The sequence below is a fragment of the Pseudoprevotella muciniphila genome (assembly GCF_003265305.2).
Classification (GTDB): Bacteria; Bacteroidota; Bacteroidia; order Bacteroidales; family Bacteroidaceae; genus Alloprevotella; species Alloprevotella muciniphila.
Genome location: NZ_CP033459.1, coordinates 2,767,373 through 2,825,043 on the forward strand (window position 1 = coordinate 2,767,373; position 57,671 = coordinate 2,825,043).

Sequence of the window (57,671 nt, forward strand, 5' to 3'; positions counted from 1 at the left end):
TATGACACTTTCTAAGTAAAGACCGGAGCCCCCGCAAAGTAGCACAGGTTTGTTGCGCGACTTAATGTCATTGTATGCAGAGAGGAAATCGCGTTGATATTCATACACGCTGTACTTGTAGCCGGGATTGACAATGTCGATGAGGTGATAAGGAATGGCTTTGCCATCTACCACATAGTCTGACAAATCCTTTCCAGTGCCTATGTCCATGCCGCGATAAACCTGTCTGCTGTCGCCGCTGATAATTTCTGCACCCGTCTTATGTGCAAGACGACAAGCAAGTGTTGTCTTGCCTGAAGCCGTAGGACCGAGTATGGTTGTAAAATCGTATTGACTTGCCATGAGAAACACATTGACAACGCAAATTTACTTCACAAAGACGTTTTACACATCGTTTATACAAAAAAAATGTGAAAATCCGCCCTATTTGTCTTCTATCCGTTAATTTTGCGCGAAATATAAGTGGTATAGAAATGAAAAAGTTTTTTCTGTTTTTTCTGCTCGCATTGTTAACGGTGTCCATGGGGGCGCAACGTGCCAAAGTGGCGCTTGTCCTTGGAGGAGGTGGTGCAAAAGGGGCTGCAGAAGTTGGAGTGATAAAAGTTCTTGAAAAAGAGGGAATACCTGTAGATATGGTCGTAGGCACCAGCATAGGCTCTATCTGTGGCGCATTGTATGCAGTTGGATATACAGGTGAACAGATGGACTCGCTTTTCAGGTGTCAGGATTGGGGCTACCTTTTTAGCGATCGTGAAGATAAAGACGACCATTCCATCATTTCCTTTAAGAACAATGTGCCTCATGTCTTTGGGCGTCCGCTATGGAAAAACAAGAATACCAACAAAGACAAGTCGAAGGCACTTGACGATATGTCCGGTTTCGGATTTGTAAAAGGAAGGAATATTATGACGTTCTTCGAACAGGTCATACCGAATCCGGATAGTGTGGCTTCATTCGACAGCTTGCAACGCCCATTCCGAGCCGTGGCATACGATGTCCGGAGCAAGCAGGAAGTCCACATCGACCATGGATCTATACCGCTTGCCATGCGTGCCAGTATGAGCATACCGTTGTTCTTTACCCCAGTGGAAATAGACGGAATGAAACTCATTGATGGTGGTATAGTAAACAATTTGCCCGTGGATGTGGCACGAGATATGGGGGCGGACTTCGTTATTGCCATAGACTTAAGTGTGAAAGGTGCAGACCTCAAGCGCGAAGAATCTTTTTGGGACAAGGTGCGTCTGAAGTTTGATATTTCCGACCGACCGAAGTACGAACAAAATCGCCCCAATGCAGACTTATATCTCAATCCGCCGTTAGAAGGTTATAGTGTGGAGAGTTTTTCAAAAAAACAAATAGCGGAAATGATAGAGATAGGGGAACAATATGCAAGAAAAAATCTCAAGCAAATCAAGAAATTTGCAAAACAAGTGCGCAAGGCCAAAAAATAGAGCAGTTGACAGTTGACAAAAAGGTAACCACGAATTCGTGGTTTCTTCACAAAATGTCAAAAAAAATTGTTTGTTTTGAAAAGTAACTGTAACTTTGCAAGTCAAATAACTAAAAACAGATAATAAGTAAAAAAACAAACTAAACATAACTTATAGACGGAAGAGATGAGCCACAGGACTTTCTACGCAGCCACTCAGACCGCGCCCAAAGCCATGCGACCCCAAAAGATATCAGCGCAGACGCCTCCGCAAATCATGCGGAGAGATGACTTCTTTGTCGTGTCTCCAGGCATTAAGCCAGAGCCTGCAATGAATTTCTCTTTCTCTCTCTCTCTCTCTCTCTCTCTCTCTCTCTACGAAATGTGAATATAAAGGCTATTTCGGCTCGACAAATTATAAATTAAATACAAGCGATAACTCGCCGGTTTTCGTGTGTATCAGCACGAGGGAACTTGGTAATTTTTTGTGCCGTATAGCATCCGATCACTCATAGCAATCCGAATAATCAAAAAATATAAAAACAAAATAAATAAAAACATTATGAAAAAAATCCTTACTCTTTTATTGCTTTCGGCATTGTTCGTTGTGCCGAAGAGTATGCAGGCTGTAAAATGGGAAGTGTCCGACGGCACTATACAACGCATTAACCCAGTTACTAAAAATCCCAATGACCTTGTAGTTGTCCCACAAGGAACAAAATTTTTCTATGTTTATGGGTATTATCTCTCTAATAGTTCAACTGCTTTTTTTACCATAACTTGGAGAGGATCTTCTTACTGTAATTTCCCCTGCAATACACTTCGAGGCAGAATTATAAGGGCACTCGGATATCCTTCTATTGAAACGATGGGAATTCCTAAAATGCAATATTTAATAATAACTGAAGAAGAGGCATTGGCTGTCAAAAGTTTAGACTTGAGGGGTTCTACTTATGGAATGTCCCCCTGGAATGTACCTAATATTTCTTCTTTAGAAGGTCTTCATGTTTTTAAGAACTTAGAAGAGTTGTATCTGGATAATAATACCCTTCTTGAACGTTATGATGAAGTCGGTAGTGCTGGAAGATTTACTGATGCTTTCCGTACATGGCTAAACGAAGAAAAGGCAAAGAAGGCTACTGATCCTACATACTATGTGCCAGATATTCCTGAAAGTCAGATGGACGTACCTGCCTACCACTATACCTTAATTATGAGGTGTTTCCCAAAACTTAAGAAGTTATACTTAAGAGGGTGCAATACGACAGACTCTAATTGTGGTATTTTAGATTTCAGCAATAACACAACATTAAAAGAATTAGATATTACTTATTCTTTGTTTAGGCATGTGATATTAAATGGCACAAACCTTACAAAGTTGGATATGACAGATTGTCAAACGTTAGTATATTTAGATTGCAAGGATGCTAATCTCGATAATTTAGATTTAACAGGGTGTGCCAGATTGCTTTATCTGAATTGTAAGGAAAATAATTTAACAACACTTGACTTAAGCACATGTCGACATCTAAAACAACTTTATTGTAGCGACAATATGTTGGAGTCAATCACATTTAATGCGAATGCCGTTTTGAATGTGGTTGAGTGTCAACGCAACAATCTTTCATCGCTGACGATTCCTGGAACATTCTTTAATCGTAGAAACCCTGGAAATTTGGGTTGGCTCAATTACGATTATCCTGGAACCGTTTATTATGAATTTGATGGTGACGAAGGTGTAAGTTCACGTGCAAATTTATATTGCGGAGAAAACTATATTGATTGTTCTCAAAATGGTACGTTAGAAAGCCTTACTTTCGGTGCGCGGTACCTTGAGAAACTTTCTTGTTGGAACTGCAAACTTACCGAACTTGATGTCACAACCTGTGTAGATCTCAAGGAATTGCGTATGTCAAACAATAAAGTGAGTTCGCTTGACTTGTCAAACAACGTAAATCTTAAGTTAATTACAGCCAACAACAACCGTTTGTCCACGCTTGATTGCTCTGACCTGACCTATTTGCAAGAAGCCCAACTCTCGCGCAACAAGATGACATCACTTAATATGTCTGGATGCTCTCGTCTTAAAAAACTTCTTTGCAACGGACAGGGTGGCGATAATGTACGTCTGCTCGACACGCTCAATCTCACAGGCTGTACCGCTCTTACAACCCTCGAATGTGAGAACAATGCCTTGACATCCTTGGATCTGAGCACTTGCACAAGCCTTACGTCCAGTGGCGTGAAAGCCTATATACAGCGTGCCGTAAAGGACGTAAAAGTGTTCGACCGCAACAAAGTCTGCATCGAACTGCCCAACGGTGTAACACCCACCATTGCCAACAACAGCACGATTACCGACACTCACATGGACCAATATTTCGGCACATGGACCGGCAGCGGTTTTGACAAGACACGCAACAAAGTCATAAAGCGCGACGGCAAGACCTATCTGGTTCTCCACGACATAAGCGACGATGCCCGCGGCGGCGCACAGACCAAGGCGGATGTGGATTTCTACGGCAAACAAATGAAATACCAATACGCGCTCTTCGGCGATAACTGGGACGAAACACTCGGCGGTAGCCTTGCCAAAGGCAAGAAAGCGGACAACGTAACGGTAACGACTTACCCCTACGTGATGTACGTAAACCCGACAAGTGCCGACAATCATTCTGTTGGAGAAGGTAATGCACCTTTCTACTCCGGTACGATCTATCTGGACTACGATGCCATTGTTCCTGCCGGAACCACAGCCTACATCGCCAAGAGCATCCAGATACAGAAAGATAAAATCTACAGCACAGCAGAAGGTGGACAAACAAAAGTAACTGCAGACCAGTTGGAATTGATTCCACTTGTAGCAGGCGAGGGAGCAAGCGAGGTGGTCATTCCTGCCTTAACACCGGTATATATAAAGAGCAATACTGAAACAGGTCTCTTCTCGTTCGACCGTAACAACCACGGCGGCATAGCACAGCCACTCGGTAGAGCATCTGACGGCAGCCACCTCATTGACGACAACATCCTCAGAGGTACGCTTAAGGACTCTGTGCTTAGGGACTCTGCAGGCAATCCGGAAAAATACAGAGTGCTCGCTCTCGGTCGCGGACGTTTCATCGGCACAGGCGATGAAGGCTATACCTCAGAGTCTCGCATCGGCTTCTGGCCATCCAGCCGCACGTCAATCCCCGCACACCGTGTATTCATTCCAATGGAAACACTTCAAAACGCAGGTGTAAAACCCAACAACAGTTCAGGACTTCTCTTCTCGTTCGACGATGAACTGATTGAGACACTTTCTGAAAATAACAGTTTCGACTTCAACAAAGACGGAAATGTTGACGTAACGGATATCACTGCTATGATCAACAGCATCATCAACGGCAACACAACAGCCGCAAGAAGCAATAAACTCAACAACTCAGAAGACAACACAAACGAAGGCGTCTCCAACGAAATTAGCGTTACAGATGTTACTTCGCTGATAAACTATATAATAAACATGAACAAGGAGGTTAAATAATGAAAAAGAAAACTTATCAACGTCCGTCAATGCGTATCATTCCTATACTTCCGGGCGAACCATTGATGAATTTCAGTGTTGACACAGGCGACTTCTTCAGTCGTAAGAAAGAACTCGACACAGCAGATTGGCAAGAGGAAGATGAAACACCCAATCGCTTCGGCTATTGGGACTGACAACAGGAAAGTCCTTTCACAGGAAACGAGTATTTCTCATAAATGACAATTACTATATAAATATTTTTTAGAGTTATGTTTTTTTCCGGGAATTATTCAGAGGATTCCCGTCAGGAAGAACGGCGCTGTGAAGCGCTGTTCTTTTTTACTTGGTGTCCGGTAAAAGTTTTATGGACATAGTCATAAGCCATTCTGTTTGGGTGTTTTATGGGTGGTGTAATCTATGTGGGCTTACTCTTTGACTTTGTTGCGTCCGTTTTAGTGCTCTGAATTAGGCTGAAAGCCTTACTGCTCATAGCCCAAGGCAACGCCTTGGGTATATGGACGTATGAGTATTTGCGTCCTGAAAGGACAAAAGCCATATTATTAAATAAATGCTAATCTCGTTTCTGCTTTTGCACTTACAGTGCGCCATTGCCATTGACCTTATCCCCCAGGGCGTTGCCCTGGGCTATGGGCTTTACGGACTTTCAGCCCGTTTTAGCTTCCTAAGATATTGTGCAAGTATTTTGATGAAATTTTTCGTCAGAAAGTGCAACATTATTGAATTTGGCACATAAATTATCTTATCTGCCGTGTAGATGCCTGTCTGTGAACTTCCCATTTGGCTTGGGCACCCTATTGTATTTTTTCATAGTTGATGATTAAACGTCTTCAAACGGCATCTTCATTGAACATGTATTCTGTTTGATAATCCTGATTGCTTTTTACCAACGCATAAGCGATGTGGATTAGTTTGTTTTTGACATTGTTAATGGCTACACCGTACAGTTTTCCTTGATCTATCTTCCTTTGATAGTATCGTTGTATGGCATCATTGTGCTGGATGGCACTTCTGGCAGCCATAGAGAGCAGGCCTTTGAGTCTGCGATTGCTTAGGTGTCTCACATCCTGTCTTGAGTTGATAGTTGTGCCAGAGGTGTTGCGGAAAGAGGCGACCCCACAGTATGTGGCCATCTTGTTGGCTGTCGGGATGTTTTGAAAATTTCCTGAGAAAACCATCAGGGCGACAGTGACCACCAGTCCGAAGCCTTTGATGGATTTCACATGTTCATAATTTCTTTCTAGTTGTTCGTCTGAACGAATTACCTCCATCATGGCGTTTTCGCACTCAGCAATGCTGCGTTCTAGCCGCTTTATTTCGTTATTGGTGTCGCGGCAGATGAACTTGGCTGCTTTGCTGACGGCATCGCCTTGGCTTTTCATGGCTTTTTGGCGGTTCTTGACACCTTTTAGCTTATCCACAAGGTTCTGGCGATACATGAACAGGTCTTTCAGCGCGGCCAGTTCCTTGTTTGGTATTTTGAAAAAGTTGATTTTATCGGGATGTCTGCGAGCATAGTCGGCTATGGCCATAGAGTCCGCCTTGTCATTCTTGCCTCGACGAATGCCCAAACTCTGTTTGATTTGGAGTGCGCTCTCTCGCCAAACGTGCATCTCATTCTCAACCAACCAGTGGCACATCTGCTTGTCATATGCGCCCGTGGTCTCGCAGCAGAACAGCCATTGCCCAGTATTGGTGTCACGAAGAGCATGTTTCAGGTCGCGGACCATTGAGCGGTAGCCTTTCTTGCTGTTCGGGTACTGTGCCAGATACTTCGGTTGCTGCTGGAAATCCGACTCTACAAAACTCACGTCAATAGTTTCTTTAGAAACATCAATGCCGATAAAAATCTTTTTCATACCTTTGTCGTACTTGAATTTTACATTTGATTGACCGTAATTAGTTGGGAATTACCACCCTAAATAGGTTTCAAACCTAACTTCCTAATTGACTTTCAACTAATAAAATCCAGGGAGGCCAACAACTAAGAATAGGCTCAAAACCTAGCGGACACCATTGACTATCTCCCTGGCGGTCAATCGTTACCTTACTACGACAAAGGTAATGAAAGCCGTGCAGCGATGAATAGTTTGATTAAAAACTTTCATCGCTGCAAAGTTAGGGCGGACAACAATAATATTAAAGAAATCGCCTAAAGGCGAGAAATCCTGCAAATCTTTTCAAATCATACAAATATAATCGTATGAAAATCTTTGTTGTCCGGTAAAAAAACTGGAACAGAGAAAGAACGCCCCTAAAAAACAGGTGCGTCAAGAACTATAGGAAAATCCTATTCTGACGCACCTTAATGGTTATGATAATGTTGTTTCTTTATGAGTAAGACAAAGGTCTTTTGCTGCCCATTCGGGCTTCAACAACGTTGATGACGTAGTCGCCAAGTTTCTCGCATTCACTAATCACGTCCATGTACATCGTTCCAATGGCATAGTCGTACTCGTGGTTGTTGATGTCACTGATGTTCTGACTCTTCAGTTGGTTGCGGTAGTTGTTGATTTCATGCTCAATGTTGAAACTGCGGTTAACATCGAATTCACTCTTGCGACCCGAAAGCAATTCGTTCATCTGTTCAAGACTGGTCCGAACCAACAGGAACATTTGATGCATGCGCTGTTTCTGTTCGATGGTGAAGTGTTCGTTGCCGGCGAGTTTGCGGTTGATGGTGCGCGCAATGTTGAAGCAAGAGTCGCCAATACTTTCCAACTCGGAGATCTCGCGAAGCATGGCGCGAACCTTACCCTTCGTTTCTGGCGACAGGTGAGCCTCGCTGACTTGGTCGAGGTAGTGTGCAATCTCAATTTCCATGCGGTCGCTGATGTCTTCGTACTTTTGTATGCGAGTAAACATCTTCACAAAGTCTTCATTCTTCAGTGCCAACAAACTTTGGCAAAGACCAAACATCTTCTGCATGCGCTCACCGAAGTAGGTAATCTCTTTTTGGGCCTCAAGTAGCGAAAGTTCGGGCGTTTCCAAAATACCAGTACTGATGAACTGCAATTTGAAGTCGTCCTCGTCTTCTTTCTTTTTCTTCGGCTTGATAACGCGGCAAACAAACTTTTCTATCTGTGGAATGAACCAGATAAGAATGAATGTGTTTACCACGTTGAAAGTGGTGTGGAATGCCGCTAAGACTACGGTAAGCATCTCCTTGTTCGCCACGTTGTTCGGGTCGCATCCGACCATGCCGCATACCATGTTTACAAACGGGCGGAAAAGTATCAACACCCAGATGACACCGAATACGTTGAAGAACATGTGGGCCAATGCAGCACGACGCGCCTGTGTGTTGGCGGAGAGAGCAATGATGTTCGATGTGACAGTTGTTCCGATATTCTCACCCAAAACGAGAGCAATACCCTGATAGATGGGCAAGACACCACTCGAACAGAGTATCATCGTAATTGCCATCACTGCGGCAGACGACTGTACGCACATCGTCAGAACACTACCGATAAGAAGGAATATCAGTGTGGTCCAGAAACTTTGTGGATCAAACGTCTGGAAAAATGCAATCACACTCGGATTTTGCTCAAGGTGCATGTCGGCACCTGTGGCTTTAAGAGTGCCTAATCCCAAAAGCATAAATCCTAAACCAAAAATAAAGTCGCCCAAGACTCCCCGTTTCTTTGAGTAGATGAGAATGATGGCAAGGAAGAATCCGATGTATGCAAGCGTCTTGATGTCGAACAGCAAGCCGGCACTCATGATCCACGCTGTCAGTGTGGTGCCGATATTGGCGCCCATGATGACGCTGATGGCTTGTGCCAATGAGAGCAGACCTGCATTCACGAATGATACAGTCATTACCGTTGTAGCCGTTGAGGACTGAACGCTCGCTGTAACGAAAATACCTGTCAGCATGCCGGTAAAACGGTTTTTAGTCATTGTGCCGAGCACATGACGCAACTGGCTACCGGCCATCTTCTGAAGACTCTCGCTCATTTGCTTCATGCCGAACATGAGTAGTGCCAACGAACCGAGAAGCGTAAGAATGTTAATCCACATAAGTTGAAATTATTGTTTTATGCCCTGAATTATTTCAAAGAGACTTTTTGGCAAAATTAAATACACTATTTTGCCACTTTAAAAGTCGCTTCATTATTCAGTTGCAAATTTAATCCTAAAAAGAAGAATATTATATTTTCTTAACAATAATGTTAACAAATATTTTTAAATAAGTAAGTATCAACAGAATTATATGTCACGTTTGAAAAAAAACAACTATCTTTGCATTTCGATAAAATTTGAAACAAAAAAAGTAAAATAAAACAGACAACATGAACGTTTCGTTTGAAAAACCTACAAATGCGAGCGGTTTGCTCACAATAAGTTTAGAAAAGGCTGATTATCAGCCGGCAGTAGAAAAAGAACTTAAAAATTATAGAAAGAATGCTCAGGTGCCAGGTTTTCGCCCTGGAAATGCACCGATGTCAATCATACAAAAGAGGGTAGGACCCGCTATCAAGGCAGAACAGGTGCAACGTTTGGTTAACGATGAACTCTATAAGTATCTTAACGAGAATAAAGTGCCTATGCTCGGTCATCCGCTTTCAAGCGACAAACAGACACCGCAGGATATAGATGCACAGGACGATTTCGAATTTGTTTTCGACATTGCTTTGGCACCCGAATTTGAACTCAAACTCTCTGCTGACGACAAAATACCTTACTATGACATCAAAATAGGCGATGAAAAAGTGGAGGAGCAGGTACAGGCATTTGCACGTCGCGCTTCACGCCCGGAGAAGGCTGAAACCTACACCGATGGTGATATTCTGAGAGGCGCACTTGTGGAAATGGAAGGCGATAAACCAAAAGAAGGTGGAATAGACATTGAGTCGGCATCATTGATGCCTAAGTATATGAGCAACGAAGAGCAGAAAAAACTTTTCGATGGCGCAAAAGTAGGAGACGTCATAGTCATCAACCCCTCCGTGGCTTACGACAATAACAGTGCAGAACTCTCGTCGCTCCTCAAAATTGAAAAAGAAGATGTGGACAATCATAAGGGTGATTTTTCTTATCAAATCAGTGAAATCTCTCACATGGTCCCCGCTGAAATAAATCAGGAACTCTTTGACAGTATATATGGAGAAGGTGCCGTAAAGGATGAGAAAGAGTTCCGCGAACGTATAAAGAAAGAAATGGGAGAACAGATGGCTGCCGACTGCGACTATCGCTTCCTGCTCGACGTACGTAAGTATGCTTCTGACAAAGTAGGACAACTTGAGTTTGACAACGACTTGCTCCGCCGCATCATAAAGGATTCATCTAAAGAAGAAAAGGAAATAACAGACGAAGAACTGGCAAAGAGTGTAGATGCCTTGAAATGGCAACTCATGCGCGATCGCCTGCTCGTGGACTGTGGAGTAAAACTCGAAAACGAAGAACTGAAACAAACGGCAATGCAGGCTGCACGTTTCCAGTTTGCACAGTATGGCATGTCAGGAATACCTGATGAATACATCGAAAACTATGCAGAAACAATGCTAAAGGATGATAATCAAAGAACTGCATTGATTGATCGTGCCCTCGAAACTAAACTTTCAACTGCGTTGAAGAACGTTGTTACACTCAAGCGTAAGAAGGTTACTATAGAAGAATTTAACGACCTCTTCAAAAACGACTGACAATAAGTAAGATTTAGAGTTTGGCACTGAAAGGCATTTCTTGCTACTCGTTTTGGCACGAGAATTGTAAGAAGTATAAAATGTAGCCTTTCAATGCTAAACTCTTATTTTTGCAAAAACATAAATCTTTATAAACATGAATGAATTCAAAAAATTTGCAACACAACATCTCGGCATGAATTCCATGGTGCTCGATGATGTCATCAGCATGCAAAATCAGTATCTTAATCCATACATCTTGGAGGAGCGGCAACTCAATGTTACACAGATGGACGTGTTCTCGCGTCTGATGATGGACAGAATCATATTTCTGGGTACGCCAATCGATGATTATACAGCAAACACACTGCAGGCGCAGTTGCTGTTTCTTGACTCTTCAGAGCCGGGAAAGGATATAAGCATCTACATCAATAGCCCTGGAGGATCTGTCTATGCAGGTCTGGGTATTTACGATACCATGCAGTTCATTGGCAGCGAGGTGTCAACCATCTGCACAGGCATGGCGGCATCAATGGCGGCAGTGCTCCTCGTATCAGGAGCAGAGGGCAAACGTTCAGCATTGCCACACAGCAGGGTGATGATCCACCAACCCATGGGTGGTGCACAGGGACAGGCAAGCGACATAGAAATCACCGCTCGGGAAATACAGAAGTTGAAGAAGGAACTCTATACCATAATCGCAGATCATTCGCACACCGACTTCGACAAGGTCTGGGCAGATAGCGACCGCGACTACTGGATGACAGCACAGGAGGCAAAGGAATATGGTATGATTGACAGAGTGCTCGTCAAGAATGAGTAACACGACTCTATTATAGTAAGCAAAATGCCTAAACAAAAAAAACGTTGTTCTTTTTGCGGAAGAAGCGAAGGTGAAGTAGCGCTACTGCTGACAGGACTCGATGGATTTATTTGTAGTGATTGTGTGGACAATGCTCACTCAATCATCAACCAATATCTCTCCGAGAATAAATTGCAGTATTCCAATAAAATAGACAGGAAAGAACTACCTAAGCCAAAAGAAATAAAGGAATTCCTCGACCAATATGTAATAGGACAGGACGATGCAAAGATCACACTTTCTGTAGCAGTCTACAATCACTACAAAAGGCTCGCTCAGAGAGATGAAGGCATCATCTCAGACGACGACGTAGAAATAGAGAAATCGAACATCATTATGGTGGGATCTACGGGTACGGGAAAAACACTGCTCGCACGAACCATAGCAAAACTCATCGATGTGCCTTTTACTATTGTTGATGCTACCGTCTTTACCGAGGCAGGATATGTGGGAGAGGATGTCGAAAGCATACTCTCAAGACTCTTGCAGGTATGTGATTACGATGTGGCGCGTGCTGAGCGAGGCATTGTGTTCATTGATGAGATAGACAAACTCGCGCGCAAGCAGGATAACCCTTCTATCACACGCGATGTGGGTGGAGAAGGTGTTCAGCAGGGATTGCTCAAATTGCTTGAAGGAAGTGTGGTCAACGTGCCGCCAAAGGGAGGACGTAAGCACCCAGATCAGGATTATGCACACGTTGATACGCACAACATACTTTTCATCTGCGGTGGAGCATTCGACGGAATAGAGAAGAAAATAGCGCAGCGACTGAATACTCATGTGGTAGGCTACAATTCTGTTAGAAACACGATGAAGATAGACCCAAACAACCTCATGAAATATGTACAGCCGCAAGACCTGAAGCATTTCGGGCTAATTCCTGAAATCATCGGACGTCTGCCGGTGCTGACGTACCTCAAACCGCTCGATCGTGATGCATTGAAAAGCATACTTATTGAACCTAAAAATTCAATTATCAAGCAGTATGTCAGTCTGTTCAAAATGGACAACATCGACCTCACTTTCGATGATGATGCACTCGAATACATCGTGGATAAGGCTGTGGAATTCAAACTTGGAGCAAGAGGACTGCGTGGCATAGTCGAAAGAATTATGACGGATGCCATGTTCGAATTGCCATCCAAAAAGACGAAGAAATTCAAACTGACGAGAGAATATGCAGTAGAGCAGTTCGAAAAAAATATGGAATCTTTCCAGCCAGCGTAACAATAGAAAAGAATTATTATAAAAAATGTGGGAGAAAGCCGTAACAGGCCTTCTCCCACATTTTTGATGTCTGAACGGTGGATTTATAAAGCCACCTTGCGTGTTAAAGTGTTGCCTCCTCTTGTGGTAACTTTTGCTATAACGATGTTGCCGGCTGATTCGGGAACTTTCACGTAGTTTTTGCTTGACTTTTTTACACTGCGGCCCTGAAGGTCGATGACTTCAATGCTGACAACGTTGTCAGTTGTGCTGATAGTGCGTCCCTTAACCATTATTGAAGTACCCTCCGAGGCATTAGCGGTTGTAATACTTGTGGGAACTTCACCAAAGTAAACCTTTGCAGTCTGACCGGCAGATGTAGGTATGCTGATAACGTTATCACTCAATATGGTGGGCTCTGTTTTCTCGCCATCAATGAGGATGGTCATGTCAGTAGCCTTACCGATACCGGTGTAGCGTACATAAAGCGGTGTGCCCTGATTTGAGGTAATATCGAAATTTGTGGCTTTGCCTTTTTCCCAATCTATGCTGACAGTGAAGTCGCCAATAGCCTTCATACCCTTGATGCTACCTTTCTTCTTCCAAACCGCAGGCAGAGCGGGAAGGATGTGGATGGTGTCGGTGTGGCTCTGCATGAGGAGTTCAGCCATACCAGCCGTTGCACCGAAGTTGCCGTCAATCTGGAAAGGCGCATGTGAGTCGAACAGGTTGTAGTAGATGCCGCCGCGCGACTGGTCTGTGCCGTAGGACGTAGAGTGCTTCATGGCGTTCTTGATGATGGTGTGGGCATGGTCGCCATCGAGGGCGCGTGCCCAGAGGTTCATCTTCCAACCCATCGACCAGCCTGTTGAAGCATCACCGCGCAGTTTGAGAGAGTTGACTGCCGCTGTGAAGAGTGGCGTGCCTTGTTTCACCTGGCTGTACGGGTAGAGGCACATCAGGTGGGAGTGGTGGCGATGGTTTCTTTCACCAGAAGTGAATGTGGAGTATTTCCATTCTCTCAGAATTGGAGTGTTCGTGCTGATGCGGTCAGTGCCCCATGCGCCTGTATATGTTTCCGTAGCAAGACCCAAATCAAGTTTGTTGCGTTTTGCAATGAGGTCGTTCCAGTCTGTTTGAGTCATGAGCCTTTCACTGACGGCATTGAGAATTTCGGCAGCCTCTTTTGTGTTGTCAAAAAGTTCGCGCACGAGTTGCTGTGCGTGAGCCACACCATTCTGACTGCCTGGTCCATGCTCTGGCGACCATTCGTTAGGACATTCGTATGTGCCGTCGCTTGCCAAAACGAGGCGGTCAAGCCAGTATTGAGTGCATGACAGCATGGCTGGGAAAGCGCGTTTAAGGAAATCTTTGTCAAGTGTGTAGCGATAATGTTGCCATAGGTGTGTAACATACCATGCGTTGGCTATAACGTAGTTGGTCATGAATGTAGAACCACGTCCAAAGATGTTCTGCTCTGTGAATACTGTCCAACCTCGCGACTGGCCGCTTTGCTGTGCCTGACTCTTCCATACGGTATGGATAGAAGTGTCTGTCTCCTTTATGATTTCGTTGAGGAAAGGCAAGTGCATGTCGCTCATGTTGGTGGGCTCGCAGGGCCAGTAGTTCATTTCCACGTTGATGTTGGTATGGATATCGCTGTTCCAGGGCAGAGAGTTCTTGTTTGCCCAGATGCCCTGTAAGTTGTTAGGCAGGTCAACACCGCGGCTGGATGATATAGATAGGTAACGGCCGTATGCAAAGTAGAGTTGTTCGAGCATCAGGTCGGTGGCACTTGAAGAGCCGCCATATTTGTCAACAAGCGACTTCGTGTCCATTGTATTCTCACCGCCGATGTCCATTGTGCAGGCATTGAAATAATTCTGGAAGTCTGCCACGTGTTCGCTGCGTAGTTCGTCCCAGGATTTGGTAACTGCCGCATCAATCCTTCCCTTTACAGTGCTCCATAGTTTGCTGGTGTTGCTGACGTAGGTCGATGAGTTGATGTCGAAGTCAGTGCCACCGGCTATGAATACGAGTACTTCTGTTGCATCGCGCACTTCAATACCATCGGATGTCGTAGTTAAAGTGCCATCGGTAGGTACTACGCGGAAACGTCCGTTGAAACTTACAACAGCCATCTTGCCACCGAAGTAGCCTTCACCATTTCTATATGTGGTATTTGAAGTAACACCACCTGGTTTAGAACTTACAAATGTGAATTTCCTGTTTATCTTACCACCATTTTCGGCTGTATATCTTGCCACGATGAGACGGGCAGGATTGGAAGCAATGTATTCGTGTTTGTAAGTGCCGCCATTCTGGCTGCTGTACTGAACACCCGCTACGGCTTCTTCAAGGTCAAGGTAGCGCACATAATCCTTGGCTGAATTTTTGGTGCTGTAGCCAATTTCTTCATCGTCGAGTGTTTCAGCATACACATCGCCAAGATACTGATAGGATGAACTTGAACCATAGTAGGAGTTGGAATTGCCACGCCATAGTGTCTTCTCGTTTACTACAATCTGATCTTTCTTCAGACCACCGAGAACACTGCCACCGAACTGACCGTCACCGATGGGCAGTGCATATTCCATCCATGGGTTATCCACCTTGCCTAATGTAGCGGGGAAGGTGTACCAAAGCGTCAGTTTGTGTTCGGGAGTGAAATTTGTTGCACCATCAATTTTGTAGTCGTTGTATGTAACATCTTCTGCCTTAACGAAGGTGAAATTGTTGTTTGTATCACCTGTATTCCAAATACCAATACTCTTGCCTGTGCCTGAACCACCCCAGACGTTGAGCGCCTGTGTGGTTTGGTCAGTTGGCTGAATCTGGAAACAGCCGACAACACTGCTTTCTATAAGCCGGAAACCGGTAGAAGATGCTGTTGCCTGCGTGCGAAGCGGCTTGTTGTTTACGCCGCCACCGCTCTCAGAAGAAGAGAGGCTTGCCCCGCCGAGATACATGTAATGTCCTGCCTGATTGACAATCTGGAAATTGTCCTGGTCGCCGACGAATTTCCAGAGTTGCTCGTCGCATTTGTCTTGAACACTCGTGCGGACAGGCTCTCCAAGGCCTGTGTCAGCCAGATAGTAGGCGCCCAGATTCGACTTGATGAAATAGTATTGTTCTGTTGTCTCGTCAGAGAATGTGGGAAGAACGGACTGTGCGGCTTCAAACTTCAACTGGTTGCCGTTGTCGCCTTTATTATAAAGGCCTACGCTCTTGCCTGTCCCGGCACCGCCCCACATGTTGAAACAGGTCGTGCCGCCTACTGCCTGAATTTCATAGTTGCCGTTGTTGCCGTCAACCAGTTTCAGGCTGATTGCCTGAGAAGCAGTGGAGGTAGTTGCCATATAACTGCCATTCTTGTAAATGTAATTACCGTTCTTCGACAACATGACGAAACTGTCTGCCGAACCGATAAGCGCCCAGCAGCCTTCGTTGCTAACAGACGCTGCCGTTTGGATGTTGTTGCCAGCACCCTTGTCGGCAATATAGTAGGTACCGCCGTTTGTGAAATACACTTTGTAATAGACGGGGTCGTTGGTAGTACTGAATGTAGGAGCCTGGGCAAACGTTGCAATAGCCCCGCACAGCATCAGAAGGAAGGTAAGTAATCTTTTCATATACATGATGGTTTGAGTTATTTCTGCAAAGATAACTATTTTTTTTATTTTCATATTAGCAATGTCATCTAATTAACTTTTGTAATCGCTTTTTCAGCAATTACTTCAAATTTAAAAATTACTGCACGCGGTGCAGAAGTATAGTAAAAATATCTTACCTTTGTAGCAATATAATTGTAGTACATAAATAAGAGTATCAGTATAAAAACAGAAATATATGGCAACAGTTGACGACAAGAAAATCATCTTCTCAATGGTGGGTCTTTCCAAGACTATCAAGCAAAATCAAAAGCAGATACTGAAGGATATTTACCTCAGTTTCTTCTATGGCGCAAAAATCGGTATCATAGGCCTCAATGGAGCGGGTAAATCTACCTTGCTCAAAATCATTGCAGGTATAGAGCAGGATTATCAGGGACAAGTTGTGTTCTCGCCAGGCTACAGTGTAGGTTATCTGCCGCAGGAGCCGCAACTCGATGATACGAAAACCGTGCGCGAGGTGGTGCAGGAAGGCGTGCAGGAAGAAGTTGATGCCATGGCTAAATATGAGGAAATCAATATCAAGTTCGGTCTGCCGGAATACTATGAGGACGAGGACAAAATGAACCAACTCTTCGCACAGCAGGGTGAATTGCAGGACTTCCTCGACAGCCACGATGTGTGGAATCTCGACAGCCGTCTCGAACGCGCAATGGCAGCCTTGCGATGCCCTGACCCGGAAGAGAATGTGGCACATCTCAGTGGTGGTGAACGTCGGCGTGTAGCACTCTGTCGCCTGTTGTTGCAGAAACCGGACATACTCCTCCTCGATGAACCGACGAACCACCTCGACGCAGAGAGCATAGATTGGCTGGAGCAACACCTTAACCAATACGAAGGCACGGTCATAGCCGTAACACACGACCGCTACTTCCTCGACGATGTGGCAGGGTGGATCCTGGAACTCGACAGGGGAGAAGGCATACCTTGGAAAGGCAATTACAGTTCCTGGCTCGAACAGAAGTCAAAACGTATGGAGCAGGAGGAAAAAGTGGCATCAAAACGCCGCAAGACGCTCGAACGCGAGTTAGAGTGGGTAAGAATGGCGCCTAAAGCGAGGCATGCAAAGGGTAAGGCACGTCTGAACTCTTACGACAAACTGCTCAACGAGGATCAGAAGGAGAAAGAACAAAAATTAGAGATATTTATCCCAAACGGACCACGATTGGGCAACAAGGTTATTGAGGCACAGCATGTGAAAAAAGCGTTCGGAGACAAAGTGCTCTTCAACGACCTTAACTTTATGCTTCCTCCAGGCGGCATCGTGGGTGTGATAGGACCCAACGGCGCAGGAAAGACCACGCTCTTCCGACTTATCATGGGGCTTGAAAAGGCAGATGGTGGTACGTTCGAAGTAGGGGAGACGGTGAAACTCTCCTACGTGGATCAGCAGCATCGCGACATCGACCCCGATAAAACGGTGTACGACGTGGTGAGCCAAGGTAACGAAATCATGATGCTCGGAGGAAGGGAAATCAACGCCAGGGCTTATCTCAGCCGCTTCAACTTCAGCGGTGTGGACCAGCAGAAGAAGTGTGGCGTCCTTTCAGGCGGTGAGCGAAACCGTCTGCACCTTGCACTCGCGCTCAAGCAGGAGGGTAATGTGCTCTTGCTCGATGAGCCTACCAACGACATCGATGTGAACACACTCCGCGCACTCGAAGATGGTCTTGAAGCATTTGCGGGCTGTGCTGTCGTCATCAGCCACGACCGCTGGTTCCTCGACCGTATATGTACACACATCCTTGCTTTCGAGGGCAATGGCGAGTTGTTCTATTTTGAAGGCTCTTATAGCGAATATGAAATCAATAAGGCAAAGCGGCTTGGAACGGATGAAATCAAGCGCCCACGCTATCGAAAACTGATGGAATAAAACCATAGAATCGCTCTTAATCATGAAGTCTTTGAAGGAATTCTTAGTCCTCATACTGTGCGCAGTACCGTTGTTTCTGAACGCCCAGAATATCTCAATTTCGGGCAAAGTGGCGGGTGTTTCTTCCGGCACAATGCTACTCATAGCACAGCCGCATGAATCGCAGTTCGACACCATTTGTGCCGCACCATTCAATAATGGCTATTTCAAGATGATAACTACCCTGTCAGAGCCACAGGCTTTGCGACTTGCCGTAAAGGGTTATGCCGGTGGATTTACATTGTTGGCAGAACCTAACGCTGCATACTCGGCACACCTTCAGGATGGTGCCCTTCGCACCATTTGGGGCGCACCGTTGCAAGATGCTTACAACAATCTGCAAGCGGCTGACTCAGAGAAGGCAAAAGTGCTTGAGCAACTGAAGGCAAGATATGATTCTTTAAAACAGGCAGGTAAATTCAGAAGTGCAAGTCGCGTGAATGATTCTATTTCCATGCTTCAAACTATGAGAAAAGCGCTCTGCGATTCTGTTTATGCAGCCAATGACAATCTCCTGCCGGCGCACAACACATGGGCAAATGTACAGACCTGCGACAAATTGCTTGATGAATGCCGAAGCATTTACAATGCTCTCGGAACAGGTGCAAAAGCATCACTTTCAGGGCGATTACTCAAAGAACGCATCGACCGACTGGCGAAGACGGAACAAGGAAGGCCGGCGCCGGACTTTGAACTGATCGATATTAACGGAGATGCCCTGAAAATGAGTGAAGTGAAAGCAAAACTGAAAATTATTGATTTCTGGGCATCATGGTGCGGGCCATGCCGACTGAACAATCCTTCGCTCAAGCGACTTTATGAGGAATGCCATGCCAAAGGTCTGGAAATCATAGCAGTATCGCTCGACGAGGATAAAATGGCATGGAAAGCGGCTGTAGATAAGCAGGCTTTGCCGTGGCTGCACGTTTCCAGCCTGAAAGGATGGAAATGCCCGGTAGCGCAGCAGTATAGCGTAACGGCAGTGCCCGCCATGTTTGTGCTCGATGAGAACAATCGCATAGTAGCCACACAACTACGTGGTGAATCGCTCGACAATTTCGTGAAAGAACGTCTCGGTTTGTCGCAAAATGTTGAAAACGAATAAAAACAATAAAATAGTTATGTTCTATTTTCATAAAACGACCGGAATGGAACAGGCTTAATGAGATAAAAAATAACAGAATATATCTATAATGAAAAAAACACTCTTGTGCTGCCTCATGGCAATGCCACTGATGGGACTCAATGCGCAGCAATGCATCATTGAGGGCGAACTCACTAAAGACTCCCTGCGTTTCGAAGAAAAAAAAGTGTCGCAAGTCTATCTTACAGCGTTGGATGAATACGACAACTTCCAAGCCATAGATTCTGTAAAGGTGAAAAACGGAAAATTCCGTTTCACGCGTCAGTTGGACCCCAACGACCCTATACTCCTCTATTTCATTACGGGATTCGACAATGGGGCGGCACATTTCTTTCTCGAGCCGGGAACGGTGCATCTCAGGTTTGATGCGGCTTTCCCGTCAGGATGCGTTGCAACCGGAACGCCGAACAATGAACTCATGAGAGAGTATGATGCTATCAAGAAGAAATGTGTGGCTGAGCAAACCGACTCTGCACGCATCCTCAAAGCAAGGTATGGAGACGACTTTATGGCTGTACCCGAGGGTAATGCCGCATGGTTGCGTTTAGGTGCAGAGGCTTTGATGGTGGCATACGGTGAGCAATTACAGTTTCTCGCGCGCCACTACGATTCGCCGCTCGCGCCGCTTATGATGGACCGCGAACTCTATTACCTCTACAATAAGAAAATGGCAATGAGAATGGTGCGCTCAATCTCTCCTAAACTAAAAAAACATCCCTACTATGTTTCTTTGCTGAATAATGTGCGGGCGATGGAACTCAAGGTGGGCGACGAACTGCCTGATATAAAACTTCCCATGAGCGATGGAACGCAAAAATTTCTTAGCGATTACCAAGGGAAATTTGTCCTCCTCGACTTTTGGGCTTCATGGTGTGCGCCATGTCTCAAGGAAATGCCGAAACTGAAAGAACTCTACGAAGAAAACAAGGACAACAATTTCGCGATAATAAGTTATAGTCTCGACAATATAGAAGATGCGTGGAGAGGAGCAATCAGCCGTCTCGACATCGACAAACCGAATTGGTTGCATGCCAGCGACCTCAAGGCATGGAAAAGCCCAGCTGCTGTGCTGATGGGAGTAACGGAAATTCCACGCACAATCCTCGTAAGCCCCGACGGAAGAGCAATAGCCTTCAATCTTAGAGGAGACGAACTCATTCAGAAAGTGGAGCAAATCCTGATGGAAGAAGAACTGAAAAAATAGAAAAGCAAGGAAAACCAAGCATTTTAGAAATGTTACGATAGATAGAATTGCTTGATAACCTATAAAACCAAGCCTCGCTAATCTCCAAAAGGAGAAAAGCGAGGCTTGAATATTATACTTCTGCAAGTTTACTTGGCAAGAACCTTGTAACTACGTTCTTCACCATTGTTTGCCTTGACGCGTATGATGTTAACGCCGGAAGCAAGGCGAACTTTCACAGAAAGTGTCTGACCGTTGGCATTGTTGGTTGCAGCATGCTGTCTGTCGATGTATTTGCCGTCAACCGTGTACGCTGTTGCGCTGAGCAGGTTGGCGCCAGGTATGCAGACTGTTGCCGTGTTGCCTTCGATTTTGATGCATTCTGCCATGTCAATGTTGTTGATGGCCGTCAGTACGGAAGGCTTAACCAATGCAAATCGTCCAAGGGTACTGCCTGCCAGTTCCACCACTGCTTCTTCACCTTGTGCATAGACCATGCCGGTCTCTCTGTCGAGCAGACGATAGTCGCCGGGCACGTCGCCAAGTGCGTCGAAGGCAACAGTCAGTGTGTCTGCCTGACCTGTTACCATCATACCCAGAGGAATGATGTCCTTGCCCACCAGTGAGGCAATGTCGCACGCCTTGCCTTCGTCGATGCTGAAGATTGCCAAGGCTGGTTTGGCTTCTTCGTCAACGAGGGTCTCTGCAGCACGCATCTCGTCAGAGAGTAGGAGAGTGGAAGCCTTCGCACGGCGGCTCTTTGCCGTAACGCGGATAAGAGCAGGAGTGTTAGAGGATTCTTCTGCCTCTGCGTGAACGAACATGTCTTCCGTGAATGTGATGTTCACACTCGTTGCTGCAGATGATATAGTAACGTAGAACGACTGCATCGGAGCAATGTAGGTGGTGGCAGCATCAGCATTCGAGAGCAGGGTGCCATCTATGCTGACCGTAGAAGATACTGATTGACCATCGTAAACTTTCACGCCAGTCAGCGAAGGATTAGCCTCGAGCAGTTTGTTTACGCTCAGATAACTCATGAACGGGTTACCCACAAGGAGTGTTGTGGTAGCAGCAGACGCTGTAGCACTACTCATGGTCATCGTGCCGGCATTGCTGTAAACGCTGCGAGTACCAAATTCACCAAAGTCCTTATTCAGCAGTGTGGAAGGTGCATAACCATCGGCTTCATATACGAATCGATGAGGATTAGTGCGCGTCAGAGTTTCTGTCAGGCTCGACTGCTCGCGATTGGCTTCGTAATAGTAGTGGTAGGTGGTGTGAGTCTTCGGTAGGCGCAATGTCATGTCGCCTTCACGCCCTTCTGCATCTACGTAGAGTGAGAAGCCTTGTCCGAGTGTGTATGGTGTTGCCAAAGCGTTGAAGCGCTTAGACCAATTGGTCTCTAACAACTCTGCGGTTTGATATCTGCCGTCGGTCAGTTTGTTAGTTGCTGTTTGTGCCCATAGGCGTTGATATATGCGTGGTTCAAAGCGGTTTTCTGGCTGGAGAGTGGACGATGCGGCAGGCTTGAAGTAGTTGTATTCTGTCAGCGTGTCAGAACTTACTGCCGTAACGTAGAAGTCGCCGGTATAGGTGTCCTTCAGAGGTGTGGCAAGCATATAGTAGCGCCCGGTCTCCGGCTTGAAGTCAACCCAGGCACTGTCGTAGTTCAGTTTGAACACTTTCTCTACAGCCGCGCCGCTTTCAAAGTGGATTCCATCACAGCCGAATTCGTCGCCCTGAACAACCGACTTGTCAAGCGAAGGATATGCGCGTGCATTGCTCGGCATGATAACGTTCGTGCAGAGGTAAGGTGTGCCATCCGTCCAGTTGTTCCAGTTGTTCCAGTCCTTGTTGGTTGTCGTGGTTCTCCATGTGGTTTGGAGAGGATATACCACGTAGGATTCTGTACCTACAAGTTCCTGCTCACCATCATAAATGAAGAGTGAGTAGCGACCGGATTTAATGGCAGGGAAACTCATAGTTAGAGAGCCATTCTGTGCGCTCTGCACCTGTGTCATGTTTACACCCTGGTCAGGCACTTCAATGTAGAAGCGTGTGTCAGGATTGGTGTTACAGGTAAAGGTCAGTGTACCACCTTCGCACGTCTTATTGAACTGCGGTGTGTTGAATGCGTACTCGGAACAGGTTGACTCGTCGCGGTTGTCGGGTATGCCATCGTTGTCAATGTCGTTGCGAAGAAGTATGCCGTAAATCTTTAGTGTTTGGTCTGCACTAAGTCCACCTGCTGCGATGATGTGTACTTCATCGAAATCGCTCTTAGGTTGGATTTGCAGCACGAGCAGACCACCACCCGATACCAAATCGGTTCCGAGAACTTCCCAGTCATTTTCTGTTTCTCCTGTGGCTACACCATTGAGGTATGTGGCAATTTCAAGCACTTCTCCGAGTTCCACATTAAGTGCATTAACGTCATTGTCAATAACTACACCCAGTTTGTGGCGGAAATCAACAGTTCGTCCGAGTTTCACGATGATGCGTTGCGAACCTGCATTCACCGTTTTCTGTACCAAGGCATAAGTTTCCAAATTGTCATCAATGTCGATGATGTTGCTCAGATTGTTTGTTACACAACCTACACTCGCCACATTGACTTCTGTTCCAATGGTAACTCTCGCACCATAGTTGTCATAGTTTACTACTGTAGCGCCGTCGCGAACATAATTACAGTCGGGATCATTCGGGTCATCCATGAAAGCATAGTATATATTAAGCTCATCGAGACTCAAATTGAGTACGCCATCTTTCCATAACTGAATTTCGTCGAATACGATAGCGTTTCCGTTACCATCTATTTTTGGAACTTCAATGTCGAGTCGCATTTTTGTGGATTTTTTTCTGTTGCTTGGGTTTCTGCCAATTGTACCGAGGTCAAGTATATTGGCATCTTCCACTAAGTGCTCGTAAACATTTGTTCCATTGTTGTAGCATCTGATTTGGAAGAAATCAAGAAGGCTCAATCCAAGATTATTTTGTTCCAATTCTACTACGAACCCCACACGAATAGGATCGTGTGCATCAACCTTGCCGCCGTCGTACATTTTTCCTTCGGTTTTCTTAACACCGATGATGCGGTTTGCACCAGCCAGTTGAAGTCCACCGTCGTAACCAATGTAGTTGGTCAAGTCGTCGTCAAGCAACTCTGTGCCATCACTGTATCCATCGCTACCATGCATGTCGCTGATAGAAATGAGGTTGGCACTCGTCTGGTGGTATTCCATACCCATTTCGTAGCCATTCGATGCAGTAAGAGTGGTCTCTTTTACTACACTCCTGAAATCGGGTTCTGCACCACGGTTAATGACAACCGAGTCCATGCAGATGCCATCTTCTGCTGTAACGCGGAAAACGTATTTGCCATCTACGGTCATTCCTGTAACAAAACCATTCTCGTCAACTTGAGCATTTGCACCGGCAGGCTGGCTGTAAACACTCCATGTCACGTTCATTTCAGGATTGATACGCAGTTGGAACGTCGATTGGTTGTTACAGATGTTTGTGCTTACTGTGGGATTAAGTTCACATGCATGATCCACAACAGGCTTTGGACGGATAAAACCATAGTAAACACCGAAGCCACTGCCAAGATTCAGTACGCCTAAAGCAGTATAGAATGTGATTTCAGCACCAGAGAAGTCGGTGTCGGCTGTGATGTAAGAGGTTTGGTCGCCGCCAGATGCAATAGCCAATGCAAGCACATCAGCCGAAATGGTGGTGGTCTGCACCTTGTTTCCATTGCGGTCGTATAGCGCAATGTCAACCCATGTGCCAAGTTTCAAAACATCCGCAACATTAGCAAAATTGTATTTGAAACCCACTTGGTCGCCAGGATGGAAGAGTTCTGTGGTGGCTTGTGAATTTTGTACATTCACGCGCACACGACCCTTGAAGGCTACACTCGCAAGTTGTACAGCACTCACCAATGCAAGTGTTTCGTCAAGACGTTCGTTAGTGTCGGTACCGATAACCTTTTCTTCTGAAACATTAGCCATTGGCATAGGGATACCGCCTACGAGCGGTGAAGGCATGTAAGCATTACAACTCACGTCCATGCTTTCATGCCCTGTTTCCTGGCAGTAGTCTTCTATACCTTTCTTCGTGAGATGAATATCGTGTGCATCTCCCACAAAAGCGTACTTAATCAGTAGGGCAGATGCCACTGATGCATCTACAGCACCACCTTGAACCAAGGCTACTTCGTCGAACTTCTTAGGGCATCTGGCTGTGAGATTAACGCATGCCATATTACTTCCGGGTATGCCGATAAGTGAAAGTTTTACTCCACTTGCAGCATTTGCTTCCTGAACAGTTTGGTCAGCCACGCGCTTGCCATCGCAATAGAACCATAGGTGGAATGTCTTGATGAGATCGAGAGAAAGCACAGAACCGCCACTTCCCGCAACAAGGCAGAATCCTGCAGTTGTGCCAGGAGCATAGTAGTACTTCATGTCCCTCACACTAACGGTGGGGCTTACTGCCACTGTAGCATCTACCACACTGGGGATGGTGGCGTAGTCGTCGATGTCTTCGTTAGTGATGTTCTCAAGACCTGAAGTGCCGCTTCCCACGCTCACAGCACTGATAACGCGGTTCACAGAGCAATGCCGTCCCACGAGAGCACGTCGGTAGCCCATATAGTTGGGACCGGTCGAATCCGTCTCTTGCAGCGTTATGGCATTTTCTTTTGTCCTCGCCATTGCTGCACTGTCTGCATTGCTCACATTGCCTGTGATTTCGTCTGCAAAGACAATCTGAGGCAGGGCAAGCAACATCAGAAAGACCAGAACTCTCCTGAATGTTCTTGTGAATATGTGATGTATATAGTCCATGTTGTTCTGATTTTTATTGTTGTTGTTCTTCTTCGTAATCACTCCAATAATTATGACTGCCAAAATAATCTAATCCGAGTTTGGGAGCAGTCTGCGGTTGGCGTTCATCATCATCACCTGTGTCGATAGTAGGCTCGCAAAGACCGCCCGCATGAAACTCTATCACACGCAAATGAGGTGCTATATATCTTCTTTTCATACAATTAAAGTGTTTGTTCTGATGTGTATTATGGAATAAATATCTTCTTGCCACCGCGAATGTAGATGCCGTGAGTAGGATTGACAACGCGGCGACCCTGAAGGTCGTAGGTGGCGTTGTCTGTGGGGAAGGTTACTATTGCATCACCCTCCACGAGGTCGATTGCGGTAATGTCATCCTCAAAGAAGTCAAGTTTTAAAGTACTGGCACCATTCACAGCCTGTTTGTCCAAGTAGGCACGGTTAGGCATCAGGTAGTCATCGCCAGGGTGGAGCAATTTTACTGTGCCTGTACCGGCACTCTTGTTCAGAATCCAGTAATTCTTCCAGAGATTAGTGCCTTCTTCCGGACCGAAATAATGTCCTTCGCTCTCGGTAACACCCTTCCAGATATTGCCATTCAATACACTTCTGTCGAATAAGTCTTCATGTTTGCCGGGAGGGTAGGCGTAGAAGTCGAAAGCATCGTACAGGTCTGAACGTACCACTACGGCATTGCCCGCAGGCACTGCATCGCCCATATTCCTGAGACGTACGGAGGTCGTGTTGTCTATCCAGCCGCCGGCAAGAATATCTACGTGCGAATTTTCTTCTGCCGTTCCGGCTTTCACTACGTCGAACGGGAAATAGAAGGTACTCCAGTGGTAGCCATCCTTGTCGCTCGTGTCGGTAAGGAAAGAAACGTGTATCTTCGGGGTCGGCACGATAATCCAGCCTGAGGCATCGTTTTTAGTGCCTACTGCACTGCGGCTGATGCCGGCATAGTTGCCGGTGGTCGTGCCGCTGATGCTCAGTGCACCGTTGTTGGTGTCGCTGCCGCTTGAATTGGTTCCCGTATAGTTCATCAGCGAGAACTGACCATCCATGTGTTTCTGTAGATAGTACATGCCGGCATCACTCTTGTTGGTTGTCAGCGTGAGGCTCGACAGATTGCTGATGTACTTGTTAGTGTTGGCATTCCTGATGAGGAAGATGTCGTGTTCAGGTGAGAGCAGGCCTGTTGCATTCTCGCCGCCCGTGCTGGCGCTGCCCACGCGAATGAAGTGCCAGAGTGCACTTGCCGACATACCGCGGGTGTCGATGTCGCGTTTTGTGGAGTACGTGTTGTTGGCAAAGGCCTCTGCGTGAGAAGTGCCTGTCAGGTTCTGGCTATAGAGAGCGTAGCCGTGATAGACGTAGTCGAAGTCGGTCAGCCAGCCGTAAGTGTCGGGCGTATTCTCCGTCCTGTTGTCGAAATTCTGGGCAACGTTGGCTATCATGTAGAAATGTTCTTCGCTGATTTCCGATTCGCTCGTGATGCTCTTGGGGAGACTGTCAAGATTCACTTGCGCCAGATAGTCGGCAAGCGGAATGAACTCCCAGTCGCCCGTGATTCCACTGCCTTCATATTTATATATAGTGGCATCACGCTGCATACCCATATACTTGCTGGCGTCGTCATTAGCCACAAGTTTTACGTAGTTCGTCGATTTGTCGGACGATTGTGCAAATGCTACTGAATAAGACTGACTTTGTTCCAGATCCCAGTAAGTTGTGCTGTTTCCTGTTCTCAATGCTAAATCCTTAGCGGTGTTGATAAGATAGAGAATTCCACCAACGGTTCTGAGTTCCCATACACTGTACTCCGAGGGCGTGCAGGTGCCGGTCAGCGAAGTGCCGTTGCTGTTGAGATATAGACCATAGCGGCGGTTCTTGATGACGTAGTTCCCGTCGGAAGGAGCAGAGATGCCTTGGGCATTCTTGGCTGTGTTGATGGCATTGATCAGCCATTTGAAAGATTCTGCCGACTCTCTGTCGCTCGCATTTGAGGTAATGTCTGCCTGTGTAACGCCCAGCGACAGGGCTTCAGTCTCCAACTCGTCATAATTCCTGAGTATCCAGCCGAAGTAGTCGTCGCTACTTGAGGTCAGGTCGTTTGGTTCGACATAATTCGTGCCGGCTACCGTATGGCTCATCCAATACTTATTGCTCGTGTCATGTATTGTCCAGGCACTTTCGTTGAAGTCGAAACGACTCAGATACCATGTTGAACCTGTACCGTCGAAATAGCCAAGGTCGCCAGAGTATTTGGTATTGAGCAGATAGGCGCCGGATTTACCATTGTAACTGCTTGTCCCGCTTGCCGCATGTTTATTTGCTACCTTCATTCCACCATCGGAAGTCCCCGCATCTTCAAAATACCATAGGAAACTGCTTGTGGTGTATTGCGTACCAACAAGCCCTTGTTTTGAGGTCTTAATCTCCGATTCTGTCCAAATGCGATGCGCATCGAGAGTGGCACAGAGATACTCTTTCGTACCGGCATTCTGTATGACGTAGTACGTCTTACTGCTGCTTGTCGATAGAGTAGGTATAGTAGCACGCTGAGAAGTGGCAGTCGTTGATCCTCCCAAAAGTAATAATAGCAGGACAGATATTTTTTTTACTGTTCTCATTATGTTATTATTTATGATGAATATATTTTTAGAGTTGTTTGCGTATATATATATAAGCGGTATCACTTATCCACTAAAGAAGATAAGCGATACCGCATAATCACCATAACTTACTGATTATCAACAAGTTGTATATGGGGGGGGTAAATTCTAATACATTTCATACTCTATAAGTTCTATTTTTATATATTCTATGATGCTATTAAAATTTTTTATTCGTTTAGAATAAATGAATAAAATTTACATCATTTACAATTACAAAAGTAATAAAGCAATAAGATGCGAGTCTTAATTATGTGAAAAAATCTTAAATTTTAACATAAAGTAACAATATAGATGTAATTTTGCTAACCATACATAGCAAAATAATGGTTACTGATAGTTAAATCAACTGTTAAGCCGTTTGGAAATACATTCTCACCGCATTAAGCGTATAAAGGTAGAGTACTACCGCCGGAATAGCAATAAGAGAAGAATCAAACCGGTCAAGAACGCCCCCATGGCCGGGAAGCAAATCGCCACTGTCCTTTATGCCGAGTGTGCGCTTGTACTGACTCTCCACAAGGTCGCCCCATGTGCCGAAAACACATACTGTCGCAGCGATGCCCAGCCAATGCCAGATAGGGAATACATTGGGGAAAAAGTACCACAGCACCGCACCAGCACCCAGACAGACCAGACCGCCGCCGATGCTACCCACCCATGTCTTTTTAGGCGAGATGCGGGGGAAAAGTTTTGCAGGCAGTTTCCTGCCCAGCATACTGCCGAAAAGGTAAGCACCAGTGTCGTTTGCCCAAAGGAAGATGAACACGCTCAGCGGGAATACCCATTCGTATTGTGGACGGAAAGCAAGTACGTTGAGCAGTGCCATCGGGAGGGCAATATAGACTTGAGCGGCAAAGGCGTAAGCCCAATTCTTCACGGGGTCGTCCTGATGCAGGTAGAGTTCACTGATGAGCAGATAAATGAGCGAAAGAATGTAAGGTATGAAAACGGCAGATGGTGTCAGGTTAGAGCAGAAACCGAAAAATGCAAAGAACAGGTAAACACCCGCCACAGTGCTGATAAGACGGTTCACACCGGCATCCTGACAGGCATTGATGTTAGAGCAGAATTCCCAAATCATCAAGCCGGTGATGATGGCAAACATCACGATGAAACTTTCTGCACCATAGATAATGCCGCCTATCACAACTGCCAGAAAAACTATGCCGGTAAGTGCCCTGATGAGTAGATTTTTCATTTTGCCGCTCATGACTTATTATTTATTCTTGCTTTCTTTATGTTCTTACCAGTTGAAAAGGGAAGGTTCAGAATCCTCAGGCTTTTCGGGTTTCTTGGCATCCTCGGAATTTTCGCCATCATCAGAACTTTCGGGCTTTTCAGTCTCTGCTGGTTCTGCAGTCTCTTCAGGTTCTGCGGGCTTTGCTGGTTCTGCGGGTTCTTCGGATGCTCCGGAAAGTCCGGAAACTCCGGAAGTCTCAGCCTTCTCTTTCTTTTCCGAGTCTTCCTGTTTGCGTTGTTCGTCGCGCTGGCGAACCATTTCGTTGGCGAGTTGTTCATTAGCCCTGTCTTCGGCTTCTTTCAGTTCTTCGGCACGACTCTTCCATGGACGTTTGCCAAAGATATTTTCCACGTCTTCTGTGAAAATCACCTCACGCTCCTCGAGAATGCGGGCCAGTTCGGCATGTTTGTCGGCATTCTCTTTAAGAATGCGTTTGGCACGCTCGTATTGCTCTTTGATGAGTGCCTTCACCTCGTTGTCCATCAACTCGGCAGTCTTTTCGCTGTAGGGCTTGGTGAATGTCTCCTGCGTGGTGTAGTAGCAGACGTTAGCGAGCGACTCGCTCATGCCCAGATAAGCCACCATTCCGTATGCACGCTGCGTAACGCGTTCAAGATCGTTGAGCGCACCGCTGGAGATGTGTCCTGTGAAGAGTTCTTCTGCAGCACGACCAGCCAATGTGGCACAGATTTCATCGAGCATCTGCTCTTTTGTGGTGATATTGCGTTCTTCGGGCAAGTACCAGGCAGCACCGAGCGCCTGACCGCGAGGAACGATGGTAACCTTAACGAGCGGATTGGCATAACGGAGCAGCCACGACACACTGGCATGACCAGCCTCGTGCAGCGCTATGGTGTGCTTCTCTTCATCGGTCATTATCTTCGACTTCTTCTCCAGGCCGCCTATGATGCGGTCCACGGCATCGAGGAAATCCTGTTTGGATACTGCGTTGTGGTTGTGGCGCGCTGCAATCAGTGCAGCCTCGTTGCACACATTGGCAATGTCGGCACCGGAGAAACCGGGTGTCTGACGCGCGAGGAAGTCAACGTCGATGTCTTTGCCCATCTTGATGGGCTTGAGGTGGACGTTGAAAATGGCAATGCGCTCCTGAAGGTCGGGAAGGTCAACGTGAATCTGACGGTCGAAACGACCGGCGCGGAGCAATGCCTTGTCCAATATGTCAACGCGGTTTGTCGCTGCAAGGATGATAACACCAGAATTTGTGCCGAAACCGTCCATCTCGGTAAGCAACTGGTTGAGCGTGTTCTCGCGCTCGTCGTTACCGCCAAAGTTGGCATTCCTGCCACGGGCACGGCCCACAGCGTCAATCTCGTCAATGAAGATAATGCAAGGGGCTTTCTCCTTCGCCTGGCGGAACAGGTCGCGTACACGGCTGGCACCCACACCGACAAACATCTCAACAAAGTCGCTGCCCGACATAGAGAAGAATGGTACGTCTGCCTCGCCTGCCACAGCCTTGGCAAGCAGGGTCTTACCTGTACCCGGAGGACCTACAAGTAGCGCACCCTTGGGTATCTTGCCGCCAAGTTCGGTGTATTTCTTCGGATTTTTCAGGAAATCTACTATTTCCTTCACTTCCTGCTTGGCTTCTTCCTGTCCGGCAACATCCTTGAACGTAACGTGCAGACCACCGCCTTTCTCAAACAGTTTGGCTTTGCTCTTGCCAACGCTGAAAATGCCACCGCCGCCGCTGCCGCCGCCATTCATGCGGTTCATGAAGAATATCCATATTGCCACTAAGATAAGAATGGGAAGTATGCTGACAACAATGTTCCAGAAAGTGTTGTCGCTCGTTTCGTATTTCACTTCTATGTCGCCCGACTGCTGTAGGCTGGCAATGTATTCGTCTATCTTGTCAGTAGAGGGATATTTTGAACTCACTGTCGGTGCACTGCCTACCTGTTCAGGACCTTCATCGAAAACCTTGCGGATGTACTCGCCTTCTATCTTCATGATGGCGATGCCGTCCGTCTTGTTTACTGTGATGGACTTGGTGTAGCCACTGTCAAGATAGGTCTTGAAAGTGGTGTAACTCACTTCTTTGTTTGCGCCACCGCTGCCTGAACCTGAACCTGAAAAAAGCATGTATGCCAGGCCGGCGATGAGGATGATGTAAAGCCAACTGAGGCTGAAACGGGGTTTCTTGCCGTCGGACTTGTTTTTATTGTCGTTTGCCACGTCTTTCTGAAAAAATGTGATTTTAGTATGTAATGATAGGTTAAAATGACCACGATGGATTATTAGTCGATGTCAGGGGTGCTGATGAGGGTCGCGTCGTCCCAAAGGTGCTCCAGATCGTAGTATTCGCGTTTTTCGGGAAGGAAAATGTGTACCATGACCGTTCCGTAGTCGATGGCAACCCATTCGGCATTTTCCAGACCGCATACCGCGGATGGCTTCTCGCCGCCCTTGATGCGGGCTGAGTCGCCTATGCTTTCAGCAATGGCTTCCACCTGCTGGGGAGAGTTGCCGGTGCAGATAATGAAGTACTGGCAGGGAGCACTCGTGATTTGTGTCAAGTCGGCTGTTACGATGGCATGACCTTTCTTGTCCTGGATGCCTTCAATGATGTAGTTGACTAATGCTTTCGTTGATGTCATTATAGATTCAGAATATACATTTAAGATGCAAAAATAATAAATAATTTCGTTCCCTTATGCAGACATGCCGCACTCAAGGTCTTTTTTTAGATTATTTTGCAATTTATGTGCCAAGCAATGAACCTGAACAAGTTTTTCAAGGAAAGAGACTTCTTCTCCGACTATTCCGACTATTCCGATTATTCCGAAAACCCGGAAACTTTCAAAAAAGCGGCTCCTGCCACCAGAAGGGAAAAGCAGAAGCCGTTAATGATTGTTTATACAAGTGATGCTTAGAGCAGCGCCAACGTGTCGCGAGCGATTAGTACTTCTTCGTCGGTAGGTACAACGCATACCGTAACAGGGCTGTCGGGTGTAGAAATAACAGCCTCGTCGCCGTTTATCTCGCGGTTCTTTTCATGGTCAAGTTTCACACCGAGGAATTCCAAACCTTCAAGACTCATCTCGCGAACGTCCCACTGGTGTTCGCCCACGCCTGCCGTGAAGAGGATGATGTCCACACCGCCCATTGCAGCAGCGTACGAACCGATGTATTTCTTGATACGGTAGCAGTACATCTCAAGACCGATCTTCGCACGCTCGTTGCCGTCGGCTATCGCTTCGGCTATCTCACGCATGTCGCTCGACACACCGGTAAAGCCCTTCATGCCGCTCTTCTTGTTGAGCAAGTCGTTGGCTTCATGTGTGTTGAGACCTTCCTTTTCCATAATGGTGAGGATGGCACTACTGTCGATGTCGCCTGTGCGCGTACCCATCATCAGGCCTTCGAGCGGAGTAAGTCCCATAGATGTGTCAACGCATTTGCCGTTCATGACAGCACTGATGGAGGCACCGTTGCCAATGTGGCAGGTGATGATTTTTTTCTTCGTAACGTCAACACCAAGCATCTCGCCCACGCGCTGTGTAACGTAACGGTGGCTCGTGCCGTGAGCACCATAACGGCGGATGTGGTAATCTTTATAATACTTATAAGGTAAGGCATAGAAATATGCCTTTGGCGGCATCGTCTGATGGAATGCGGTGTCGAATACAAAAACCTGTTTCAGATTGGGAAGTTGGGCTTTAACGGCTTCATAACCCTTAAGGTGTGCAGGACTATGAAGAGGCGCAAGACCCATGTACGGCTTCCAACCCTCAAGCAGGGCATCGTCGACAATCTGACTTTCGGTGTATGTACCACCCGCCACGATGCGATGGCCAGCTGCACTGATTTCGTCCAAACTCTTTATAGCGCCATATTCCGGCGAGAGGAGGGTGTCGAACATGAGTTTGATGCCTTCAGTGTGCGAAGGCACCTTAGCGTCCACCTTCTTTGTCTCGCCGTTGGGCAATTTAAACTTGATGAAGGCACCGTCCATGCCTACTTTCTCAATGCCGCCTTGAGCAAGCACTTCTTCGTTCTTCATTTCGTAGAGCTTGTACTTGATGGACGAGCTCCCACAATTGATTACCAATATCTTCATTAGTGTCTAAATGTATCTGAATTTTCGATGAATAAATATAATTTATAGCCCCTTGGCTGCAATGGCTTGATCGGCAGTGATGGCAATCATCATATATACATCGTCCACAGAGCAGCCGCGGCTAAGATCGTTCACAGGACGTGCTATGCCTTGAAGAATCGGACCAATTGCTTTTGCACGACCTAAACGTTGAACCAGTTTGTAGCCAATGTTGCCAACTTCAAGATTGGGTACAACCAAAACATTTGCATGACCTGCCACACTGCTACCAGGTGCCTTGCTCTCACCGATTTTAGGAACGAGGGCTGCATCTGCTTGAAGTTCACCATCAATCTGAAGGTCTGGCTTCATTTCACGAGCCAGTCTCGTTGCTTCGACAACCTTGTCCACTACTTCATGACTTGCGCTACCATGGCTTGAGAAACTCAACATTGCCACGCGAGGCTCTATGTCGGCAATGGCTTTCGCAGTCTGCGCAGTGCAAACGGCAATCTGTGCCAACTGAGCAGCATCAGGAACGGGCATTACAGCCACGTCGCCCATGACGAGCAAACCTTCTTCGCCAAATTCCGGAGCCTGAGTCAGAAGAAGCATGGCACCACTCACACATGAGATGCCTGGAGCTGTCTTGATGATTTGAAGTGCTGGACGGAGCACATTTCCTGTGGTGTTTCGTGCTCCAGCTAACTGGCCGTCTGCCTCGCTATTCTTTATGATGAGGCATCCCAAATAGAGTGGGTCTTTCACCAATTTGCGGGCTTCTTCAATGGTCATACCCTTCTTCTTGCGAAGTTCAAACAGCAACTGAGCGTATTCCTCCATCTTGGGGTGATTCTCTGGGTCGATAATGGTGCCCTTGTTGATGTTGGTCAGACCATTTATCTCTGCCAGTGCTTTGATTTCATCAGGATTGCCGATAATAATTAGGTCGGCAACACCCTCTGCCAACACGCGGTCGGCAGCCTTGAGTGTGCGCTCCTCTGTGCCTTCGGGGAGCACGATGCGTTGTTTCTGCGACTTAGCGCGTGCAACGATGTCTTTGATTAAGTCCATAATCTGTATTTGTGTATTTTAATAATAGTCAAAACGAGTGTTAAACAAGTGATTTGCAACGAAGTATAAAAATGCTCTGTGTACTTCCACTTTTTCAGCCGCGAAGTTAACATAAAAAATCAATATGCGTTAATCTGTGTGCAATTTTTCAACGGACGAAATAACGCTGCACTCTTACAAATTTAATATCTTTGTACACTCAAGGCCAACGTGAGTTCGATTCTTGTCAATTTACATAATGATATATTTTTCTCCCCCCAAAAAACACAAAGAATTGAATTTTTTGACAAAAATTACTATATTATACAAGAATATAAAAAAACGAGCATCATGACAATAGAGAAACAATTATTGGAGTTGTATAAAACAACAACCTATCAGAAGTTGAATGCCTATTATGGCCAGAACACAGTTTTTAACATCTTGGGTGTTGAGCGTAGTGAGAATAGACATAGTGCCTTTCTCGCATGGCTGTTTAATCCTGCATCGACTCACGGACTCAAGGAAATACCCCTGCGAAAATTTCTGGCGCTTGTTGCAACACAAGCCGTTGATAATGAAAAATGTTATTACCATCAAGTGCGTGAACATCTTATAACCGGAAATTTTACGTTACAGGTGGAGAGTGTCGAAACAGAACAGTCAATCATCGGATTAGCCGACGGAAAGACTGATGATTTCAGCGGTGTTGTTGAGAAAAACGCAAAAGGACAATTCAAAAAAGATAGCAAAAACCGTTTCGATATCTGGATGCTCTTGCATATTACATTTGTAGATGAGCGTGAAGAGGAACGACACTGGTACTTGCCTGTAGTCGTTGAAAACAAGATATATAGTGCCGAAGGTAATGCAAACGATAAGGAAAAAGCACAGACAGTACGCTATCATAGGGCTGTCAATATCTTGAAGAATATCGTTTGTCCAAAAACTAATTATATTCAGCCCCTCCTTGTTTTCCTTACTCCCTCCGATTCCAGGAAACCAAAGCACAATGCATTTATTCATCTCACTTATCAGGATATGCTTGACCATGTTATTCAGCCTTGTACATTTCTTTCTGCCACCCAAGGGACGTCTGTAGATGTCAGGGTGTTGTTGGAAGGCTATGTGCGAAATCTCAGTCGTCCTTCAAACAAGGATGGAGAAACAGTCAAGGATTATTCGATTCTCGCTATTGCTGATTCGGAAAACGACGATCTAAAAGAAATTTTCAGATCTGATGCATTTCAGACAGCACTTTGTGCCATTTATCCAAAAGAAGCAAAATCCTTGCTTGAGACAGATTTCCATGAAGTGGAAGAACAACAGACAATGCTTGAACAATTCTGGAATGTCAATGAAGATTTGTTCAAAATAGTACTTTACAACCAGTTCAAGGATGATGAGGAGAAAATGAAATCGGTACAGCGGATTGTCAAGATAAGCAACCGCGACAATACTCGTTATCTTGTAGGGATTGAGCATGGCAAATGGTTGAATGTCAACGGAAAACCTGCTTCAAAGAGCGAGGCGTCATTCCTTATCTTCAAGGCTTTCTGCGAAAAGTGGCATCAAGAGCATCCTAACGAAAAACTTACCATCGACATCTTGAGAAATGAATTCAGTATTGACCTGAATTCATACTATCATAACCGTTGGCTTTCTTTCTTGTTTTATGATTTTAATGATGAGGTGACGGTAGATGTTAAGGGTAACAAGCATTATGGAACTGAAATATGTAAAGAGAATAACGATTGGGATTTTTATTGGGACGATGCTCACAAACTACCTTACATGAAAGGTGATGTCAGAAATGTAAAAATGTGGCGAAAGAACGATTTTGATAATCTCAAAGAGAAAGCCAAGGACATAGGATTTATTGTAATATCAACAGCAGATTTAAATGAATGATAGGTAACTGATTCTAATTGGTTTTAATATAATTTAAGGGGTGTTTTAAGAACACCCTTTTTTGTTCTCATATATTCTCAAGAAAATTAGAAAGTGAAAAAGGAATAAGAAAAAAACATGGAACGGGTCTTGTTTTATTCCGCCTGTTTAATAGTTCACAAATTTTATGTATATTTGCATCAATAATAAAACAATAAAATCTGCAAGTCATGACTAAATTCAAGAGAATACTGTTGAAACTCAGTGGCGAAAGCCTGCAAGGAGAACAAGGCTACGGCATTGATGCGAAAAGACTCAGCGAGTATGCGCAGCAAATCAAGGAAATAAAAGAAATGGGCGTGCAAATAGGCATAGTCATTGGAGGTGGAAATATCTTCCGGGGGCTGAGCGGTGCCGGTAAGGGATTCGACCGTGTGAAAGGCGACCAGATGGGCATGTGCGCCACCGTTATCAATTCGCTCGCACTGAGTAGTGCTCTCGGAGCCATTGGCGTCAAGACTCGTGTGCTGACCGCCATACGCATGGAGCCTATCGGAGAATTCTATAACAAGTGGAAGGCTATAGATGCAATGGAAAATGGCGAAATTGCCATTATGAGTTGCGGAACAAGCCAGCCTTATTTCACTACCGACACAGGTTCTTCATTGAGAGGTATAGAAATCGAGGCTGACGTGATGCTGAAAGGTACACGCGTAGATGGTGTCTATACAGCCGACCCGGAAAAAGACCCCACAGCCACAAAGTTCGATGAAATCACATACGATGAGGTCATTTCGCGCGGACTGAAAGTAATGGACATTACAGCCACAGCCATGTGTAAAGATAACAATCTGCCCATCTATGTGTTCAATATGGACGTGCCCGGCAACCTGAAGAAAGTTGTCAGCGGAGAGCCCATAGGCACGTTTGTACATCCTTAATTATTCACATGTGTATTTGGTCAAGACAATCTTCCTTGGAAGCAACTATAGAATAATGAAGTGATGAAACCGATAAAATTTCAGCCGCTCCTCTTTCCCAAAATATGGGGAGGAGAAAAAATAGCAGCGCTAAAACAATATAAAAATGCCTCGGCAAAGGTGGGCGAGAGTTTCGAAGTATCGGCACTGAAGGGAGAATGCACACCCGAAATTGAGGGCGACGACCACGGCGCATCATTGTCCGAACTCATCGAAAAGTATGGCGCAAAACTGGTGGGGGAGAATGTCTTTCAAAAATATGGCACAGAATTTCCAATCCTCATCAAGTTTATTGACGCGAGAGAGCCGCTGAGCATACAGGTGCATCCCGACGACGAAATGGCACAAAGAGAAGGGATGCCCTGCGGCAAATCCGAAATGTGGTATGTGGTGCAGGCAGACGAGGGAGCATCTCTGTATGCCGGATTCAGCAAGGATGTTAATCCAGATGATTATGAAAAACTGCTGAATGATGGAACACTGACCGACAGCGTGAATAAATATGAGACAAGAGCAGGCGATGCCTTCTACATACCGGCAGGCACCATTCACAGCATCGGAGCAGGAAATCTTATCATAGAGGTGCAGCAAACCAGTGGAGCCACATATCGGGTATACGACTTCGACAGAAAGGATAATCGCGGAAAGAAACGCGAACTGCATGTGGAGAAAGCACGTCAGGCGCTCAATTTCAATGCACGAAACGACTTCCGTATAGACGTGCCAAAAGAAAAGAACCAACCTGTTGTTGTAAAGAAATGCGAGTATTTCAATACGCATGTCATGCATCTCGACAAAGTGCTGACACGCGACTACTCAACCATCGACAGTTTTGTCATACTCATCGCATTCGAAGGCGCTGCAACACTTCTCGACAGCGAAGGAAATACCATTACAATGCAACAAGGCGAAAGTGTGCTCTACCCGGCATGTAACGAGTCAATACGTTTCACGCCATCAGGCAATTTTTCTTGCTTTGAGACATACATCTGACGATGAATAAAGATTTTGGAAAAAAAAACATCATATTTAACCCCTAAAAATAAATGACTATGGACAAGCAACACCGTTACAACCGTCATGAGGACTATGATGACGAAGAAAACTACAACAATCAGCAGAACGAAAACGACTACGATCGTCCGTAAGGCATAATCGAATGAAGTTACGACTACGCGGGACTGTCTGTAGCCGAAAGCGCACAACAGGGGCAGGCACAACGAGGCTTGCCCCGGTTGTACTTTTATTCATGGTGCTATTCTTGTTTTCACCACAAGTGGCTTTTACGCAGACTCTTGGACAAGAAAATGATACCATTGCAGTTGTAACAGCATATAGAGAAACTTCGCCAGATTTGCTGCCGGTGCAAGAACTGTCAGGGCGCCAGTTGGAGCGCTTACGTTCTCACAGTGTGGCAGATGCGGTGAGGTTTTTCAGTGGAGTTCAAGTAAAGGATTATGGCGGAGTAGGGGGACTGAAAACGGTGAATATTCGTGGTATGGGAACACAGCATGTAGGAGTCTTCTTCGATGGTATAGAACTCGGCAATGCGCAAAACGGACAAGTTGATCTTGGACGCTTTTCTCTTGAAGAAATGCAAAGCGTAACGGTTTATAACGGACAGCGAAGCCAATTACTCCAGCCTGCGCGCGACTTCGGCTCGGCTTCTACAGTGTACCTGCGTAGCCGAACACCCGATTTCTCAAACGGAAAAGACTTTCAAGGACATGTTTCTATGAAGGCGGGTTCATTCGGCACGTTCCGACCTTCATTTACCATCGACAAAAAACTTTCCAATGCTGTAGGGACATCATTAAGTGCGGGCTATGTGCATACAGACGGCTCATATAGTTTCCGCTACAAAACACAGGGCGGATACGACACAACAGCAACACGCCGCAACAGTCGTGTTGATGCATTGAGGGCGGAAACAGGTTTCTTTGGAAAAACATCACAGGGAGAATGGCGGGCAAAGGCCTACTTCTATTCTTCTGAAAGAGGGTTGCCGGGAGCAGTTGTCAGAAATCGTTTCGCACACGAGGACAAACAGTGGGACACGAACCTGTTTGTACAGTCGCAATGGAAACAGCGTGTCGCTAAAAATTATAGTTTTCTGTTGAGCGGAAAATTAGCATACGACTATTTACAATATACCACGAATCCAAAAAGGGATGCGTCTGAAATGTTTATTGACAACAGTTTCTATCAGACAGAGGCTTACCTTTCGGCAGCGAATATGTTATCTCTTGGTCGGTGGCAACTTGCTGCAGCATTAGACTACCAATACAACCATGTGTCAGGAAATCAATTAGGCTTTGCCTATCCTACAAGAAATACTCTTCTCGCTTCTGCAGCAGCAAACGCAGGTTTCGGCACACTGAAAATTCATGCTGCCCTGCTCGCCACTTTCGTGAACGACCGCGTGCGGAATGGAGGACAAAGCATGAAGGACAGACTGGAGTGGTCGCCAAGCATCGTAATGACATGGCAGCCAACAAAAGAACTGCCTGTAAATTTCAGGGCATTTTATAAGCGCATATTCCGCATGCCTACGCTGAACGACCTGTACTATACACTTATTGGACGGGCAGACCTGAATCCGGAACGGACAGATCAATTCAATATCGGCGCGACATACGAAGTGAGAAAGAAGCAAGGTTTTTTCCGAGGTTTGGAACTCTCCGCAGATGGCTACATCAACCATGTAAAGGATAAAATCGTAGCCGTGCCTACAGCCAACCAGTTTAGATGGACGATGATGAATATAGGCAGGGTGAGCATCAGGGGCATAGACTTCGTGGCACAGACATATTGGGCTGTGTCACAATTCACTATTGATGTCAGGGCTGCATATACTTATCAAAGGGCGGCAGACAGAACCGACAGGAATGATGTCTGTTTCAACGACCAGATACCATATATCCCCAAACACAGCGGCTCGCTGACAATCGGGCTTGGTTGGAGAAATGTGGAGGCACATTACAGTTTTATCTATACTGGCGAACGCTACAACCAACGTGCCAACATACTCGAAAACTACGAACCCGCGTGGTACACTTCCGACGTTGGTGTATCATTCCGTGTTAGGCCGTTTATAATTACCGCTGAAGTAAACAATATATTCAACCAGAAGTATGAGGTCGTCAGAGGTTATCCCATGCCAGGCACAAACTTCCTTATAGGCCTGAAATGGAAATTCTGAAAAGGCTCACGTATTTTGCACAACTCATGATGAATGCTTCTCTAAAAACATATTTGGTTTTAGTCGTTGCCATCTTGCTCACGGCATGCCGGACAGACTACCCTGATCTGGTGCGCTCGTCTTCGTCGGAAGTGGCAGCCGTAGGCAGCAGTTTCTTCTTGCTTAACGAAGGAAATATGGGTAGCAACAAGGCAACAATCGATTTCTACGACGCAAGGGTGGGGAAGTACAACCGCAACATCTTTTCAGAAATAAATCCTGACGTAACGTTCGAACTCGGAGATGTAGGCAACGACCTCGCCGTGTATGGGTCGCGCCTTTATGCAGTAATCAACTGTTCCAACCTCATAGAAGTGATGGATGCCCGTTCTGCGCGACATGTAGCCAAAATCGACGTGCCAAATCCGCGGAACATCGTGTTCCATGGGTCATACGCCTACGTCAGTTCATACGCCGGACCGATAGTAGCGGACCCAAATGCGCGACAAGGCTATGTGGCGCGTATCGACACTGCAACGCTGCAGGTGGTGGATACGTGTGTGGTGGGTTTTCAGCCCGAGGGGATGGCAATAGTGGACAATCGGCTCTTCGTTGCAAATTCAGGCGGATACAGAGCGCCTGATTATGACCGCACACTCTCAGTGATAGACCTTACTACCTTCAGGGAAATGACTCGGATAGACGTGGCGCCCAACCTGAACCAAATAGCCCTACACAACAAGAAACTATATGTGGGAAGTCGTGGCAACTATGCCGACGCACCTGCCGACATCTATGTGGTCAATGCACAAACGATGAGCGTTGAGGGAAATCTCGGTATTCCAGCCAACAGTTTTTGTATAAGTGGAAATGACTTGTTAGCAGTAAGAGGCTCATGGGAAGGAAAGGCTTTTGTTCGTTATGATATAGAAAACCATCTTCTCTCAGAATTGATAACAGATGGCACAGACGAGCAAATCAGAATGCCATACACCGTAATGGCTGACCCCAATAGTGAAATCTTCTATGTTACGGATGCACGCGACTACATATCGCCCGGCACCGTCTATGCCTTCTCTAAAACGGGTACAAAAATATGGAATGCCACAACAGGCGACATTCCGGCACATTTCGCCTTTACAGATGCCAATATCGGTGCGGTGGATACTGCATCAACCAACGACGAATCAATCCATATAACAAAGGTGTTCGACTATCGACCAGCACCCGGACAATTTGTCAACGTCTATCCTTCCTATACCGAAGGCGACACGCAGGAAAGCATGAACAAGAAAGTTCTTGAGGCTGTCGGTTATAACCGTCGCGGACTCGTTTCCCTCGGCGGCTTCGGAGGATATGTAGTAGTAGGCTTCAATCGCAGCATCATAAACAAAGAAGGCGCAGACTTCCGCGTACTCGGTAATGCCTTTGCAGGAAACAGCGAACCGGGCATCATCAGCGTCATGGCAGACGACAACGGAAACGGACAGCCCGACGACACATGGTACGAAATCGCAGGCAGCGAAGCCGATCGTGCAGTTTATAATTATTCAATCACATACCACCGCACACCAAACGACCACCAGCCCGTCACAAACGGCGAAACATGGTGCTACGACAGCGAACACATCCGTTGGACTGACAACGCAGGACAGGCGGGCTACCTTATTCAGAACATATACCACCGCCAAAACTACTTCCCGCAATGGCTCGACACCGACACCCTTACATTCACCGCAACAAAACTACCCAATAACTTCACCCTCATAAACGGAACATACACAGCCACCACCTTCCCCTACGGCTATGCCGACAACGTACCCAATGCCGACCCAGCCGCCTGCATAGACATAGACTGGGCAACCGACCAAACAGGAAACCCCATCCACCTCCCCAAAATAGACTTCATCCGAATACACACCGCCACAAACCAACAAAACGGACAGATAGGCGAAACATCAACAGAATTCACCGGCATAACACTGCCGTAGTACAAACCAGTAAGAAATCTTCACAAACGAACATACAGTTCGAAAAGACAAACTACTTTTGCAGCGTAAACATTAAAAATTTATTCGCTATGTCACAAACAGGAGATGTTGTTATGTCTTATGAAGAAGGCAAGACTGCAATGAAAAAAGGCGACTTTTTAACAGCTGCCAGATTGTTTAGAATTTGTAATTACTCTTATGAGTATGGCGAACTGCCTTTCTATATGTCAATCGTTCAAGAATACGGATGCAAAGCCGTAAGTCGTTATGAAGAATGCCTCGAAAAACTGCCGAAAGAACAACGAGAGCAACTTAAGGCGGAAGAGAAGGTGTATTACGATGAAGGTTGGCGAACTGGTGTTCGTTACGATATAGAACAACTGACAGGACAAAAATTCCCGGACAATGCCAAGTAACAAAAACGCACTGACAAGATACAAATACCTCGACGAATTGTTGTCAGACCGGCATCATTACTATGATATCAAAGATCTGACCCGCTACTGCAATGAAAGATTGGCAGAAGCAGATTTCCCTACGGTTACGCAGCGCTGTATAGAAAAAGACATACGCTATCTCGAGTTCGACCCTTTCTTTGCAGAAATAGAGCGTTTCCGGATAGACGGGAAAAAGTGTCTGCGCTACAAAAATCCGTCCTATTCTATATTCAGAAAAGAACTCACTACAGAAGAACGGCATCTCCTCTCGGAAGTCATCTCCACCATCGGACAATTCGACGGACTGGCTAACTTCGACTGGCTGGAAAGACTCAGAGAAGATCTCAAACTTGAAGAGCGACCTAAAATCATCAGTTTCAGTAACAACCCCTATCTGAGAAACTCAAACCTCTTGGGCGTTATCTTCGATTACATATCTAATAAGGTGGTGCTGAAAATCACATACCGTAAGTTCTCGACTGAAGAAGAAAAGCAAATTATCTTCCACCCATATCTCTTGAAGCAGTACAACAACCGCTGGTATGTCTTCGGAGCAGCAGATGACGACAAACAAATACTGTGTTTCGCATTAGACCGTCTCGTAAACATCGAAGCCTGTCCGCAAATCCCATACGAAGAATGCCCAATCGACATCTTCGAGCGGTTTGAGGATATAGTAGGAGTAACATACTACGAAAACAAAGCCATAGAGAAAATTCTCTTCTGGGTAAGCGAAGTATCCAATGGGTACATCGAAACAAAACCTCTCCACGAATCACAGACTGTCCTGAAAAATGAGACTGAAGAGCAACTAAGGGCAAAATACCCCACATTGAAAGCAGGAAAATTCTACACCATCTCCTGCATACCCAACTACGAACTCGTTAGACTACTCACAACCTTCGGAAAAGAACTAATCGTCCTCTCTCCAAAAACCATACAAGACGAAATCTGCAACCGCGTCGCAGAAATGCTGAACGATTATAACGCTTTGCGAACATAGAGTTCGTTTATGCGCTTTATCTTTGCAACCGAAAACAAAGTATAACAAATCAAATAAATTATGTTCACAGCAGCAATAATCATCTACGTTGTTTTGGCACTACTTTTTGGACCATTATGGCCGCTGTCAATGTTCGGTAAGGGCGGGTGCCTGGGAAAAATCATTGTTATTGCATGGGTGGCTCTGCTCATCGCCGGTCTATCAAAATAAAGTATGAAAGCAAAATGAAAGACTTCTTTGGCGCAATTATAGGAATCCTAATCTGGCTATATGCAATAGCAAGTCAGATAATGGCTTTGGTGTTCTTTATTGAATACTGCAAAAGCGATTCATTCGCGGAAATCCTTTTTATAGACACTTGGCTGTCTGAAATCAAAGGACTGTTGTGGATATTCTTTATTTGGTAAAAAAATAGACAAACAACATCGCAACACGAACATAGAGTTCGAACGTCATCCCTATCTTTGCAACACAAAAACCAAAAACTAATATTTTATGAGCAACTACAACGATTTTTACGAAGAGCAAACTTATGAAGAATACAACTGCTCTTATGCGCAAGACGTAGAAGGATGGAGCGACCAGATGATAGATGACGCTCTTGATGGCGCCCCGGATGCATACTGGAACATCGATTAATTAAAATTAATAGCGAAACGATACGATTATCATAATAAGTTGTATCTTTGCAAAACACAATAGCGGTCTTTTTTTTGTTGCACAAACAAATTTTGACTCTGGTTCGACGTGTGTCGAATGTCATTCTTCTAAAAAAAGAATTGATAAACCAACGTTATATTTTATTACAGTCATACTGACTGATTTATATAAATAACTGTAAAATCTGTTATAGATATATAAAACAAAGAAAATGTTAGTGCACAATTAAAAGACCGCACTTTTATTTATGGAAAAAGCAGAAATAAGAGATAAAGCTATGGTGATGAAGACGACAAAGAATCTGGCACGTCTTCTCAATACAATCAAACAGGAAGAGTTTGGTTCAAAACGCTATAAAATTACTCCAAGGCAGCTTTATCATTTTGCTTACACAAATATTGCACCCAACCGCTACAAAACATTTCATATTCACAAAAAAAGCGGAGGACTTAGAGAAATCAATGCCCCATGTTACCAATTGGGGATTATACTTTATTTCCTAAATAAGGTATTCAAATCCTTATATACTCCATCGTCATCTGTCACAGGCTTTACAGAAGGCCGTTCTGTCTATGATAATGCAAAAATGCATGTAGGTCATCACTATGTGTTTAACATAGACTTGAAGGACTTTTTCCCTTCCATTTCTCAAGGGCGAGTATGGACAAGACTACAGCTTCCACCGTTCAACTTTACTCAGGAAATTGCAAATGTGGTTGCCGGTTTGTGTTGCCACAAGAATGCAGGTAGTACTCTAAATGTGTTGCCACAAGGTGCTGCAACATCTCCAATACTGACTAATGCTGTTTGCGATAAATTAGACCGTAGAATGCGTGGTGTGGCAAAAAGATTCGGTCTCCATTATTCGCGCTATGCTGATGATATGACATTCTCCAGTATGCACAATGTTTATCAAGAAGGAAGTGAGTTTCGTTGTGAAGTTAAGCGCATTATTGAGGAACAAGGTTTTCAAATGAATGACGCAAAGACACGTTTGCTACGCGATGGCGTTAGGCAAGAAGTAACAGGACTAACTGTAAATAGTGTTGTAAATGTCTCAAGAAAGTACATAAGCGATCTAAGGTGGATTATCAGAGTATGGGAGAAGGAAGGATACGCAAAAGCATATAGCAAGTTTTATCCAAAATACAAAAAAGAAAAGGGTTACATCAAAAAAGGCGAACCCATTATGGAGAATGTTATTGGTGGCAAGCTCAACTATTTAAAGATGATACGTGGTGAAAATAATCCAGCGTACAAGAAACTCCAGGAACGCTATAACCGCCTTCAGCAAGTAGTGTATGTTGATAATGAAACAGACAAGGGAACGTCGTATGTCTATGTGCAGTCATACACTATGAAGGAATTTCAGAAATATTTCGCAACGACTGTTACCTTGGAAGTCTCTGCAAAAGGAAAACTTGTTGGGAAGTGCTTGCTGGCTGGAATGGAAAAAATCATACCAATAAGCCTATCCACACAGAAAAAGCTATGTCCAGATCTTGAGTCAAAAAAATCAGGAGAGCAAGTTATTTCGAAAATGTTGACTAAATGCCACGTAACTCTTTGTAGAGCGAAAGGAAAGAACTTCTGGCTTATTACTAAATATGAGCCAAAACGTTCCAAGTGTTTTAGCATACAAAACACCAAGATAGATATTGACACTTTGTTAAATATTTGGGAACAATATGGCACAGAAGGTGCTGTTGATGTTTTCCAGCAATCTATTTATAATGGTCAGCGAATTTCAAAAGAAGGAATAGATGGACTTATATTGAATTTCATTCTTGAATCTAAATACCCAAAGTTGGATACTAATAAAACTCAAAAACCTCAAAAGAGTGAATCTGAAACTTTGAGTGAGGAGGAAATGGCTCAATTATCAGAATTTGCTGACCTTATTGATTCCAGTGATATTGACGAATTGCCATTTACAATACAATTAAACCCATGAAACAGCAAGAATTAAAAGAGTTTATATCCTTCTTTATTCATAATAAAACTCTAAATCAGTCTCAAAAGAGAAAAGTTGTATCTCTCCTAACTCGAGACTTATCGCCATCAATAACAGAGAACGATATTAATATAATAGATATAAATACAGAAAACAAGAATTTAAAAAAAGTAGCAAAGGTAGATAGACACAGATCTGGAGTAGATGTATCTTATATTTCGCCAAAAAATTTACAGAAGTTTTTGTGGGAGTATAATCAAGATGATGTGTTAAAATATACTTGTCATACGATTGATTCAGATAACGTAATTAAAGATATATGTGAAAAGTGCAATGTACATAATTATAGTTTTGAAAAACATCTTTTTCTCATTCATAAGAGATTTGATGATTTATTATCACATTTCAAGAAAAGAGGTATTTTTCTCGATAAAAAAATGATAACACTTATTAGCGTATATCTCCAAGGCGAGGACCTAAATGGGAATAATAATGTAACATGGTCATCAAATAAAATTAAAGATAACTGGAGTTCTGAGAATTTAGCTAAGTGGGCTTCAACCAATCCTCAAATTATACCGAATCCAGGTAAGAATATCGCTACAAAACAGCATAATGAAGGATATTCAGTGCCTAAAGCATTTATTAGTAAAATAACGGAAGACAGAATTAAAACTTTTTCCGAATTAATAATTTTTTTTAAAAGTCAATTCCATATTAGAAGAGATAATTCTTTACAGGCTATTCTTGAGGTTGTAAATAAAAACTTGTCTGATAATGTTTTTGAAATATCTTTTAGTCAGCAACATTTTAATAAAGGAGTGGAACTTTTTACAGATATTGATAAGTTGATTCAAGCATATAAAAGCATCTTGAATATTTGCAAAGAACATAAACCAGAATCAGAGGAATTCGTTAAATTAGAACTAAGTTTATACGATGATATAGATTCGAATTGTACAAAATTCTGTATTCATCATCTTAATACGGTTTATAGAAGGACAATGAATTCTGCAATACGTCTAGGTGAACGGCATTCTGATTTGATAAAGAATCAAATAAATGGATTGTGTGATTTAATTATTGAGGCAGAGTTTGAAGATCAAAATTATGGCACATTAAACTTATGGGACTCTTCATCTGAACTACGTTGTTTACCTTTAGACAAAAATATTACAGGTGTTAAATACATATTAAAGTTTTAATGGTATGATTTACTTAATTGACGATAAAGAATCAAGGCAGAGAGACTATGGATGGGATGAAAAAATGTTTCAAGAATATTCTGAGTTTTTAATTCATATACGGGATGTTCACGAATTAAAGGAAAGGTATAAAAATATATTTAATAATGATAATGTCCTACTCATACACGAATCTTTCCCATTAGATAATTGGGAAAGGGATTTTCATACCCTGCTTAATGAAAACAAACTGCCTATAGCTTTTTTTAGTGGAAGTAAAAACGCAAGATTTGTTGAAGATAATATTTGTATGTTGCCGCCCAATGTGTTATATGCGAATCTTGCTACCTTTGTGAAGACGAACTGCAAGACTTTTCAATCCTTTAGAACTCTTGCATTTGGAGAAAATGACATTATAGAAGAAGAAATTCGCCAACGGGTAAAAAGTTGCAAAATACAAAATACAAAAGATGATTTTGGCAGTGACTTTTCTTCTAATAAGAAAATGTTTTTTGCAATAGCACAAGATAATATAGATGAAGTCCCATTCCTTAATGATAGCCAATTAACCAAGAATTGGGATTTCTTTAGTGAAGAAAAACTACAAAAGCAAATATCTGACATCGAGTTGGATAGCTTTGTAAGGCACTTTTTATCAAATGTATTTTATGATGTTATCTACATCCCTCTTTACTTTGGAAATGTATGGTCTGATTATCTAGGATTACGGTTGGCCTTACATATTAGGTTAACAAAAACAATAAATCAAAGAACACCAATTTTTATTTATGGCGTATCTAGTATTGATGAACTTATAAATAATGAGTGCTTCGATGTGTTAAAACTTTCTGGAGTTCGTCTAATTCAGTCAGATAATAAATCTTTAGTTGGTAGTCTTTCTGATTCCTTAACAACACTTTCAATAGGCCGTGAAATAAATAAGATTTACCTGCCGATTCCAACCAATATCGGTGATAATCATAGTGTCGTTAATAAATGGAGTATATATCGTTGGTCAAAGACCTTGGGAGATTGGGATAAAGATATAAAGAAAAACAATGAGGATATATACACATCATTATATTTCAAGTATTTGACTATATTATATCCTGAATCAGAAATATCTTATATGAAAGACGATTACTTGCGATTAAAAAAGACTGAGCAAATGGATATAAATGTAGTGCTCGTTGATGATGAAGCAGATAAGGGGTGGTATGAATTAATTTGTCATATTCTTTCTGATGTTAATGGGATTGTGCCTGATTATATTGGAGACGAATTAAATGGGCTATCTCAAGAACAAATTATTTCTCTTGTTATGGACAAGATTAAAAATGACAACGACATTAATATTGTTATTTTAGATCTTCGTTTGAATCCGATAGATTTTGACGAGTCTGTCAAAAATATGACAGGATATAAGCTTCTAAAAGAAATAAAAAATCATAATAGAGGCATACAGGTCTTAATGTTCTCTGCGACAAATAAAATTTGGAATTTACAAGAGCTACAGAAAGCAGAGGCTGATGGATTTATCATAAAGGAGGCACCAGAAAATTCTATCGACAGTTCTTTCACAAAAGATGTAATATCTCAATTTGTAGATAATCTATCGAGATGTTCTTGTAATATTTATAGGAAAGCGCTTTGGGAAAAGTTTCAGAATGAGAAGAAACAACTCGAAATGTTGAGGCGAAGAAAGAAGATTAATATGGAATATGAAAGGGCTGTAAGAACCTTGTTAACAATGACAGAGGATGCTCTATTCTCTCAGAATCTAAAATATCCATTTGCTACAGCCTTTATGAATCTTTTTCGCATAATTGAAGCCACTGCAAATGAATGGATAGAAACGGAGCCTGTAGTAGAAAAAGATGAAAAAGGTTACTTTGTACGCTCGTTTTTTAAAACGAGAAAGAGTGATTCTATATTGCTGAAATTCAATAGTAAGCAATTTGAAGAACCTTATCGAAACAATATATTGGAATTTGATAAAGAAAATCCTAAGCTTCCGTATTTTCAAAAAATTTGTAATACGCTCTATATTGTTGGATGTTATAATTCTGACGCGTTTGAAATTGTAGTGAAACGTAATAGTTTTACTCATCCTAATTTAATTGAAAATAGTGAGATAGAGCAGTTTACTCAAAAAGATGTTTTGTCTATAGCAAAACTCGTTGATCAGTTAATCATGAATCAGTAACCCCCTCCTACCCAAAAACCACCCCATCTGCCGCCCCAACAAGAATAACGTCCTCAAGCGATGTAGTAAATCGTGGTGAGAGGAAGTCGCGGCTGAGGTGGTGCAGCATTTCGCTTTGGGCTGCCACCTGTAGCATTTCGTGCCCCTCTTTTCCTTTGACGTAATCCACCGCTTCAAGCAGCCGCTCTTGTTTCTCACGATCCACATTGTCGAACAGATGCGCCTGAATCGCGCCGTGCTCTATGTCGCCAAGTATCACGCCTGCGCGTTTATACAAATAGCCCTCGCGATAGATGGCGTCGAAGGCTTTTGCGGCTGCGCTGACAAGTTCGCGGACATCGCTCGTCGCCACGTCAAGCACTACGCGCGCAGCATTGCTGTACTGCGCCTGATCCTCGCGAAAGCGGTTCGTTTGTATATATGATGTAATGCTCCGTGCCGCACTGCCGTCCTTACGCAGACGCTCGGCGCAGAGTGATGCAAAATCTGCAATGCGCTGGCGAAGAATATCTCGGTCGGAAAAACTCTCGTTGAATGTGCGGGAAGTGCTGATTTGCTTCTTTGCCGCAGGCGTCTGAAGCGAAATCTGGGGAATGCCCTGCAGTTCGCGCCACATCTGTACCCCGGGCAGATTGAGCACACTCCTCACGCGATTCTCGCGCCAAAGGGTAAGGTCGAATGCCGTTTTCACACCCATCGCAAGCAATTTCTTCGCATTCCGCCGCCCGACGCCCCATACATCGTCTATCGGTGTGAGCCGCAATGCCTTCTCGCGCTGTTCTGCACGCTCAATCATGCAAACACCCTGATAACCCGGATAGCGCTTCGCAAAATGGCTCGCAATCTTTGCCAGCGTCTTTGTCGGCGCTATGCCAATACTGATGGGAATGCCCGTGCATTTGCCCACTGTCTGCCGCAGTTTCGTGCAGTATGGCACAACGTCACTGATGCCCTCTACGTCCATAAAACATTCATCGATGCTGTATTTCTCGATGCGGGGAAAATGCCTGCGGATAATGGCTGTCACGCGGTCGGACATATCGCCATAAAGCGGAAAATTTGAAGACCGCACCTGCAGACCGGCAGTCTTGACAAGATGCTTCACCTGATAGAAAGGCACACCCATCTTGATGCCGAGCCGCTTAGCCTCGTTCGAACGTGCAATAACGCAACCGTCGTTGTTAGAAAGCACAACGACGGGAACATTGCGGAGTACGGGCTGAAACACGCGCTCGCAACTCACAAAGAAATTATTACAATCGGCGATGGCTATCATTCCAAGAGTGAAATACATTAAAACTATACACTCCTTTACTCAACTTTCTGAAGTTATTGAAGTTGTCGAAGTTATCACTTTGCTCGAAATTAACGACATTACCTTTATCTGATGCCTTTCTGTGTTTTATTTTTTATTGGTCTAAAGTATCGTCGTTAACTTCTTTAACTTCTTTAACTTCGCTAACTTCGTTAACTTCAAGCAAGTGCAACGTGCGAAGATTGCCCCCTTTATTTATCTATGTCCATCGACTCGCTGCTGAAATGGAAAGGGAGTAGGGAAGCAATACCTTCAAGCAAATATGTGCCCTCTGTGCCATAGAGCAGAATGCGAAGAGGCTGATGCTGCCTGTTCTCCGTCTCTGCCAACACTTGCCGGCAGGCACCGCAGGGAGATATAGGCTGACGGGTAAATTCTCCGCTTTCGTTGCGCGCGGCAACAGCAATGCTGACAACCGCCTCGTCGGGATAACGTGCACCGGCATAAAACACCGTGCAACGCTCAGCACATGTACCGCTCGGAGATGCTGCATTCTCCTGATTGGAACCGCTGACAATCTCACCGTTAGCCATCTGCACGGCAGCACCGACGCTAAAGTGTGAATAGGGGGCATAACTCGTAAAAGTAGCCTCCTTGGCACGCTCCACCAGCAGCCGGTCTGCTTCGCTCAGTTCATCCGCCGTGAGCACAACGTATGGAATGTGAAAAGCCTGTTCTTTCATAATCGTAAGGAATTGGTTGTTGCAAACTTACAACGTTTTTTTTACAAAGCACTTATTTATGCCATAAAATTTGGATTATTACCTCCGAAACAATAACTTTGCCAAATAAAGATTATCGAATTAACCATTAACCCCAAAAAAATTAAAAGACATGAAGAAATTTTTTGCATTATTCGCATTTGCTGCTCTTGCAGTAACAATGGCGTCCTGTGGCGGCACAAAGACAGAAGGCGATAAGTCTGGCGAAGCACCTGCTGAAGCCCCAAAGATTGAAGGCACAACCATCGAGAAAACTCATTTCAGCGTTACAAAGCCTAAAACTTGGGAAGTAACTACAGATGAAGAAGGAAAGGTGGAAATGAAGAATCAGGACGAAAAAGTCAAATTCTTTGTAAAAGTCGAAGAAAGTACTGAAGGTTATGAAAAAGCATTGGAATACAACCTTAACCCAGAAGGCGGCAATTACAAGAAGACTGAAGAAATTGAAGTTCAGGGAGGCAAGTTGACTGTTCTGAAGAAAGAAAACGACAATTCTTACTTCATCATTGCTCCGCAAGGTGCTGATGCAAGTAAGAGTGTGAAGATTGTCGTGAGCACTAACAGGACAGACACCGACCCCATCACAAACGAAGAGGTGAAAGGTATCTTGAACAGCATCGCTCTCAAGTAAGCATCGTTTCTTTGCACAATGCATACATCCCGCGGCAAACACCGTGGGATGTTTTTTCGTACGACCAGTCCGATAATTCCGATTACTCCGACAACTCCAATAAAACAAATCAAGGCCACTCAAAGAAAGAGCAGCCTTGATGCGTTCTGATATTTCCCCTGCCTCAGAAAGCCTTCGTGCCGAGGTTACGGTCAACGAGCATGCCGTCGATGGGTTGAAGCGTGAATGTGCCGTTCTTCTTGGCGCGGAACTTCAGTACGAACAGCGTGTCGCTGTTTTCGTCGAGCAGGAATTCATTGCCGCGGTTCACGAATGTGGGGTAGAGTTGCTTTGTGCCGTTGGTGTGCAGGCGGTCGTAGGTAAGGTTGGCCATGTTCTTCATGCCGACGGGTTCTATGCCCACATATTCCAGTTCAGTAGCATCGTATGGCAGGCCGAAGCTGAGGCCGTTCACATAGTGCAAATCCTTTCCGCTTACCGTAACGCAGATGTCATCACCTGCCTTGAAGGTCTCCTTGTCGGGCGTAAGAACGAGAGTGCCGCTGCAGTGGTCGTTCGATTCTCTTACACCACCGTCCAGTTGTGTCGTAACCACACTGATGTCGTAGGCATCGATAAGACCGTTCTGGTTGATGTCGCCGATGCTCACATAGTCGAAGTCGCCATCGCCACGACGAAGCCCGGTGTAGTTCATGTAAGAGGTGAGGTCGTTCTCGTCGATGCGCTTGTCGCGGTTGATGTCGCCTTGAAGCAGGCTCTCGCTTTCGGGCACCTTGAAGATGTGCATCTTCTGTCCGCTTGCAAAGTTGCCCACAGCTTTGCTCAGGTGGAGGCGGATGTAGCGAGCCGTCGCGTCGCCACCAAGATTGATGGACTTTTCTTCACCGTTCCTTTCCCAAGTGAAAGCAACAGGCGCCGACCAGGTCTGCTTGTCTGTACTAAGAGAGTAAGTGCCCTCAAGTATGGTGCCGTTGCCCGCATCGGGACGAGGAACGTAAACGAGTTTCTCAAGTTGGTTCACACTGTGCAGGTCAATCGTAACATCGCCCGGAATGGCTTCACCCTTGCCCCATTTCGAGTGCCAGCCCGCCTTCTCGTCGCGCTTGAACAGGTTGTTCACACCCTGACCGCCTTGATCCTGGAAGGACGTGTGTGCCGTAACGCCATTTACAGCCCATTTCAGTGGGTCGGAAGTGGTAGTTATAGTAGCCTTTGTCCATGGCGAAACACCCGCCTTGCCCACAGCGCGCACTTCAAAGTCGTATGCCGTTTCAGGACTCAGTTCGTTGAAGTTGAGGCGCGTGTTGCGAATGGTGGAATAAGTCTGTCCTGCATGGCGAATCTCATAATAGTCGGCGCCATTCACGGCATCCCACGTAGGAGTAACGTCATAGGCTTTCACATCCTCTTCCGTGAACTTCACGTTTGGGGCGGCAAGTGTCTCTGCTGCATTGTTCGTGTCGTAAACGGAGAGGGCGAGTGGCGCAAACCCACGTATCGTAACAACTGTGGCGGCACGCACGTCAGCCTTGCCGAGGTTGATGAGAATTTGAGGATTGGCAGGCGCATCAGGGGCTGTAAAACCACTGTTGGGCGTGGTAAAGAACTGCCATTGTCTGCCTGTGGCATAACACCATGAATTAGCCTTTTTTGCGAGAATGTCAGCATCGGCTACTTTCTTGAGTTTCACTTTCTTGCCGCCAATCGTTGCAACCACTTCTTTTGGCATTGCAGAAGTGTTAACAACAAACTGTGTCTGTTTTGAAGCAACGAAACTCTTGAAATTACCAGTAGTGGGACCGACGTTAATTGTCAAAACATCGTTTTCTACTTTCGTTTCAATCTGTGTCTCTGTGCTTTCGCCGCGGAGATAGGCTTGTGTCTTGCCGTCGTCGTCATATTCGCTGAATGTTGTTCCCTTAGCCGCATAGATGTTGTATATGCGCAGGTCGTTGCGCATTTCATTGGGCGTGTTGTGTGGAAGCGTCATGGGGATAATAGCGTCTTCTTTCACGAATACTGGAAGTTTCCAGAGCGGTGATGCATAGTCGTTGATGATGCAGTTGCCCATATACACTTCGCCATTGTAGAAGTCCACCCAGCGTCCTTCAGGCAGATAGATGCCGTGCCGCACGTCGTTGCCGTCCTTGTCCGCAGCAGTGTTCTTATAGATGGGCGCAACGAGCAACGAAGGACCATAGAGGAATTCGTACTCAGTCTTCGTGCCGAGTGTATAGGCATTCGGATAGTCGAGGAACAGTGCGCGAATCATGGGCTTGCCGTCGATGGCTTCGTGCGCGATACTGTAGGTGTAGGGCATGAGCGCCGATTTCAGTTTAAGATATGTGCGGTTAATCGTTGTGGCAGGCTCGCCAAGCACCTGAGGATACTTCGGATTGCTGCCCCAACCGTCCATGTTCAGTTCCATTGGCGTGAATGTCTTCCATTGGAATTCACGAACGTTGACAGCCATGTTCTTACCGCCGAAAATACCGTCCATGTCGTTCGTGATGTTAGGCTGACCGCTCAGGCCGGAACCGATGAATGTGGGAATGTGGTAGCGGATGTATTCCCAGTCGCCACCCGTCTGGTCGCCGGTCCAGATGCCGGCATAGCGCTGAGTACCTGCCCAGCCGTCAAGACTGATGATGAAAGGACGGGCATCATTGCCTTCACGAGGCATTACCTCTGCCACGTTCGCAATGCCGTTCAGACCAAAACTGTAGCCGGCTCCTACCCATGCCACGTCTGTCTTCAGCACACGCACACCGGCAGTACCCACTTCTTTCGTAATGTCGCGTTGCAACAATGGCTCAATACCTTCTTTCGGATAGAGGTCGCTCTGTGTCCAAAGACCGATTTCCACACCTTTCGATTGAGCATACTCGCCGAACGCTTTCAGGTTCTGTATATTCCCGTCAAGGCTGCCTGTCTGACCATACCCTGTGCCATAACCATCGTTTGGCAGGAACCAGCCAAGAGGCATGTCGTTGTTCAGATAGCGGTCTATGGCAGCACGTGCAGAGAATTGATAGTTGTTCTTTTCGCCGTTGAGGCTTTCCTTGATGCCGCCATTGTCCTTCTGGCTCTCGTTGTAGCGCTTGCCGTCCTCATAAGCCATAAAGCCATTCTCGTGTTCTGTCCAATAGTCGCGGTTGTAGGCATTGAGATGACCTTCATAGAAACCGAACTTAGGAAGAAGAACGGGATTGCCCGTGAGTTGGTAGAAGTCGTTGAGAAGTGCCACTGGTGTTTCATCCACCATGATGAACACATCAAGATAGCCCTCGTTGTGCGACAGTTCCACAATGCCTTCAGTCGTTGCACCGAAATCATAGCGACCAGGCTTGAACGTGTGCCACATCAGACCGTAGCCAGCCGTTGACCAGTAGAATGGGGTAGGGCTTGCCACTCCGCCGTCCACCCAGTTGTTAGTGTTCTCTATGGCGATGGACTTACCTTTATGAGAGAAACGCCCGTTCTGAATGCCACCGCCATAAAAGTATTCGTCAGAGTTCGCACTGTACGTCAGAGTGGTTTTTTTAGCGTCAAACGCAGGAAAAGTCGTCTCGTTCAGCACAAGTTTGCCACTTCGCAAGTCGGTTACACTGAGGAGGCCGCTCGCTTTGTTGAAACTCAGGCAAACCTGTGGCGTAGAAATCTGTAAAGTGCCATTTACTTCACTGATATCGACGCTGCCCACGTCTTTACGAGGATTGTTTACGAGTATTTGAGCCTCCGGACTCGCCTGAGGATTTCTCACTGCACCACCGTTAGGATCAAGAAACAGTCGGAAAATGTTGGGACCGAAAAAGTCAACAGTGAGTTGCTTACCGGAGTCGTATGTCAACACTGTCGTGTTGGCATTCTTCTTCTCACTCTTTACAATGCCGTCTGCCGACATGCTCACGGGAAGGCACATCAGACACACTGACAGCATCGATGATAAAACGACTCTTTTGTTCATGATATCATGTTTTTTTTATTTGTCGGACGGAATGATGCAAAGTTAATGTTTTAATCCTTTTTACCCAAATAAGTCATTAGGCTTTTCTTATATATCTTTCCGTCTCCGTATGTTGTGACTCAGTCGCAACCTCAACAAAAAAGCAGTCGCAATAAAAACTTATTGCAACTGCCTGAGAAGTCTTAACCTGATTCTGCAATCAGCACTTTGTGCAACGCGGCCTCACGGTTTGGAAGAAGTCGTTGCCCTTGTCGTCCACAAGGATGAACGCTGGGAAGTTTTCCACTTCTATCTTCCAGATGGCTTCCATGCCGAGTTCGGGGTATTCCACACATTCGATGCTCTTGATGCTGCTCAGCGAGAGGATGGCTGCGGGACCACCGATAGATCCGAGATAGAAGCCGCCGTGCTTGTGACAGGCGTCGGTTACTTGCTGTGAGCGGTTACCCTTGGCTATCATCACCATCGAGCCGCCATGCGACTGGAACAAGTCAACGTAGGGGTCCATACGTCCCGCCGTCGTGGGACCCATCGAACCGCAAGGCAGACCCTTTGGTGTCTTTGCCGGACCGGCATAGAGCACAGGATGCTTCTTGAAATAGTCGGGCAAATCCTGACCGGCATCGAGGCGCTCCTTGAGTTTTGCGTGTGCGATGTCACGGGCAACGATGATGGTGCCGTTCAGCGAGAGACGTGTCGAGACTGGATATTTCGTCAGTTCGGCGCGTACCTCGTCCATCGGGCGGTTGAGGTCAATACTCACACCGCCACCTTCACCGGCTTCGCGCAGTTCTGCAGGAATAAGGCTGCCGGGATTGTCGTCCATCTTCTCAATCCAGATGCCGTCTTTGTTGATCTTGCATTTGATGTTGCGGTCGGCGGAGCAACTCACACCGAGACCTACCGGGCAACTGGCACCATGACGCGGCAGACGTACCACACGAATGTCGTGCGCATAGTATTTGCCGCCGAACTGTGCACCAAGACCGATGTTATGTGCTTCTTCGAGCAGTTGCTTTTCGAGTTCTACATCACGGAATGCACGACCTGTTTCATCGCCCGTAGTAGGCAGTTCGTCATAGAAATGCGTAGAAGCG

Annotated in this window: 39 protein-coding genes (2 of these 39 running past the window's edge); 22 read left to right on the top strand and 17 right to left on the bottom strand. The window is 45.3% G+C overall.

All coding sequences use genetic code 11. The features are described from left to right. Window positions 1-342, bottom strand: partial view of a tRNA (adenosine(37)-N6)-dimethylallyltransferase MiaA gene (gene miaA, locus C7Y71_RS11225; RefSeq protein WP_111898778.1) — the start only. It extends 585 nt beyond the left edge of the window; only the first 342 of its 927 coding nucleotides appear in the window; it begins with the start codon at window positions 340-342; the stop codon falls past the left edge of the window. A gap of 131 nt (window positions 343-473) precedes the next feature. Here miaA and C7Y71_RS11230 point away from each other — a divergent pair, with 131 nt between their 5' ends. From C7Y71_RS11230 to C7Y71_RS11915, 3 genes are all read left to right on the top strand, one after another. Then, the gene (locus C7Y71_RS11230; RefSeq protein WP_111898777.1) at window positions 474-1,454 is read left to right on the top strand and encodes a patatin-like phospholipase family protein; all 981 of its coding nucleotides are present in this window, start codon (window positions 474-476) and stop codon (window positions 1,452-1,454) included. 1,533 nt (window positions 1,455-2,987) lie between these two features. Next, entirely contained in the window at window positions 2,988-4,958 is a 1,971-nt protein-coding gene (locus C7Y71_RS11235; protein WP_111898776.1) for a hypothetical protein, read from the top strand. Then, on the top strand, window positions 4,958-5,134 hold the full coding sequence (locus C7Y71_RS11915) for a hypothetical protein (RefSeq protein ID WP_193215918.1): 177 nt from the start codon (window positions 4,958-4,960) through the stop codon (window positions 5,132-5,134). Before C7Y71_RS11235 ends, C7Y71_RS11915 begins: the two co-directional genes overlap by 1 nt. Window positions 5,135-5,355: 221 nt before the next feature. Here the strand turns inward: C7Y71_RS11915 and C7Y71_RS11920 are convergent, their stop codons facing one another. The 3 genes from C7Y71_RS11920 to C7Y71_RS11245 all read right to left on the bottom strand — a co-directional run bounded on the left by C7Y71_RS11920 (window position 5,356) and on the right by C7Y71_RS11245 (window position 8,981). Next, window positions 5,356-5,496 (bottom strand): hypothetical protein, encoded by a 141-nt coding sequence (locus C7Y71_RS11920; RefSeq protein ID WP_193215919.1) that lies wholly within the window; start codon window positions 5,494-5,496, stop codon window positions 5,356-5,358. 292 nt (window positions 5,497-5,788) lie between these two features. Next, window positions 5,789-6,817, bottom strand: coding sequence for an IS110 family RNA-guided transposase (locus C7Y71_RS11240; protein ID WP_151908873.1), 1,029 nt, complete (start codon window positions 6,815-6,817; stop codon window positions 5,789-5,791). Between the two features lie 472 nt (window positions 6,818-7,289). Next, on the bottom strand, window positions 7,290-8,981 hold the full coding sequence (locus tag C7Y71_RS11245) for a Na/Pi cotransporter family protein (protein WP_111899055.1): 1,692 nt from the start codon (window positions 8,979-8,981) through the stop codon (window positions 7,290-7,292). Window positions 8,982-9,253: 272 nt separating this feature from the next. On the opposite strand from C7Y71_RS11245, the gene tig reads away from it, so the two are divergent. From tig to clpX, 3 genes are all read left to right on the top strand, one after another. Continuing rightward, on the top strand, window positions 9,254-10,606 hold the full coding sequence (tig, locus tag C7Y71_RS11250; RefSeq protein WP_111899056.1) for a trigger factor: 1,353 nt from the start codon (window positions 9,254-9,256) through the stop codon (window positions 10,604-10,606). Window positions 10,607-10,742: 136 nt separating this feature from the next. Continuing rightward, the gene (gene clpP / locus C7Y71_RS11255; protein ID WP_111899057.1) at window positions 10,743-11,408 is read left to right on the top strand and encodes an ATP-dependent Clp endopeptidase proteolytic subunit ClpP; all 666 of its coding nucleotides are present in this window, start codon (window positions 10,743-10,745) and stop codon (window positions 11,406-11,408) included. Window positions 11,409-11,432: 24 nt separating this feature from the next. Further along, a complete protein-coding gene (gene clpX, locus C7Y71_RS11260) occupies window positions 11,433-12,677 on the top strand; it encodes an ATP-dependent Clp protease ATP-binding subunit ClpX (RefSeq protein ID WP_111899058.1) in 1,245 nt (414 codons plus the stop codon). A gap of 83 nt (window positions 12,678-12,760) precedes the next feature. Here the strand turns inward: clpX and C7Y71_RS11265 are convergent, their stop codons facing one another. Continuing rightward, a complete protein-coding gene (locus tag C7Y71_RS11265) occupies window positions 12,761-16,288 on the bottom strand; it encodes a glycosyl hydrolase family 95 catalytic domain-containing protein (RefSeq protein ID WP_226943474.1) in 3,528 nt (1,175 codons plus the stop codon). 217 nt (window positions 16,289-16,505) lie between these two features. On the opposite strand from C7Y71_RS11265, the gene ettA reads away from it, so the two are divergent. From ettA to C7Y71_RS12185, 3 genes are all read left to right on the top strand, one after another. Further along, window positions 16,506-18,200: an energy-dependent translational throttle protein EttA gene (gene ettA, locus C7Y71_RS11270; protein WP_111899059.1), complete on the top strand. Its 1,695-nt coding sequence runs from the start codon at window positions 16,506-16,508 to the stop codon at window positions 18,198-18,200. Between the two features lie 22 nt (window positions 18,201-18,222). Further along, window positions 18,223-19,344, top strand: coding sequence for a TlpA disulfide reductase family protein (locus tag C7Y71_RS11275; protein WP_111899060.1), 1,122 nt, complete (start codon window positions 18,223-18,225; stop codon window positions 19,342-19,344). An 88-nt stretch (window positions 19,345-19,432) separates the two neighbouring features. Next, a complete protein-coding gene (locus C7Y71_RS12185; protein WP_111899061.1) occupies window positions 19,433-20,587 on the top strand; it encodes a TlpA disulfide reductase family protein in 1,155 nt (384 codons plus the stop codon). A gap of 128 nt (window positions 20,588-20,715) precedes the next feature. On the opposite strand, the gene C7Y71_RS11285 is transcribed toward C7Y71_RS12185, so the two are convergent. The 6 genes from C7Y71_RS11285 to rsfS all read right to left on the bottom strand — a co-directional run bounded on the left by C7Y71_RS11285 (window position 20,716) and on the right by rsfS (window position 31,958). Then, complete coding sequence (locus C7Y71_RS11285) at window positions 20,716-25,419, bottom strand: hypothetical protein (protein ID WP_146739471.1); 4,704 nt, start codon at window positions 25,417-25,419, stop codon at window positions 20,716-20,718. A 13-nt stretch (window positions 25,420-25,432) separates the two neighbouring features. Then, entirely contained in the window at window positions 25,433-25,618 is a 186-nt protein-coding gene (locus tag C7Y71_RS11290) for a hypothetical protein (protein ID WP_146739472.1), read from the bottom strand. Window positions 25,619-25,646: 28 nt separating this feature from the next. After that, entirely contained in the window at window positions 25,647-28,052 is a 2,406-nt protein-coding gene (locus C7Y71_RS11295) for a hypothetical protein (protein WP_146739473.1), read from the bottom strand. Window positions 28,053-28,446: 394 nt separating this feature from the next. Next, window positions 28,447-29,307, bottom strand: coding sequence for a phosphatidate cytidylyltransferase (locus tag C7Y71_RS11300; protein WP_111899064.1), 861 nt, complete (start codon window positions 29,305-29,307; stop codon window positions 28,447-28,449). Window positions 29,308-29,340: 33 nt separating this feature from the next. Continuing rightward, window positions 29,341-31,536 (bottom strand): ATP-dependent zinc metalloprotease FtsH, encoded by a 2,196-nt coding sequence (ftsH, locus tag C7Y71_RS11305; RefSeq protein WP_226943475.1) that lies wholly within the window; start codon window positions 31,534-31,536, stop codon window positions 29,341-29,343. A 62-nt stretch (window positions 31,537-31,598) separates the two neighbouring features. Beyond that, window positions 31,599-31,958 carry a ribosome silencing factor gene (gene rsfS / locus C7Y71_RS11310; protein WP_111899065.1) on the bottom strand — a complete coding sequence of 120 codons (360 nt, stop codon included), beginning with the start codon at window positions 31,956-31,958 and terminating at the stop codon, window positions 31,599-31,601. A 117-nt stretch (window positions 31,959-32,075) separates the two neighbouring features. On the opposite strand from rsfS, the gene C7Y71_RS11925 reads away from it, so the two are divergent. Beyond that, complete coding sequence (locus C7Y71_RS11925) at window positions 32,076-32,234, top strand: hypothetical protein (RefSeq protein WP_193215920.1); 159 nt, start codon at window positions 32,076-32,078, stop codon at window positions 32,232-32,234. Here C7Y71_RS11925 and C7Y71_RS11315 read toward each other — a convergent pair. Then, window positions 32,231-33,421 carry an acetate/propionate family kinase gene (locus tag C7Y71_RS11315; RefSeq protein ID WP_111899066.1) on the bottom strand — a complete coding sequence of 397 codons (1,191 nt, stop codon included), beginning with the start codon at window positions 33,419-33,421 and terminating at the stop codon, window positions 32,231-32,233. The genes C7Y71_RS11925 and C7Y71_RS11315 overlap by 4 nt on opposite strands. 42 nt (window positions 33,422-33,463) lie before the next feature. Then, window positions 33,464-34,474 (bottom strand): phosphate acetyltransferase, encoded by a 1,011-nt coding sequence (pta, locus tag C7Y71_RS11320; RefSeq protein ID WP_111899067.1) that lies wholly within the window; start codon window positions 34,472-34,474, stop codon window positions 33,464-33,466. 330 nt (window positions 34,475-34,804) lie between these two features. On the opposite strand from pta, the gene C7Y71_RS11325 reads away from it, so the two are divergent. The 11 genes from C7Y71_RS11325 (at window position 34,805) to C7Y71_RS11375 (ending at window position 49,939) form a co-directional block, all read left to right on the top strand. Then, the gene (locus C7Y71_RS11325; protein WP_146739474.1) at window positions 34,805-36,364 is read left to right on the top strand and encodes a PD-(D/E)XK nuclease family protein; all 1,560 of its coding nucleotides are present in this window, start codon (window positions 34,805-34,807) and stop codon (window positions 36,362-36,364) included. A 209-nt stretch (window positions 36,365-36,573) separates the two neighbouring features. Beyond that, on the top strand, window positions 36,574-37,284 hold the full coding sequence (gene pyrH, locus C7Y71_RS11330; RefSeq protein WP_111899069.1) for a UMP kinase: 711 nt from the start codon (window positions 36,574-36,576) through the stop codon (window positions 37,282-37,284). Between the two features lie 63 nt (window positions 37,285-37,347). Continuing rightward, entirely contained in the window at window positions 37,348-38,316 is a 969-nt protein-coding gene (locus C7Y71_RS11335; protein ID WP_111899070.1) for a type I phosphomannose isomerase catalytic subunit, read from the top strand. Between the two features lie 166 nt (window positions 38,317-38,482). Then, window positions 38,483-40,525, top strand: coding sequence for a TonB-dependent receptor (locus C7Y71_RS11340; RefSeq protein ID WP_226943476.1), 2,043 nt, complete (start codon window positions 38,483-38,485; stop codon window positions 40,523-40,525). Beyond that, window positions 40,513-42,495, top strand: a complete 1,983-nt coding sequence (locus C7Y71_RS12090) for a YncE family protein (RefSeq protein WP_226943477.1) — start codon at window positions 40,513-40,515, stop codon at window positions 42,493-42,495. The genes C7Y71_RS11340 and C7Y71_RS12090 overlap by 13 nt, the downstream gene beginning before the upstream one ends. Before the next feature lie 89 nt (window positions 42,496-42,584). Next, window positions 42,585-42,911: a hypothetical protein gene (locus C7Y71_RS11350; protein ID WP_111899072.1), complete on the top strand. Its 327-nt coding sequence runs from the start codon at window positions 42,585-42,587 to the stop codon at window positions 42,909-42,911. Next, window positions 42,901-43,935, top strand: a complete 1,035-nt coding sequence (locus C7Y71_RS11355) for a helix-turn-helix transcriptional regulator (protein WP_111899073.1) — start codon at window positions 42,901-42,903, stop codon at window positions 43,933-43,935. Before C7Y71_RS11350 ends, C7Y71_RS11355 begins: the two co-directional genes overlap by 11 nt. A 495-nt stretch (window positions 43,936-44,430) precedes the next feature. Next, a complete protein-coding gene (locus tag C7Y71_RS11360; RefSeq protein ID WP_226943479.1) occupies window positions 44,431-44,574 on the top strand; it encodes a hypothetical protein in 144 nt (47 codons plus the stop codon). A gap of 268 nt (window positions 44,575-44,842) precedes the next feature. Next, a complete protein-coding gene (locus C7Y71_RS11365; protein ID WP_111899075.1) occupies window positions 44,843-46,549 on the top strand; it encodes a reverse transcriptase domain-containing protein in 1,707 nt (568 codons plus the stop codon). Beyond that, window positions 46,546-47,754: a hypothetical protein gene (locus C7Y71_RS11370; protein ID WP_111899076.1), complete on the top strand. Its 1,209-nt coding sequence runs from the start codon at window positions 46,546-46,548 to the stop codon at window positions 47,752-47,754. Before C7Y71_RS11365 ends, C7Y71_RS11370 begins: the two co-directional genes overlap by 4 nt. Before the next feature lie 4 nt (window positions 47,755-47,758). Beyond that, on the top strand, window positions 47,759-49,939 hold the full coding sequence (locus C7Y71_RS11375) for a response regulator (protein WP_111899077.1): 2,181 nt from the start codon (window positions 47,759-47,761) through the stop codon (window positions 49,937-49,939). A gap of 7 nt (window positions 49,940-49,946) precedes the next feature. On the opposite strand, the gene C7Y71_RS11380 is transcribed toward C7Y71_RS11375, so the two are convergent. Then, entirely contained in the window at window positions 49,947-51,233 is a 1,287-nt protein-coding gene (locus tag C7Y71_RS11380; RefSeq protein ID WP_111899078.1) for a Y-family DNA polymerase, read from the bottom strand. Between the two features lie 212 nt (window positions 51,234-51,445). Beyond that, entirely contained in the window at window positions 51,446-51,937 is a 492-nt protein-coding gene (locus C7Y71_RS11385) for a cytidine deaminase (protein ID WP_111899079.1), read from the bottom strand. Between the two features lie 151 nt (window positions 51,938-52,088). Here C7Y71_RS11385 and C7Y71_RS11390 point away from each other — a divergent pair, with 151 nt between their 5' ends. Next, window positions 52,089-52,607 carry a hypothetical protein gene (locus C7Y71_RS11390; protein ID WP_146739475.1) on the top strand — a complete coding sequence of 173 codons (519 nt, stop codon included), beginning with the start codon at window positions 52,089-52,091 and terminating at the stop codon, window positions 52,605-52,607. 163 nt (window positions 52,608-52,770) lie between these two features. Here C7Y71_RS11390 and C7Y71_RS11395 read toward each other — a convergent pair whose 3' ends face one another. After that, the gene (locus C7Y71_RS11395) at window positions 52,771-56,574 is read right to left on the bottom strand and encodes a TIM-barrel domain-containing protein (protein WP_111899081.1); all 3,804 of its coding nucleotides are present in this window, start codon (window positions 56,572-56,574) and stop codon (window positions 52,771-52,773) included. A gap of 199 nt (window positions 56,575-56,773) precedes the next feature. Then, window positions 56,774-57,671, bottom strand: partial view of a fumarate hydratase gene (locus tag C7Y71_RS11400; RefSeq protein WP_111899082.1) — the 3' portion only. It continues 743 nt past the right edge of the window; 898 of the gene's 1,641 nt are visible here — the last part of the coding sequence; its start codon lies beyond the right edge, outside the window — the gene reads right to left on this strand; it ends in the stop codon at window positions 56,774-56,776.

Excerpts from the sequence above, each read along its gene's own strand:
- C7Y71_RS11265 (WP_226943474.1), bottom strand. The coding sequence starts at position 16,288 with ATGAAAAGATTACTTACCTTCCTTCTGATGCTGTGCGGGGCTATTGCA.
- C7Y71_RS11395 (WP_111899081.1), bottom strand. The coding sequence starts at position 56,574 with ATGAACAAAAGAGTCGTTTTATCATCGATGCTGTCAGTGTGTCTGATG.
- C7Y71_RS11290 (WP_146739472.1), bottom strand. The coding sequence starts at position 25,618 with ATGAAAAGAAGATATATAGCACCTCATTTGCGTGTGATAGAGTTTCAT.
- C7Y71_RS11285 (WP_146739471.1), bottom strand. The coding sequence starts at position 25,419 with ATGGACTATATACATCACATATTCACAAGAACATTCAGGAGAGTTCTG.
- C7Y71_RS11375 (WP_111899077.1), top strand. The coding sequence starts at position 47,759 with ATGATTTACTTAATTGACGATAAAGAATCAAGGCAGAGAGACTATGGA.
- clpX (WP_111899058.1), top strand. The coding sequence starts at position 11,433 with ATGCCTAAACAAAAAAAACGTTGTTCTTTTTGCGGAAGAAGCGAAGGT.
- C7Y71_RS11340 (WP_226943476.1), top strand. The coding sequence starts at position 38,483 with ATGAAGTTACGACTACGCGGGACTGTCTGTAGCCGAAAGCGCACAACA.
- C7Y71_RS12185 (WP_111899061.1), top strand. The coding sequence starts at position 19,433 with ATGAAAAAAACACTCTTGTGCTGCCTCATGGCAATGCCACTGATGGGA.
- C7Y71_RS11240 (WP_151908873.1), bottom strand. The coding sequence starts at position 6,817 with ATGAAAAAGATTTTTATCGGCATTGATGTTTCTAAAGAAACTATTGAC.
- pyrH (WP_111899069.1), top strand. The coding sequence starts at position 36,574 with ATGACTAAATTCAAGAGAATACTGTTGAAACTCAGTGGCGAAAGCCTG.
- C7Y71_RS11275 (WP_111899060.1), top strand. The coding sequence starts at position 18,223 with ATGAAGTCTTTGAAGGAATTCTTAGTCCTCATACTGTGCGCAGTACCG.
- C7Y71_RS11315 (WP_111899066.1), bottom strand. The coding sequence starts at position 33,421 with ATGAAGATATTGGTAATCAATTGTGGGAGCTCGTCCATCAAGTACAAG.
- rsfS (WP_111899065.1), bottom strand. The coding sequence starts at position 31,958 with ATGACATCAACGAAAGCATTAGTCAACTACATCATTGAAGGCATCCAG.
- tig (WP_111899056.1), top strand. The coding sequence starts at position 9,254 with ATGAACGTTTCGTTTGAAAAACCTACAAATGCGAGCGGTTTGCTCACA.
- C7Y71_RS11360 (WP_226943479.1), top strand. The coding sequence starts at position 44,431 with ATGAGCAACTACAACGATTTTTACGAAGAGCAAACTTATGAAGAATAC.
- C7Y71_RS11355 (WP_111899073.1), top strand. The coding sequence starts at position 42,901 with ATGCCAAGTAACAAAAACGCACTGACAAGATACAAATACCTCGACGAA.
- C7Y71_RS12090 (WP_226943477.1), top strand. The coding sequence starts at position 40,513 with ATGGAAATTCTGAAAAGGCTCACGTATTTTGCACAACTCATGATGAAT.
- C7Y71_RS11295 (WP_146739473.1), bottom strand. The coding sequence starts at position 28,052 with ATGAGAACAGTAAAAAAAATATCTGTCCTGCTATTATTACTTTTGGGA.
- C7Y71_RS11300 (WP_111899064.1), bottom strand. The coding sequence starts at position 29,307 with ATGAGCGGCAAAATGAAAAATCTACTCATCAGGGCACTTACCGGCATA.
- clpP (WP_111899057.1), top strand. The coding sequence starts at position 10,743 with ATGAATGAATTCAAAAAATTTGCAACACAACATCTCGGCATGAATTCC.
- C7Y71_RS11335 (WP_111899070.1), top strand. The coding sequence starts at position 37,348 with ATGAAACCGATAAAATTTCAGCCGCTCCTCTTTCCCAAAATATGGGGA.
- ettA (WP_111899059.1), top strand. The coding sequence starts at position 16,506 with ATGGCAACAGTTGACGACAAGAAAATCATCTTCTCAATGGTGGGTCTT.
- C7Y71_RS11390 (WP_146739475.1), top strand. The coding sequence starts at position 52,089 with ATGAAGAAATTTTTTGCATTATTCGCATTTGCTGCTCTTGCAGTAACA.
- C7Y71_RS11380 (WP_111899078.1), bottom strand. The coding sequence starts at position 51,233 with ATGTATTTCACTCTTGGAATGATAGCCATCGCCGATTGTAATAATTTC.
- C7Y71_RS11245 (WP_111899055.1), bottom strand. The coding sequence starts at position 8,981 with ATGTGGATTAACATTCTTACGCTTCTCGGTTCGTTGGCACTACTCATG.
- C7Y71_RS11385 (WP_111899079.1), bottom strand. The coding sequence starts at position 51,937 with ATGAAAGAACAGGCTTTTCACATTCCATACGTTGTGCTCACGGCGGAT.
- C7Y71_RS11925 (WP_193215920.1), top strand. The coding sequence starts at position 32,076 with ATGAACCTGAACAAGTTTTTCAAGGAAAGAGACTTCTTCTCCGACTAT.
- C7Y71_RS11370 (WP_111899076.1), top strand. The coding sequence starts at position 46,546 with ATGAAACAGCAAGAATTAAAAGAGTTTATATCCTTCTTTATTCATAAT.
- C7Y71_RS11920 (WP_193215919.1), bottom strand. The coding sequence starts at position 5,496 with ATGGCTTTTGTCCTTTCAGGACGCAAATACTCATACGTCCATATACCC.
- C7Y71_RS11915 (WP_193215918.1), top strand. The coding sequence starts at position 4,958 with ATGAAAAAGAAAACTTATCAACGTCCGTCAATGCGTATCATTCCTATA.
- C7Y71_RS11365 (WP_111899075.1), top strand. The coding sequence starts at position 44,843 with ATGGAAAAAGCAGAAATAAGAGATAAAGCTATGGTGATGAAGACGACA.
- C7Y71_RS11230 (WP_111898777.1), top strand. The coding sequence starts at position 474 with ATGAAAAAGTTTTTTCTGTTTTTTCTGCTCGCATTGTTAACGGTGTCC.
- C7Y71_RS11350 (WP_111899072.1), top strand. The coding sequence starts at position 42,585 with ATGTCACAAACAGGAGATGTTGTTATGTCTTATGAAGAAGGCAAGACT.
- pta (WP_111899067.1), bottom strand. The coding sequence starts at position 34,474 with ATGGACTTAATCAAAGACATCGTTGCACGCGCTAAGTCGCAGAAACAA.
- C7Y71_RS11325 (WP_146739474.1), top strand. The coding sequence starts at position 34,805 with ATGACAATAGAGAAACAATTATTGGAGTTGTATAAAACAACAACCTAT.
- C7Y71_RS11235 (WP_111898776.1), top strand. The coding sequence starts at position 2,988 with ATGTTGGAGTCAATCACATTTAATGCGAATGCCGTTTTGAATGTGGTT.